We start from the raw sequence: 42,524 nt of genomic DNA, 5'->3' as shown, positions 1-42,524 counted from the left end.
CACGGCTGGGCCGGCAGATCAACACCCTAACCGCCACGACACACCGACAGCCGTACACACATTTTGGCCATTAACCCTCGACGCGCGGCCGATTCGGGGTCGTTAACGAGCAAGGCCCAGACCGGATTTCTCTGGTCTGGGCCTTGCTTGCACTGTCGGGGTGGCGGGATTCGAACCCACGACCTCTTCGTCCCGAACGAAGCGCGCTACCAAGCTGCGCCACACCCCGCGTGAAGCTTCGACAGCCTATCGCACCGGGCACCGCCAAAGCCAAACGGCTACGTCTTCGTCACACCACCACAAGCTTCGCCGTTTTCCACCTGGGGGTTGTTGGAGTCGACCGACCGCGACCTTGGTGTGGAAAACGGCGCAGAGGGTCAACGCACACAGCCACAAGCTTCGCCGTTTTCGACGTGGGGGTTGTTGAAGTCGGCCGATCGCGACCCTGGTGTGGAAAACGGCGCAGAGGGTCAACGCACGCAGCCACAAGCTTCACCGTTTTCGACCTGGGGGTTGTTGAAGTCGGCCGACCGCGACCCTGGTGTGGAAAACGGCGCAAAGGGTCAACGCACGCCCGGGAAGCAACCTGGGCACACATGACGTTGATCAAGTCATGACCGTTTTAGGTGCCGCCGTCTATCTGGGCTTTTTCGCCCTGGCAGCGTTGTGGCTGTTCCTGACGGCCGATCACGACCAGCTGCCGGACCGCTCGAACTCCGAGAGCACCGCCGTGGACTCCGACAATTCCAGCCCCTGGGCGCTGAGCCAGTCCGCGTCGAAGTAGGTGTCCGAGTAGCGGTCGCCGCTGTCGGCCAACAGGGTCACCACCGACCCGCTGCGCCCGTTCGCGATCATCTCTGCCAGCAGCCCGAAGGCGCCCCACAGGTTGGTGCCCGTCGACGGCCCGACCCGGCGGCCCAGGACCCGGCTGGCGTGATGCGCAGCCGCGACAGACCCGCAGTCGGGCACCGCGATCATCCGGTCGACCACACCGGGCAGAAACGACGGCTCCACGCGCGGGCGGCCGATGCCTTCGATGCGCGACGACGCGCCGGTGACGACGTCGTCGCGGCCCTGCGCGTAGCCGGGGAAAAACGCCGAGTTCTCGGGGTCGACGACACACAATTGGGTGGCATGCCTGCGGTAGCGGATGTAGCGGCCGATCGTCGCGCTGGTGCCACCGGTACCCGCCCCCACCACGATCCACTCCGGCACCGGGTACGGTTCCAGCCGCATCTGCTCGTAGATCGACTCGGCGATGTTGTTGTTGCCGCGCCAGTCGGTGGCCCGCTCGGCGTTGGTGAACTGGTCCAGATAGTGCCCGCCGGTCTCCTCGGCCAACCGCTGCGCCTCGGCATACACCTGCGAGGATTCGGCGACGAAATGGCAACGGCCGCCTTGGGCTTCGATCAACGCGATCTTCGAGCCGCTGGTCGAGGCCGGCACCACCGCGATGAACGGCAGCCCCAGCAGCGCCGCGAAATAGGCCTCGGACACCGCCGTCGACCCCGAGGACGCCTCGATGATCGTGGTGTTCTCGCCGATCCACCCGTTGCACAACCCGTAGAGGAACAGCGAGCGGGCGAGCCGGTGCTTGAGGCTGCCGGTGATGTGGGTGGACTCGTCTTTCAGATAGAGCGCGACGTCGGAGTCGCCGGCCCACGCCGTGGGCAGCGGGTACCGCAGCAGGTGGGTGTCGGCGCTGCGTTTTGCGTCGGCTTCGATGAGCCGCACCGCGTTGTCCACCCAGTGGCGCGGCCGGGTGTGGGAGGCGCTGGACGCCATCTGGGTCAGCGCGCGGAAACGGTCGGCGAGGACTGGCCCGCCCTGGTCCCGACGTGGCCGCCACCGGTGGGCGCCGCGATGAGCGTCAGCAGGGTCGCTTCTGGCCGGCAGCAGAACCGCACCGGCGCGAACGGCGACGTGCCGATGCCCGCCGACACGTGCAGCTGCATGTGCGAGCCCCACTTCGAGGCGCCCTTGGCGCGCGAGCGGTCCAGCTCGCAGTTGGTCACGATCGCCCCGTAGAACGGCAGGCACAGCTGCCCGCCGTGGGTGTGGCCGGCCAGCACCAGCTGGTAGCCGTCCTCGGCGAAACGGTCGAGCACCCGAGGCTCGGGGGAGTGGGTGAGCCCCAGCGTCAGGTTCGCCGCGCCGTTGGCCCGCCCGGCGATGGTGTCGTAGCGGTCGCGCTTGAGATGCGGATCGTCGACGCCGGCCACCGAGATGTGCAGCCCCGCGACTTCGACATCGCGCCGCACGTGGGTCATGTCCAGCCAGCCACGTTCGGTGAACGCCGCGCGCAGGTCCTGCCACGGCAGCGGTTCACCGTGTGTCCGGTGCTGCGGGTTGGTGATGTAGTTCAGCGGGTTCTTCAGCCGCGGGGCGAAGTAGTCGTTGCTGCCGAACACGAACAGGCCCGGGACCGACATCAGTTCGCTCAGCGACTGCACGACGGCGGGCACGGCCTTCGGGTGCGCCAGATTGTCACCGGTGTTGACCACCAGATCGGGCTCGAGCTGAGCCAGATCGCGCAGCCAGGCCTGCTTGCGTCGCTGATTGGGACGCATGTGCAGATCGGACAGGTGCAGCACCCGCAGGGGTGAGGAGCCCGGCGCCAGTACCGGCATCGTCGCTTCCCGCAGCACAAACGCGTTGCGCTCGATGAGGGATGCGTAGCCGATCCCGGCGACCAGCGAACCCGCGGTGACGGCAGCTGCCTTCTTCACTGACATGGAGCCAGCCTACTGCGAACCGGCGGTCACGGGGGTGGTGGCGGTCCCAACACCGGCACGGTGATCGGGGGCAACCCCGGGATCTCGACCACGGTCTGGCCGATCTCCGGCGGCGGACCGCCGGGCATCGGGAACGCGATCGGCGGCGGAGGCGGGGCCGGCGGAATGCCGTTGCTGATCTGGATGGTGATGATCGAGCCCGGAATCGTCTGTCCGCTGGGCGATGTGCCGACCACGGTGCCGTAGCGCGAACTGCTGTTGACCGAGGCGGCACCGTCGGCCACCTGGAAACCGGACTCCTTGAGCCGCTGGCGGGCGGCGGTCTCATCCAACCCGATCACGGTCGGCACCACGGAACCGGGGCCGCCGTCGACGTACCGCGGATCGGTCGGAGGCAACGCCACCGGCCCGAAGCTGTTGGCGATCGGTTTCATCGCGGTGAACCAGGTGCGGGCCGGCTCGTTGCCGCCGTAGAGGTCACCGTTGCCGCACTGACGCAGCGGGAACGAGCACAGTTCACCGGGCGAGGTGGAGTCGTCGTAGATGTAGTTGGCCGCCGCGTATTGGTTGGTGAAGCCGAGGAAGCCCGACGAGCGGTGCGCCTCGGTGGTGCCGGTCTTGCCCGACATCGGCAGATCCCAGCCCACCGAACCGGCCGATCCAGACGCGGTACCGCCGGCCTGATCGTCCTTGCTCATCGCGTTGGCCAGGGTGTTGGCCAGACCCTCGGGAACCGCCTGATCACAGGTCTCGGTGGTCACCGATACCTCGTTACCGTGCCGGTCCAACACCTGGGCGATCGGGTTGGGCGGGCACCAGGTCCCGCCGGAAGCCAGGGTGGCCGCCACGTTGGACAGCTCGAGTGCGTTGACCTCGATCGGGCCCAGGGTGAACGAGCCGATGTTCTGGCGTTTGACGAAATCGGCCAGGCTCTCGTTGCTGTCCGGGTCGTAGTCGCGGGCGGTGCCGGGCAGCGCGTAGGACCGCAGCCCCAACTTGACTGCCATGTCCACCGTTCGTTGCACGCCGATCTGCGAGATCAACTTGGCGAACGCGGTGTTCGGCGAGGTGGCCAGGGCGTCGGTGACGCTCATCGAGCCGCGGTAGCCGCCGGCGTTCTTCACGCACCAGGTTTCCTTCGGGCATCCCGGGGTGTCGCTGCTGCCCAGCCCTTTGGCCTGGAAGAAACCGGGCACGGGCAGTTGGGTGTTGATGCCCATCCCCATGTCCATGGCCGCGGCCGTGGTGAAGATCTTGAAGATCGAGCCGGCGCCGTCGCCGACGAGCGAGAACGGCTGCGGCTGCATCGTCTCGCCGGCGTCGGTGTTCAAGCCGTAGGTGCGGTTGCTCGCCATCGCCAGCACCGGATGGGATTCCTTGCCCGGCTTGATCACGCTCATCACGCTGGCGATACCGGGAATGTCGGGACGGGCGATGCTGTCGATCGCCGACTTCACCGACCCCTGAACGTCCGGGTCGAGCGTGGTCTTGATCAGGTAACCGCCCTTGGCCACCTGCTCTTTGGACAGGCCGGCGCGGGCGAGGTACTCCAGCGCGTAGTCGCAGAAGAAGGCGCGGTCACCGGCGGCGATGCAGCCCCGGGGCAGCTCGTTGGGCTGCGGCAGGACGCCCAGTGGCTGCTGCTTGGCCGCCCGCAGCGCCTCGGCCTCCTGCGGAATGTTCTCGATCATGGTGTCCAACACCAGGTTCCGACGGGCCAGGGCACCGTCGGGGTTGGTGTAGGGATTCAACGCGCTGGTGGACTGCACCATGCCGGCCAGCAGGGCGGCCTGCTGCCAGTTCAGCTCGGAGGCGTTGATCCCGAAATACGTCTGCGCGGCATCCTGGATACCGAACGCGCCGTTGCCGAACGAGACGAGGTTGAGATAGCGGGTCAGGATCTCGGGTTTGGTGAAGGTCTTGTCCAGGGTGAGCGCCATCCGGATCTCCCGCAGCTTGCGTGCCGGGGTGGTCTCGATTGCCGCGCGCCGCTCGGCGTCGGTCTGGGCGATCACCAACAACTGATAGTTCTTCACGTACTGCTGCTCGATCGTCGAACCGCCACGGGTGTCGAGATCGCCGCGCATATAACCGGTGAGCCCGGTCAGCGTGCCCTGCCAGTCCACCCCGTTGTGCTCGGCGAACCGTTTGTCCTCGATCGAGACCAGGGCCAGCTTCATGGTGTTGGCGATCTGATCGCTGGGCACCTCGAAGCGGCGCTGGGAATACAGCCAGGCGATGGTGTTGCCCTTGGCGTCGACCATCGTCGAGACCTGCGGAACCTCACCCTCGACGAGCGCGGCCGAACCGTTGGCCACCACGTCGGAAGCCCGGTTGGACATCAGGCCGATTCCGCCCACCACCGGGAACATGAACGCAGCCACCAGCACGCTGGCCAACAAGCAGCACCAGGCGAGTTTGATGACGGTGACCGCTTGAGGTGGTTGCGCGGGCGGTCGTGTCGGCGGCTCCGGCATGCGTACAGAGTAACTAGCTTGCTCGCCGCCACCGTGCGCGAGCGGGGGCGCGGGCATATCCCGCTCGCCTGCGGAAACGGTCCGACGCGCCAGGAGCCGGGTTAGACGGCACGGCCGTCCCAAAAAAGACGGCCACAAACTGTTGCACAAATACCGCCTGACCACCTAGCTTGGACACACAGTGCGATCCAGGTAACACCCGCTGGCGCAGTGTGGCGTAGATCGCAAGGGCGTTCTACACCGGAAGGTTCAACGCCCGCCATCTGGGGAGATGGCTGGAACGAAGGGATCGCTGGTGTCAGGTACACGAACTGTCGCAGACAAGATGAACGCTTCCGCTCCCGCTGCCAACCTGGTCCACCGCGGCGAGGGTGAAGCCCGGATCGCCTGGGTATCGCAGGCCCGATGCCGCCAGGCCGATCCGGACGAGTTGTTCGTCCGCGGTGCTGCCCAACGCAAGGCCGCGGTGATCTGCCGGCACTGCCCCGTGATCCTCGAATGCGGGGCCGACGCGCTCGACAACCGCGTCGAGTTCGGGGTCTGGGGTGGGATGACCGAACGTCAGCGTCGTGCCCTGCTCAAGCAGCATCCCGAGGTCAACTCCTGGGCCGAGTTCTTCGCCGCCCAACGCAAACACCGCAGCGCGGTGTAGCCCGACCCGCCGCAGTTGCCGCGGCGGTAATGTAATCGGTTGTGGTTGTTCCCTTGTCGGCGCTGGTTTCTGGCGCGGCCGGGATGTTGGTTCCGCTGACGGCGGCTACCGAATCTGACGACGATCCGCTGTTGGGTGACGTCACTTTGCACGAGCCCGGAACCGCGGCGGACTACACCGGCGCCATCGTATTGGTCAGCGCCCGCATCGACGACCGATTCGCACTCGGTTCGCTGCTCGACGAGGCCGGAACCGCTGCAGCGCTTGTGCTTCCACCTGACGCGACGACCGACCTGTCGCTCCTGACGGAACAACCCGGCCACCGGACCCGGTTGTTCCGGCGGTCCCCATGGGTGGGATGGAGTGAGCTTTTCCGTGTGCTCATCCGGCTCGTCGGTGCCGGCCGCATCGTCAGCCCTGCCCCGCAGGTGGACAACCTGCAGGCGTTGGCCCGGTGGATCAGCAGCCGCACCGGGGCTCCGGTGACGATCGAGGACCTGGATTCTCGGGTGCTGGCCTATGCCGTCGTCGGCCAGGATGTCGACCCGATCCGGAACCAGACCATCCTGCGCGGGGAAGTGCCTGCCTGGCGGATCGAGCGGCTGATGTCCACCGGGTTCCTGCCCGCGGTGTGGCGGTCCGACGACGTGGTGGTGCGCAATGCCGAGGAAGACGACCCGGCCCGCATGGTCATCTCCCTGAAGTCAGGGCCCGAGACGCTCGGAACGATCTGGGCTGCGCTCGACGACGGCACCGACCGGGAGGAGCTACGGCAGCTGCTGCTGCAGGTGCGTCAGACCGCTGCCGCCATGTTGTTGCGCGAAGTTCACCGCGACCAGTATCAGCGGCGGCTTCAGGAATCGGCCCTGGCCGACCTGCTCTCGCGCGGGGTGGACTCCGGCGTGCCTGCGGCGTTACTCGGCCTGCAACGCGACGTCAGGCACTCCGTGGTGGCGCTGGGCAGCGACACCCCGTCGTCGAGATCGCTGATGTTTCACGTCCAGGCGCTGCGTGCAGGCACCCGGGCGGTCCAGGTCGGAAGCGATCTGCTGGTCGTCCTGCCGATGGATGGTGAAGACGCCACCGAGGCGCACGTCGCCGACGCGCTGTCCAGGCATGTCGCGCGAGTGTCGGGCACCCAGACCGGCACGGTTGCGGTCGGACCTGTGGTGAATGACCTTGGCGGCCTGCAACATTCGGCGATCGTTGCTCGGCAGATCCTCGATGCTGCCGCACTGACCGTCGGCGCGGCGCGATCCGGGATCGCGGATCGGGTCGCCGTCCTCACCGAGGCGGACGTGCCGGATGCTCTTGCCCTGATCCGGGTGGCCGACCGCCTCGCTCCGATGACCGACGCCCTCGTCGAACCGCTGCAGATACTGCGCCGGCATGACACCGATCACGGCACCGCCTTCGTCGACACCATCGCGGCGGTTCTCGCGCATCCTGGCAACCTCAGCGGAGCGGCCCGTGAATTGGGCATCCACCCCAACTCGCTGCGGTACCGACTGGACCGGATCGCCGGGACATCCGGTATCGACCTCAACTCCTCGATCTCTCGGCTCCGGACCGCCCTCGGTCTGCTGGTGTGGGAAAGACACGACCAGACCGGTGCCGATTAGTGCACTTCGGAGATCCTGAGGCCGACTCGACCGGGCGTCCCTCCATATTGCACAAAAACTCGTGCACAATTCCTCACCCCGTATGGCTCTCTGCACATCCGTCCGGGTCCATAGGGTTGATCTGTGATTGATGCACCACCGCGTATCGGACAACTCCTGCCTAGCCCGGACACGCTGCTGCGGCGCCGCGAGCAGATTGTCGCCGACGTGGTCCGGCAGGGATTCATCGACGACACGCACCCGCTGTGCGGGGTTCTCGATCTGGACACCCTCGACGAGCTGATGTCCTCGCTGACCCAGGCCTATCCCACGCACCTGCCGGCACTTCACACCATCGCAGCCAAGGCCATCACCCTGCGTCCGGTGCTCGCGCGCTTCGCCCAGGCCGGGTTCGGGTGCGAGGTAGCCAGCCCCGGCGAGCTGGAACTGGCGTTGGTGGCCGGCTTCCCGCCGGAGCGCATCGTGTTCGATTCGCCGGCGAAAACGGAGACGGAGATCGCCAGGGCGCTCGACCTGGGCGTCTCTTTCAACGTCGACAACTTCGACGAACTGGCCCGGGTCGACCAGGCCGTCGCCCGGGTGGGCAGCCACCGGTCAGTGATCGGTATGCGGCTCAACCCGCAGACCGGGGCGGGCGTGATCGACGCCATGAGCACCGCCACCAGCACGTCGAAGTTCGGGATCGGGCTGGCCGATTCCCGCGCGCGGATCGTCGCAGCATTCGCCGCGCGACCCTGGCTGACCCAGTTACACGTGCACAGCGGCTCGCAAGGGCTCAGCCTCGAGCATGCGGCCGAGGGGGTACGACTGATCGCAGAACTGGCCGACGACATCACCGAGCAGGTCGGAGGCCGGCAGATCCAGCGCATCGACATCGGCGGCGGGTTGCCAGTCAACTTCGAATCCGACGACATCACACCGACTTTCGCCGACCATCGCGCCGTGCTGGAGGCTGCGGCGCCGTCGTTGTTCGACGGGACCTACACCCTGGTGACCGAATTCGGCCGCGCCCTGACCGCCAAGGCGGGCACCCTGGTGGCCCGGGTCGAATACACAAAGGTCACCGGCGGCCGGCCGATCGCCGTCACCCATGCCGGTGTGCAGGTCGCCACCCGCACGGTCTTCGCGCCGGCGGCGTGGCCGTTGCGGGTCGACGTGTACGACGCGCGGGGAAGCCGTCGCGACGAGCAGCCACAGATACAGGATGTGGCCGGGCCGGCCTGCTTCACCGGCGACATGCTGGCCGTCGGACGGGAACTGCCCACCATCCACCCGGGTGACCTGGTTGCGATCCCCGACACCGGCGGCTACTACTTCTCCACCCACTTCGCGTACAACGCGCTGCCGCGGCCTGCGGTGTATGCGGTGGAGTCCGTTCCCGACGGTGACCGATGCTGGTCCCTGGCCCGTCGCGCCCAGACGATCGAGGAGATCGTCACCGAGGCCGGCGAACCGTCTTTCGTCCAACTGCCCGCCCCGACCTCCGACTGATTGTGACGGCCCATGCTCGAATCGAGATCCCATCTGTCCTCACCCGACGAACCCCGCTCCGGCCTGGCCAGGTCCCTGAAGACCCGGCACATGACCATGATCGCGATCGGCGGGGCCATCGGGGCCGGGCTGTTCGTCGGTAGTGGTGCAGTCATCAAGACGGCCGGACCGGCCGCGATCCTGTCCTACATCCTGGCCGGTGCACTGGTGCTGTGTACCTTGCGCATGCTCGGCGAGATGGTGGTCGCGAAGCCCAGGACGGGCGCGTTCGCCGACTACGCCCGGATGGGAATCGGGCCGTGGGCGGGCTTCACCCTCGGCTGGTTGTACTGGTACTACTACGTGATCATCATCGCGGTGGAAGCCGTTGCGGGAGCGAAGATCCTGTCGGTCTGGGTTGGCCTGCCGCTGTGGCTCATGGCGATGCTGTTGATGGCCGTGATGACCGCCACCAACCTGATCTCGGTGCGGTGGTTCGGCGAATTCGAGTTCTGGTTCTCCGGCATCAAGGTCGCGGCCATCGTGTCCTTCATCGTCCTGGGCCTGCTCTGGATCCTGGGACTGTGGCCGGGCGACACCGGCGGCCTGAGTAACCTGGTGGCCCACGGTGGCTTCGCCCCCAACGGAATTGGGGCCATTCTGGGCGCTGTGGTGGTGGTGATCTTCGCCTTCGGTGGCGCCGAGATCGTCACGATCGCCGCCGCGGAGAGCGCCGAGCCGGCGAAGTCGGTGGCCCGTGCCACCACCGGGGTCATCTGGCGGATCATCCTGTTCTACGTCGGCTCCATCTTCCTGGTCGTGTGCCTGCTGCCGTGGAACGACGCATCGGTGCTGTCCAGCCCCTACGTGGCCGCGCTGGACAAACTGCACATCCCCGGTGCCGGGCTGATCATGAACTTCGTCATCCTCACCGCGGTGCTCTCGGTGCTCAACTCGTCGATCTACACGTCCTCACGGATGCTGCGGGTCCTCGCATCACATGGTGACGCACCACAGTGGTTGGTACGGACCAACACTCGGGGCGTACCGACGCGCGCCATCCTGGCCAGCACGGTGGTGGGATGGGTGTCGGTGGTGCTCGCCTACTTCGCCCCCGATTCCCTGTTCCTGTTCCTGGTGAATTCCTGCGGCGTGGTCGCGATCTTCATGTATGTGATGATCGGCGCCTCGGAACTGCGGGTGCGCAGGGCGATCGAACGTGAGGACCCATCCAAGCTGACGTTGAAGATGTGGTTCTTTCCCTACCTGACGATCGTGGTGATCGCGTGCTTCGTCCTCGTTCTGCTGGCCATGCTCTTCGACGTCGATCAGCGCATCCAGCTGCTGGCGAGCGTGCTGAGCCTCGTCGTGGTGGTGCTCGCCTACGTCCTGCGCAAGCGGTATGGGCGGGTGCCTGTTGACGCCGACACCGCTGACGTGGCGAAACTCGACGAACTGGCATGAGCGGCGTCTTCTCTCAGGACTCGCGCCGGCTGCCCGGGTCGGCGAGGTGGTCGGTCCGTGTCGTGGACCTGGCCACGGGGAAGACGTTGTGGGAGCACGATCCTCACCGCGTGCTCAAGACCGCCAGCGTAGGCAAGGTTTTTCTGCTTGCGGAGGTGGCGCGCCGGATCGAGGACGCCACGCTGGACCCGGGTGAAATCATCTGCGCCACAACTGAAGACGTGGTGGCGGATTCGGGCGTGCTCTACCTGATGAGCCGCCGGGACCAACGGGTCGACGACCTGTGTCTGCTGATCGGGGCGGTCAGCGACAACATGGCCACCAACATGCTGCTACGCCGGCTCGGGCTCGAACACGTCCAACGCGCGACCCGGGACCTGGGCTTCACCGAAAGCGGCCTACGCGACCGGGTGCGGCTGAACCGGCCGCACGACGACCCGCTCACACTCTCGGTGGGAAGCGCCGCCGAGCTGTGCGATTTCGTCGCCCGCCTCGATGCCGGCACCATCCACAGCACCGCGGTGTCCGACCGGGTACGTCAATGGCTCGGCGTGAACACCGATCTGTCGATGGTGGCACCGGCTTTCGGCCTCGATCCGCTGGCGCACACCGAGTTTGATCACGGTTTCGAGCTGTGGAACAAGACCGGGACGATCTCCGATGCCAGGATCGATATCGGCAGCGTCAAGTGCCGGGCCAGTGGCCGCCGAGTCGGCTATGCCGTGCTGGCCAACTGGGCCCTCGGTGAAGACCATCGGGACCCGGTCCTGGCCGCCATGCAGCGGGTGGGCATCGACATCCGCCGGTATCTGCAGAACGGTTGCTAGGCGGACGCGCCGACCCCGGTGATCTGATCGGCGATCGCCCGCAGCGCATCCAGGTCGGACACATCGAACGGCAGTGACGGAACCCCGACGATCGCCACGTGCGGGTTGGCGCCGGTGAACCGCGACAGCAGCCGGACCTCGCGCTTGGCGGTGTGGGCCCGATCGGCGTGAATGCGCAGCACTGCGGCCGTCAGCGATTCCGGGTCGTCGGCCGCCAGCACGTCGGCAGCCTCCTCGGCCTTGTCCGCGTGCAGATCGCACAGCGTGGGATGAGTGCGGTTGAGGATCAGCCCGGCCAGCGGCATCTGCTCGCTCGACAGCCGGTCGACGAAGAACGACGCCTCACGCAACGCGTCGGGTTCGGCCGCCGACACCACCACGAACTGGGTGCCGCGACGCTTGAGCAGTTCGTAGGTCTTGTCGGCCTTCTGCCGGAAACCGTCGAACGTGGCGTCCAGTGCTTGCACGAAACCTGCTGCGTCGGAAAGCATCTGCGACCCCAGCACGGTGGACAACGCTTTCATGGCCAGCCCGACGGCTCCGGTGACGAGCTTGCCGATGCCGCGCCCCGGGGCCAGCAGCAGCCGCCACAACCGGCTGTCCATGAAGCTGCCCAACCGTTTTGGTGCATCGAGGAAGTCCAGGGCGTTGCGCGACGGCGGGGTGTCCACGACCACGAGATCCCACTTGTCCTCGGCCAGCAGCTGACCGAGCTTCTCCATCGCCATGTACTCCTGCGTGCCGGCCAGCGAGGTCGCCACGGTTTGGTAGAACTGGTTCTCCAGAATGGCGTCGGCCCGGCCGGGATCCGAATACTGCACCACCATCTCGTCGAACGTGCGGCGCATGTCGAGCATCATCGCGTGCAGTTCCCCGGTGACCTCCGGAGCCAGCGGCACGCGCTGCGGGGTGTTGCCGAGATCCTTGATGCCCAACGCCTGGGCCAGCCGACGGGCCGGGTCGATCGTGAGCACCACGACGGTGCGCCCGTATTCGGCGGCCCGCAGCGCCATCGCGGCGGCTGTCGTGGTTTTGCCGACTCCGCCTGCGCCGCAACAGACTACGACGCGGTTGGCGGTGTCGGACAGGATCGTGTGCATGTCCAATGCCGGTGGGTGGGCACTCATGGTTATCGGACCCCCTGCTGTTCCAGTGCTTCGGCGAGCTCGTAGAGGCTGCCGAGGTCGACGCCGTCGGCCAGGGCGGGCAGTTCGAGACGGGGAATGTCGATGGCGTCGAGCAGTTCGGCGCTTTCGGCACGCGCGGCGATCCTGGTCGCGTGCTGGATGGACTCCGTCAGCAGGCCGGCGAAGTCGTTGTCGGACAACGTGATTCCGGCTTTGTCCAATCCGGCGCGAACCGTGTCGGCATCGATGTCGCCCTCGGCGGCCTTGGTCAGCGACTCGGCCGGAAGGTGCGCCGGAATGTTGCGGTTGACGATGACGCTGCCGATCGGCAGCCCCAACTCGGTGAGTTCCTCGATCGCCTCCAGGGTTTCCTGGACCGGTAATGCCTCCAGCAAGGTGACCAGATGGATGGCGGTCTGCTCGGAATGCAGGATCTTGACCACGCCCTCGGCCTGCGAGTGCACGGGACCGCCCTTGGCCAGGTCCGAGACCGCCTTGGTGACGTCCAGGAACCGCGGAATGCGGCCGGTGGGAGGAGAATCCACCACGATTGCGTCGTACACGCCGCGCTTGGCCTTGGCGTCGTTCTGGGTGCGTACCACGATCTCTTTGATCTTGCCGGTGAGCAACACGTCCCGCAGGCCCGGCGCGATGGTGGTGGCGAACTCGATGGCGCCGATCCGGCGCATCGCCCGGCCGGCCAGCCCGAGGTTGTAGAACATGTCGAGGTATTCCAGGAACGCCGCCTCGATGTCGATGGCGAGGGCGTTGACCTGTCCGCCGCCGTCGGCGGTGGCGACCTTGACTTCCTCGTACGGCAGCGGCGGCACGTCGAACAACTGCGCGATGCCTTGCCGTTCCTCGACCTCGACCAGAAGCACCTTGCGTCCGCCGGCGGCCAGCGCCAGGGCCAACGCCGCAGCCACCGTGGACTTGCCGGTGCCGCCCTTGCCGGAAACGAAGTGCAGTCGGGCCTTGGTCAGCCGCGACGGCCAGCCGACGTGTTTGGCGCCGCTCTCAGTGGTTGCCACCACTGCATGCTAACCAAGCCCGGCTGTCCGACCGATAAGCTCAGCCGCATGAGCGAACCAACCCGGTGGGAATACGCCACGGTGCCGTTGTTGACGCACGCCACCAAACAGATTCTCGACCAGTGGGGGCAGGACGGCTGGGAGCTGGTCTCCGTGCTTCCCGGCCCGACGGGCGAGCAGCACGTCGCCTACCTCAAGCGGCCGAAGTGACGAACTCGCAGCGGTTGGCCGAACTCGGCATCGAACTGCCCGACGTCGTCGCCCCGCTGGCCGCCTACGTGCCCGCGGTGCGCACCGGCAATCTCGTCTACACCGCCGGTCAACTGCCGATCCAGGCGGGTGAGCTCTTGGCCACCGGCAAGGTCGGCGACGAGGTCAGCCCCGAGCACGCCAAGGAGCTGGCCCGAATCTGCGGGCTCAACGCCCTGGCCGCGGTGCACGCGCTCGTCGGCATCGACTCCGTCGTCAAGGTCGTCAAGGTGGTCGGTTTCGTCGCCTCGGCCGCGGGCTTCCACGGTCAGCCCGGTGTGGTCAACGGAGCCTCCGAGCTCTTCGGGGAGATCTTCGGCGAGGCGGGCGCCCACGCCCGTTCCGCCGTGGGCGTGTCGGAGTTGCCGCGCAACGCGCCGGTCGAGGTCGAGATCATCGTCGAAACAGCGTGACAGCCGCGTCGCATCTTCAGCACCCTGCCTACGGGCAGGTGAGGCCGGTCGTCGAGACAGACAAGATGTCGGCCTCCGTACTGTTGTGCGACAACCCTGGCCTGATGACGCTGGAGGGTACCAACACCTGGGTGTTGCGCGGCCACGGTAGCGACGAGATCGTCATCGTCGACCCCGGTCCTGACGATGAGGCGCACATCGCGCGCATCGCCGAGTTGGGCACCGTCGCGTTGGTGCTGATCAGTCACAAGCACGAGGACCACACCGGCGGCATCGACAAGCTCGTCGACCTCACCGGCGCCACCGTGCGCTCCGTGGGCAGTGGCTTCCTGCGCGGAATGGGCGGGCCGTTGACCGACGGCGAGGTGATCGACGCGGCCGGCCTGCGCATCAAGGTGATGGCCACACCTGGCCACACCGTCGACTCATTGTCCTTCGTGCTCGACGACGACAGCGGGCAGGGCGCGGTCCTGACGGCGGACACCGTGCTGGGCCGTGGCACCACCGTCATCGACACCGAAGACGGCAGCTTGCGTGACTATCTGGAATCCCTGCACCGGCTCCAGGGGCTGGGTGCCCGTCCGGTGCTGCCCGGGCACGGCCCCGATCTGCCGAACCTGCACGAGGTGGCCACGATGTACCTGGCCCATCGCGAGGAGCGATTGGACCAGATACGTGCGGCACTAAGGGAACTCGGTGAAGAGGCGTCGGCCCGTCAGGTCGTCGAGCACGTCTACACCGACGTCGACCAGAAACTCTGGGACGCCGCCGAGAAGAGCGTGCAAGCCCAACTGGACTACCTGCGCGCTTAGCGGGCTCTGTGCCGGATGCTCGCGCTAGCGCGCTCGGCGTGCCAGACGCTCGCTGTCGGAGATCAGGACGCTCTTGCCCTCGAGTCGGATCCAGCCGCGGTGGGCGAAATCGGCCAGCGCCTTGTTGACCGTCTCGCGGGACGCGCCGACGAGCTGGGCGATCTCTTCCTGCGTGAGGTCGTGGGTCACGCGCAGCGCCCCGCCCTCCTGGGTGCCGAACCGCTGGGCCAGCTGCAGCAGCTGCTTGGCCACCCGGCCGGGAACGTCGGTGAAGATCAGGTCGGCCAGGTTGTTGTTGGTGCGACGCAGGCGACGGGCCAACACCCGCAGCAGCTGCTCGGCGATCTCGGGCCGGTCGGCGATCCATGCGCGCAGCGCGTCACGGTCCATCGACACCGCGCGCACCTCGGTGATGGTGGTCGCGCTCGAGGTACGGGGCCCCGGGTCGAAGATCGACAGCTCGCCGAACATGTCCGACGGACCCATGATGGTCAGCAGGTTTTCCCGGCCATCCGGTGAACGGCGGCCGATCTTCACCTTGCCGGAGATGATGATGTACAGCCGGTCGCCGGGCTCGCCTTCGGCGAAGACCGTATGCCCGCGTGGGAAGTCGACGGGCTGCAACTGCTTCGTCAGCGCCGAAACGGCGGTCGGTTCGACTCCCTGGAAGATTCCGGCCCTCGCCAGGATCTCGTCCACGTTGCCCCTTAAGCTATTGGGTGTGTTGTCCTCTTACTGATACTGCCTGCTCAGTGTAGAGGTACGCGGTTTCGCGACTAGCCCACGCTACACACGATTGACAGGTCGGGACGCCGGAAACCCGGTATTGATGATCTCCGGCTCGTAGTACCGCGTCGGCAAACCTTCACTCTCGAGCCCGAAGGTCAGCGGTTTGGGGCGAGCCACGGCGATCTCGGGCGATGGTTCGCGCGCCAATCCTGATTCGAGTCGGTCTAGCCCGAACGCCGCCAGCATGAGCAAGCCCGGGATGAGCGCCACCAGCAACCACGACACAAGGCAGTAGTTAACACGCCGCAGGTCTCAGCGGGGTCACGAATTGTCACCGGTCCGCGGCACGGAATGTCCGAGGTGGTCAGTACGCTTGCTGGCGTGACTGCGGCTGCCGCCCCATCCGGGAAAACGCGCCGGTCCAGGAAGTGGGACACCGAGACGCACCTGGGCCTGGTCCGTCGGGCCCGACGGATGAATCGGGAACTGGCCCGGGCTTTTCCACATGTCTACTGCGAGCTGGATTTCACCAATCCGCTGGAGCTCGCGGTGGCGACCATCCTGAGCGCGCAGAGCACTGACAAACGGGTAAACCTGACCACTCCGGCCCTGTTCAAGAAGTACCGCACCGCGCTGGATTACGCGCAGGCCGACCGCGCCGAGATGGAAGAGCTGATCCGGCCGACCGGCTTCTACCGCAACAAGACCACCTCGCTGATCCGGCTGGGGCAGGAGTTGGTGGAACGGTTCGACGGGCAGGTGCCCGACGACCTCGACGATCTGGTGACCCTGCCCGGGGTGGGCCGCAAGACCGCCAACGTCATCCTCGGCAATGCCTTCGACATCCCCGGCATCACCGTCGACACGCACTTCGGCCGTCTGGTCCGCCGCTGGCGCTGGACCACAGAGGAAGACCCGGTCAAGGTCGAATTTGCGATCGGCGAGCTCATCGAGCGCAAAGAATGGACCCTGCTCAGCCACCGGGTGATCTTCCACGGCCGTCGGGTCTGCCATGCCCGCAAACCCGCCTGCGGGGTGTGCGTGCTGGCCAAGGACTGCCCGTCGTTCGGTCTCGGGCCCACCGACCCGGAAACCGCGGCAGCGCTGGTCAAAGGTCCCGAGACCGAGCACCTGCTGGCGTTGGCCGGGTTGTGACGGCCCGATGAGCAGATCGGCCAGATGGACCGTGGCGGTTCTGGTGGTCCTGATGGCACTCGGCACCGCGTTCTGGATGGAGCTGCGTGACGAGCCGGCGCCGCAGGTCGGGGCGGGACAGTCCACCGCCCGCGACCACCGCGACGCCGATACTCCCGAGGCGCTGGCCGGCCCCCGGGCCCGCGCCGACCTGCGGCCGTGCCCCGGGCCAGGGGAGGGGGACGGGCCGCAGGCGCTGCGCGGCATCACCCTCGACTGCGCAGGTGACGGCGTACCCGTCGACGTGGCGGCGGCACTGGCCGGGCGCACGGTGGTGCTCAATCTGTGGGCGTACTGGTGCGGGCCCTGCGCCGACGAACTGCCTGCGATGTCCGAATACCAGCGCCGCGTCGGCGACGACGTCCTCGTCGTGACGGTGCACCAGGACGAGAACGAGACGGCGGCGTTGATCCGGTTGGCCGAACTCGGGGTGCACCTGCCGACGTTGCAGGACGGCCGCCGCCTGGTCGCGGCCGCACTGAAGGTGCCCAACGTCATGCCTGCGACGGTGGTTTTGCGCGCGGACGGTAGCGTGGCCGGGACCCTACCCCGCTCCTTCGTCAGCGCCGACGAGATCGCGGCGGCGGTCGATGAGTTGATCCGCTCTAGCCGATAGGAGCACCCGCCGGTGAGATCGACGCGCGACGGGCTGTTCCCGGATGTCGCTCCGGCCTGGCTCAAACCGCTCGTGGACAACCTCGACCGGGTGCCCGACGCCTACCGCAGGCGGGTGCCGCCGGAGGTACTGGCCTCCATCGTCGAAGCCAACAACCAGGCCGCCCAGGCGGGTGCCCGACGCGATGCCGCGGTGCTCGTGCTGTTCTCCGGACCGCCCGAGGGCGCGCCCCCGACTCTCCCCGACGACGCCGATCTGCTCGTGACGGTCCGCGCCGCGACGTTGCGCCACCATGCCGGCCAGGCCGCATTCCCGGGCGGCGCCGCCGATCCCGGCGACGAAGGCCCGATCGGTACCGCTTTCCGGGAGGCCACCGAGGAGACGGGCATCGACACCAGCCGGCTCTACCCGCTGGCCACCCTGGAGAAGATGTTCATCCCGCCATCGGGATTCCACGTGGTTCCGGTGCTGGCCTATTCACCCGATCCCGGGCCGGTGGCCGTGGTGAACGAATCCGAGACGGCCGTCGTGGCGCGGGTTCCGGTGCGGGCCTTCACCAACCCGGAAAACCGGCTCATGGTGTACCGGGAGTCCAACTCGAGCCGGTTCGCCGGGCCCGCGTTCCTCCTCAACGAGATGCTGGTGTGGGGTTTCACCGGCCAGGTCATCTCGGCGATCCTCGACGTCGCAGGCTGGGCCAAGCCGTGGAACACCGAGGACGTCCGCGGACTCGACGAGGCAATGGCCCTCGTCGGGCATGACAACGGTTACGGTGAAGCCCAAAGTTGAAGTGGATATAGATGACACCTTCGGTCTGGCTCGATTTCGCCATCCTCGGCATCGGGTTCGTTGCCGCCATCTCCGGCTGGCGCTCGGGCGCGCTCGGCTCCCTGCTGTCTTTCATCGGCGTGGTGCTCGGTGCGGTGGCAGGCGTGCTGCTGGCCCCGCACGTCATCCCGCACATCAGCGGTGACCGCACCAAGCTGTTCGCCACGCTGTTTTTGATCCTGGCGCTGGTGGTGATCGGGGAGATCGCCGGCGTGGTGCTGGGCAGGGCGGTGCGCGGCACGATCCGCAACCGGTTGTTCCGCGCGTTCGACTCGGTGGTCGGGGTGAGCCTGATGCTCGTCGCGGTCCTGGTCGCCTCCTGGCTGCTGGGCAGCCTGCTGACCTCGTCGGACCAGCCGAATCTGGCTGGGGCAGTGAAGAACTCGCGGGTACTGACCGAGGTTGACAAGGTGGCGCCGGACTGGCTGCGCTCGGTGCCCAACCGGTTGTCGGCGCTGCTGGACACCTCCGGTCTGCCCGATGTGCTCGAACCGTTCGGGCGTACCCCCATCGTCAACGTCGATGCTCCTGACGCGGCGCTGGCCACCGATCCGGTGGTGACGACGACCCAGCCCAGCGTGGTCAAGATCCGCGGCGTCGCACCGAGTTGCCAGAAGGTGTTGGAGGGCAGCGGATTCGTCGTCGCACCCAACCGGGTGATGTCCAACGCCCACGTGGTGGCCGGTGCCGACAGCGTGACGATCGAGGCCGACGGCAAGACCTACGACGCCGGCGTCGTGTCCTACGATCCCAACGCCGACATTTCCATCCTGGACGTGCCGAACCTGCCGATCCAACCCCTGCAGTTCGCCGACCAGCCCGCCCCGAAAGGCACCGACGCCGTGGTGATGGGCTATCCCGGCGGCGGTGATTTCCTGGCCACCCCGGCCCGCGTCCGCGAGATCATCGAGCTCAACGGTCCCGACATCTACCGGACCACCACGGTCACCCGCGAGGTGTACACGGTCAGGGGCACGGTGCGGCAAGGCAATTCGGGCGGCCCGATGATCAACCGGTCGGGCAAGGTGCTCGGCGTGGTGTTCGGCGCGGCCGTCGACGACGTCGACACCGGATTCGTGCTGACCGCCAAGGAGGTCGAGCGTCAGCTGGCCAAGATCGGCAACACCGAACGGGTGCACACCGGGACCTGCATCAGCTCCTGATCAACCGGTCCGCAGCGCCGCCAGGAACCGGTTCAGCTGCCGGTTGACCGCCTCCGGTTGCTCTTCATGGCCGAAATGTCCGGCATCCGAGATCGATACGTATCGGCCGTGCGGGGCGTAGTGCTGGGTGCGATGCACCGGGTCGGGCAGGACATAGGGGTCGGCGTCGCCGCGCATGTGCAACACCGGCACACCGACCGGGCGCTTCATCGACCGCATGAACCGCCGGCCCTCACCACGCAGCTGACTGCGCACCGCCCACCGCTGGTATTCCAGGGCGCAGTGCGCGGCACCCGGGATCTGGATGGCCTGACGCAAATGACCCATGGTGTCCGAGAAATCCGTGGTGGTCTGCCATGCGGCACCGGCGCGGCTACGGACCAGCTGCTCCAGCGCCGCACCGTCGTGTCGGGTCAGGGTGTGCTCCGGCCACGTCGGCAGCTGGTAGCGCAGCATCGACGGCAACAACGCGCGGCCCTGATCCCGGCGGCTCAGGGTGGAGGTTCGCAGCGCCACCGGATGCGGTGAACTCACCAAAGCGATCGCATTGACCACCCGCGGATGCAGCACGGCCGTCGCCCAACACACCAGGCCGCCGTCGGCATGTCCGACCAACGTCGCGGTCTTGTGTCCGAGCGCCCGCACCAGCCCCGCGGTGTCCCCGGCCAACGTCCAGCCGTCGTATCCGCGCGGTGGCTTGTCACTGTCGCCGTAGCCACGCAGGTCGACCGCGACCACCCGGGCGCCGGTCAGGGCGGTGAGTTGATGACGCCACGACCACCAGAACGAGCCGAATCCGTGGAGCAGGATGACCAGCGGGCGGTCGGGAGCGGCAGGCTCACCCTCGTTTTCACCCTCGACCAGATGAAACCGAATCCCATTGGCATGCACCTGCAGATGCCGCCATGGCCCCTCGATCCGGACGATCGACGGGTCGGGCGGAGGCATTACCAGCCTGACGGGTCGGCGGCCGGCTTGATGGCAACGGCCGTCGTGACGTTCTTGTCGTGCCCGGGCGTCAGGGCCTCGCGCGTCTCCTTGACCGATTCGATGGTCTGCCGCGGACCCCGGATCCGTCGCACCTTCAGGAAGCCGAACAGGGCCAGCGCCCCGGTGACCACCACCATGATGCCGAACACGATCAGGAAGGCCACCCAGCGCCACAGCCATGTGTCGAGCAGTTCGGCCAGGAAGAAGAAGAAAAAGAAGGTCGAGTAGAACAACACCACCAGCGCGGCGATGAAGAACACGCTGCCGGTCAGGCCCTTCTTCACGTCGCGGGTGATCTCGGCCTTGGCCAGCTCCACCTCGGCACGCACCAGCGTGGAGACCTGTGCGGTGGCGTCCTTGACGAGATCGCCGATCGAAGGGTCCGGCTTGGGGGCGTGCGGATCGACGAGCGGAATCGAGGTCACCGTCGTCGGAACGCCGTCCCTGCGGTCGCCTGTGCTCATGGCGTTCATGTTGCCATGCGGCGAACCCGTTAACGATCCCGGCTGACCTCCCGGAGTTAGTAGACTGGGTCCATTCTTGAGTTGCGCGGGTCGGGCGCGTCGATTGGAGGACACTTGACGAGCGGACACCGCAGGCAGTTGCTCATCGGTGCATCGATCATCGCCCTGGCTGCGATCCTCACGTCGGTCCTTTCCCCCGGTCAAGCGCATGCCGATGCACCGGTGGTGCTCGGCGGCGGTTCGGGCATCGTGGTCAACGGAGAGTCGTTCTGCACGCTCACCACGATCGGGCACGACAACGCGGGTCGGCTCATCGGTTTCACCTCGGCGCACTGCGGTGGACCGGGTGCCACGGTGTCGGCCGAAGGTGCCGACGGCGCCGGGGTGCTCGGCACGATGGTCGCCGGTAACGATCTGCTCGATTACGCGGTGATCCAGTTCGATCCCGCCAAGGTCACCCCGACCAACAACGTCAACGGCTTCCAGATCGACGGGCTCGGACCGGATCCGGTGTTCGGCGAGATTGCCTGCAAGCTCGGCCGCACCACGGGCTATTCGTGTGGTGTGACGTGGGGCCCGGGTCAGGATCCCGGCACCATCGTCAACCAGGTGTGCGGCCAGCCCGGCGATTCCGGCGCGCCGGTGACGGTCAACAACCGGCTCGTCGGCATGATCCACGGCGCCTACACCGAGGAATTGCCCACCTGCGTGGTGAAATTCGTGCCGCTGCACACGCCCGCGGTGACGATGTCGTTCAACACCCAGCTGGCCGACATCACTGCCAAGAACCGGCCGGGAACGGGTTTCGTGCCCGTTTCTTAGCGCGAACAGACGCAAACCCGTACCGATTCGCGCGAAAAGGTACGGGTTTGCGTCTGTTCGGCGGAGTTACTTGCTGGCGCGGATGGCCTCGAACACGCTGGGGTCGACCAGGGTCGAGGTGTCACCGAGCTCGCGGCCCTCGGCCACATCGCGCAGCAACCGGCGCATGATCTTGCCGCTGCGGGTCTTGGGCAGCTCGGGCACCACGTGGATCTCGCGCGGTTTGGCGATCGGGGAGATCTCGGTGGCCACCTGGGCGCGCAGCTCGTCGATCATGTCCGCGGCCCCGCCGTGCGCGGAGGCCTTGAGGATGACGAATGCGCAGATCGCCTGTCCGGTGGTGTCATCGGATGCGCCGACGACGGCGGCCTCGGCCACCCCGGAATGCCCGACCAGGGCCGATTCCACCTCGGCGGTCGAGATTCGGTGACCGGACACGTTCATGACGTCGTCGATGCGACCCAGCACCCAGATGTTGCCGTCCGAGTCGTAGCGGGCGCCGTCACCGGCGAAGTACCAGCCCTGCTCGGCGAAGCGCGACCAGTAGGTGTCCTTGAACCGCTGAGGGTCACCCCAGATGCCGCGCAGCATCGCCGGCCATGGCTGATCCAGTACCAGGTAACCGGTGACGTGCTCGGCTTCGTCGGCGCCGGGCACCAGTTCGTTGCCGTCGTCGTCGACGATCTTGGCCGAGATACCGGGCAGCGGCGTCATCGCCGAACCGGGCTTGGCCGCGGTGACACCGGGCAGCGGGGAGATCATGATGGCCCCGGTCTCGGTCTGCCACCAGGTGTCGACGACGGGAGTCTTATTGGCGCCGATGACTTCCCGGTACCAGCGCCAGGCCTCGGGGTTGATCGGTTCGCCCACCGAACCCAGCAGCCGCAGACTGGACAGGTTGTGTGCGGCGGGGATCTGGCGGCCCAGCTTCATGAAGGTGCGGATCAGCGTGGGCGCGGTGTAATAGATTGTGACACCGTACTTTTCGATGATCTCGAAGTGGCGGTGCTCGGTCGGTGACGTCGGGGTGCCCTCGTAGACCACCTGGGTGGCGCCATTGGCCAGCGGGCCGTAGACGATGTAGGTGTGCCCGGTGACCCAGCCGATGTCGGCGGTGCACCAGTACACGTCGCTCTCGGGTTTGAGGTCGAACACGTTGAAATGCGTGTACGCCGACTGGGTGAGGTAGCCGCCCGAGGTGTGCACGATGCCCTTGGGCTTGCCGGTGGTGCCCGAGGTGTAGAGCAGGAACAGTGGCTGCTCGGCGTCGAACGCTTCCGGGGTGTGCTCGGTGGAGGCCTTCTCGACGGTCTCGTGCCACCACAGATCGCGCCCGTCGGTCCAGTCGACATCGATCCCGGTGCGACGCACCACCAACACATGCTCGACCGACGGCTGATCCGAGACCGCTTCGTCGACGGCCGCCTTGAGTGAGGCGGCCTGCCCGCGGCGGTACTGGCCGTCGGTGGTGATGACGAGTTTGGCTTGGGCGTCCTCGACGCGGGCCCGCAGTGCGCTGGCGGAGAAGCCGGCGAACACAACACTGTGCATGGCACCCAGGCGGGCGCAGGCCAACATCGCCACAATCGCCTCGGGCACCATCGGCATGTAGATGGCCACCCGATCGCCGGCGGTTAGGCCGAGCTCGGTCAGGGCATTGGCAGCCCGGGAGACCTCATCCTTGAGCTGGGCGTAGGTGATGTCGCGGGCATCACCGACGGGCTCACCCTCCCAGTGGATCGCCACCCGGTCGCCGTGGCCCGCCTCGACGTGACGGTCCACGCAGTTGTAGGCGACGTTGAGCTTGCCGCCGACGAACCACTTGGCGAAGGGAGCGTCGGACCAGTCGAGGACCTCGCTGAACGGGGTCTGCCAGCTCAGCCGGTTGGCCTGGGCGGCCCAGAACGCCAGCCGGTCCTTCTCGGCCTCGGCGTACAACTCGCCCGTCGCGTTGGCATTGGCCGCGAATTCAGCAGGCGGCGGATAGGCTGACGGGACTTCGGTAGAGGTCGCTGACGGGTTAGACATGCATGTGAGCCTAGTCACCAAACGTTGCACAGGCGTTGGGACGTCACAAGACGGTTGACGGGCGGCAGCGTTGTTGCGCCCAACGGTCGGCGAGCGCATGTTCAGCGGTCGGCTAGCGTTGATGCCCGTGACCGACGAGCGCTCGCGCGAGAAGCCGACAAACACCGATCCACTCGCACCGCTCGTTGACCTGCCCGGTGTTTCCGCGGCCAGCGACGAGGCGCGGGATGCCCTGGGCCGGGCGCATCGGCACAAGTTCAATCTGCGGGGCTGGCCGCAGACCGCGGCCGAGGCGGCCCTCCGTGCGGCGCGGGCGTCGGCGGTGCTCGACGGCGGGGCGGTGCAGCTGTCCGCCGACGGTGAGCCCGATCCGGTCACCGCGGGCGCCATCCGGGTCGCCGAAGCACTCGAAGGCGGCGCCACCGCGCTGGTCGGAGTGTGGCAGCGAGCGCCGATGCAGGCCTTGGCCCGGTTGCACGCGTTGGCCGCCGCCGACCTCGCCGACGACGAGCATCTGGGCCGGCCACGAACCGATCCCGACGTCGGGCGTCGTCTCGAACTGCTGACCGACATCCTGGCCGGCGGCTCCAAAGTTCCGGCCCCGGTGTTGGCGGCGGTCGCCCACGGCGAACTCCTCAGCCTGGCTCCATTCGGTACCGCCGACGGGGTGGTGGCGCGTGCGGTGTCGCGTCTGGTGACGATCGCCAGTGGGTTGGATCCGCACGGCCTCGGGGTGCCGGAGGTGTATTGGATGCGCAAGTCGGGGGAGTACCGGGCTGCCGCACGGGGATTCGCCTCCGGCACGCACGACGGGTTGACCGCGTGGCTGCTGTTCAGTAGCGAGGCGTTGAAGGGTGGCGCGCGAGAAGCGTTGCAGATCGCCCAGTCAGCGGCCGGCTGACCCGCCGCACGGAGCTGCCTCAGCAAACGAAAGCGGGCGACGGTCCGAACGATGTTCGGCTCGTCGCCCGCTAGCACGGATACCGGTTACCAAGCGTGCCAACGTGGGTTGCGTGGGTGGCCTCGGCGTCCTTGCGATGCGCTTCGGCTGCGGCCCTACCCAAAGAGCCGTCGTGGCCGTCCGCTCCTCGCAATCACGCAGGCCCGCAACACTTTTGCCTATTCCGCGGCATGTGCTCCGCGTGGGTGCCGGGACCCGTGCTGGGGAGCTTGGTTCGGGAGATTTAGCCTTCTCTTCCGGCTAAGCCTTGGCCTCATCCAAGCTTCCGTGGTTCCTTTGTACTACGTGACCACGGTCACAGCAAGGGTGAAACAGGGCCGAGTTCTGATCGTTACGCCGAGGGCCTCAGCTACTACATGCGGTAGGTCAGGAAGTGAAGCGTCGCAGCAGTGAATACGTCAGCGCGCCGGCCGCCAGAGCGCTGATCCCGACGGCGGCACTCGTGGCGACCGCAGCCCCCGACGGGGCCGGGATCCGATCGCGCAGCGATACCGGTCGGCTGAAGGTCAACACCGGCCACCCGCGGGCGGCGGCTTCTTTGCGCAACCCCCGGTCGGGGTTGACGGCCGTCGGGTGGCCGACGCTTTCGAGCATCGGGATGTCGGTGATCGAGTCCGAGTACGCGTAGCAGTGGTCCAACGCATAGCCCTCGCGGGCGGCCAGGGCGCGAATCGCCTCGACTTTGCCTTCGCCGTAGCAGTAGAACGCGATCTCGCCGGTGTACCGCCGGTCTTCGACCACCATGCGGGTGGCCATCGCATGGGTCGCGCCCAGGGCCCGGGCGATCGGGGCGACGATCTCCTCGCCCGAGGCCGACACCACGACGACATCGCGGCCGCACAGCTTGTGATCGGCGATCAGCTCCGCCGCCTCGGCGAAGACCAACGGGTCCACGATGTCGTGCAGTGTCTCGCCGACGATCGACTTGACCTGCTCGACATCCCAGCCGGTGCACATGTTGGTGATGTAGCTGCGCATCCGGTCCATCTGATCGTGGTCGGCACCCGACATCAGGAACAGAAACTGGGCGTAGGTGGACTTGAGGACGGTGCGGCGGTTCAGCAGGCCCTGATTGAAGAAAGGTTTGCTGAAAGCCAGCGTGCTGGACTTGGCGATGACGGTCTTGTCGAGGTCGAAGAAGGCGGCGGTGCGCACCGGCCGGTCACCGTGCGGTGCGGATTGCTGTGCGATCGACTCCCCGGCAGCCCGATCGGTTGCGGTCACAGGCGCAAGCATAGAGGCAGGTGCCTCGCCCTATCTGGCCGGCAACACAAAATGGCAGTTCACGACACATTCTTGCGGGCGACGGCCCCGGCGAGACAGTCGGTAGCCCGCGCAGATGTCCCTTGCGTGTTTTGGCAGTTCCGTGTGTATAGTGAGCATTACTCGGCTTATGCCGAGGGTGTATCAGCCCGACCCCCCGGGGCTGATACACGACGACCTCCGCCTCCTCCCCCCCTGGCGGGGGTCGTCCCTTTTTCAGGGGAAGAATCCTCACCGGCCCCGCCGCCGTAGTTGCGGAACCGTATTTTCAGTGCGTGGTTGCCGGTACGTACGCGGACCGCGATTCATCCACAGCGTCCAGTTCATCCACAATCGGCGAATTGGCGATGGTGCCCAGGCCGTGGTTGCCCCCAGGCTTGGGGCATGGCCACCTCGAAGACCCCGACCAGCCCACCGGGCACCGTGCTGGCGCTCATCGGCGATCCGCTGCTACGCGAAGACGTGTCCCGGGTGGCCGCCGCGGCGGGCGTGGGGCTGGTCCTCGTCGACGAACCTTCCGGACGCAAGGCCTGGATGGCCGCCGCCGCGATACTGCTCGACGCCGCGGCCGCGCTGCGTTGTGCAGCACGCGCACTGCCTCGTCGCGCCCGGGTCGTCATCGTCGGCCGGACTGAACCACAACCGGAAGATTGGCAGGCCGCGATCGCGGTCGGCGCGCAACAACTGGTTACCCTGCCGGCCCAAGAGGCCGATCTGGTCGCGGCACTGTCCGAGGCCGCGTGCCGCGACGACGGCCGAGGTCCGGCCGTGGCGGTGCTGGGTGCTCGAGGAGGCGCCGGCGCTTCGGTGTTCGCGGTGGCGCTGGCGCAATCGGCAACCGAAGCGCTGCTGGTCGAGGCCGACCCGTGGAGTGGCGGCATCGACCTGGTGGCCGGCAGCGAGGATCTGGCCGGGCTGCGGTGGCCGGACCTGGCGTTGCAGGGTGGCCGGTTGGGATTTCCGGCGCTGCGTGACGCGCTGCCGCGCCGGGACGGGGTCAGCGTGCTCGCCAGCGGGCGTTCGGGAGTCGAGATCGAAGCCGGGCCGCTGGGCGCGGTCATCGACGCCGGGTGCCGCGGCGGCGTCACCGTCGTCTGCGATGTGCCCCGGCGCGCCACCGCAGCGGCCGAGACCGCGTTGGATGTCGCTGATCTCGTCGTGGTGGTGACACCGGCCGACGTGCGCTCGTGTACCGCGGCGGCCGCCGCCCGCCCCTGGCTGCTGGCCTGCAACCCGAACGCGGGCGTGGTGGTCCGTGGCCCGTCACCCGGCGGCCTTCGCGCAGCCGAGGTGGCCCGAATCGTGGACCTGCCGTTGCTGGCCGCGATGCGTCCGCAGTCCGGTCTCGCCGAGGCGTTGGAGCGCGGCGGATTACGCGTGCGGCCTCGGTCACCGCTGGGATCGGCGGCGCGTCGGGTGCTCGCGGTCCTGGCCGGGCACCCGGCGCAGGAGGCGGCATGAGCTCCTCACTGATAGACCGGGTGCGCGAACGGCTGGTCAACGAGACGTCGTCGCGGGGCGCGCTGAGCCCAGGCGTGGTGGCCGCGGCGATCCGGGCCGAGTCCGGCGGCCTGCTCGGCGACACCGAGGTACTGAGCAATCTGCGGCTGCTGGAAACCGAGTTGACCGGCGCCGGGCTTCTGGAGCCGCTGCTGTGTGCACCGACGACCACCGATGTGCTGGTGACCGCACCTGATGCGGTCTGGGTGGACGACGGCAATGGATTGCACCGCAGCACTGTGTGTTTCACCGACGAGGGCGCAGTCCGCCGGCTGGCGCAGCGGCTGGCACTGCTGGCCGGGCGTCGGCTCGACGAGGCGCAGCCGTGGGTAGACGGTCAACTCACCGGTATCGGCCCGTTCACCGTGCGCCTGCACGCGGTGCTGCCCCCGGTCGCGTCCGCGGGCACCTGCCTGTCGCTGCGGGTGTTGCGCCCAGCCACCCAGAACCTCGACAGCCTCACCCGGTCTGGGGCGATTCCGCCGGAGGTGGCAGACCTGCTGCGGGCCATCATCCGGGCCAGGCTGGCGTTCCTCATCTCCGGAGGAACCGGATGCGGCAAGACCACCTTGCTGGCCGCCGCACTCGGCGCCGTCGACGGGTGCGAACGCATCGTGTGTGTCGAGGACGCCGCCGAATTGGCTCCGCAGCATCCGCATTTGGTCAAGCTCGTGGCGCGTGCCGCCAACGTCGAGGGCGTCGGCGAGGTGACCGTGCGGGATCTGGTGCGCCAGGCGCTGCGGATGCGTCCGGACCGAATCGTCGTGGGTGAGGTGCGCGGGGCAGAGGTGGTGGACTTGCTCGCCGCACTCAACACCGGCCACGACGGCGGTGCGGGCACGGTCCACGCCAACAACCCGGCCGAGGTGCCGGCGCGGCTGGAGGCACTCGGTGCGCTCGGCGGGCTGGACCGCGCCGCACTGATCAGCCAGCTGGCCGCCGCCGTGCAGGTGCTGCTGCACGTGGGTCGGGACCGGAACGGGCGTCGCCGGCTCGCCGAGATCGCGGTATTGCACCGGGCTGGGCGGCACGACCTCGAGGTGATGACGGCGTGGCATGCCGACAGCGGGTGGGGGTGTGGCGCAGACGCGCTCAACGCGTTGCTCCATCAGCGGATGTGCTCATGACGATCAGCGCCCTGGCATTGGCAGCCGCACTTTTACTCTGGCCGGTCACTACTCGCCGTGCGGCCCCGTTACGGCCCAGCCGTGTCCCGCAGCGGCGTCGTACCTCGGTGGAATTGATGGTGACGGTGCTGGGAGTGGTTGTGGCGGTGCTGGTTTCGTTTCCGGCAGCGCTGGCCGTGGTAGCCGTCGCCACCACGGTGACGGTGCGTCGCAGGCGTGCGTTCACTCGGCAGCGACGACAGGAGGAATCGGCTGCGCTCCAGGCTGCCCTGGACGTGTTGGTCGGCGAGCTACGCACCGGTGTCCATCCGGTCAATGCCTTCGACACCGCGGCCGCCGAGGCGACCGGGCCGGTGCGTCAGGGCTTGAGCGCGGTTGCCGCCAGAGCACGACTGGGCGCCGACGTGGCGGCCGGATTGGAGGATGTCGCGGCAAGCTCGCGGCTGCCGATGCACTGGTACCGGCTCGCTGCGTGTTGGCGCCTGGCCCACGCATATGGCCTGTCGATCGCCGCCCTCATGCGCACGGCGCAACGCGACATCGTCGAGCGTGAGCGCTTTTCGTCGCATGTCCAGGCCGCCATGGCAGGTCCTCGGACGACGGCGGCGGTCCTCGCCGGGTTGCCGGTGGCGGGGCTGGTCCTCGGTCAGTTGATCGGTGCGAGGCCGTTGGCGTTCCTATGCGGTCCCGGGATCGGCGGTTGGCTGCTGGGCATCGGAGTGTTGCTGGCCTGCGCCGGCCTGACGTGGTCAGACCGGATCACCGATCGGGTCTTGAAATGATCTGGGCCGCATTGCTTCTCGCCGCAGCACTGCTGATCGGTGCAGATCCGGCCCGGGTACGCGCTCGGGCGGCACCGGCCCCGGCGCCTTCTCGAGGTCGGCAGCCGAGTCCGGCCGATGATCCGCTGGCCGCCGCCTCGACATTCGATCTTCTTGCCGCGTGTCTGTCTGCCGGGATGGCGGTCTCGACCGCGGCAGCCGCGGCCACCGCGTCGGCACCGCCGACTCTGGCACCGGTGTTGCACCGGGCGGCCGAGCTGTTGGCCCTCGGCGCCGACCCGGAACGGGCCTGGGCGCCAAGCAATGACACGTCGCCTCGGGACAGCAACGTCGAGGCCTTGCTGCGGCTGGCCCGACGCTCGGCCGCCTCGGGCAGCGCGCTGGCCGACGGGGTGGCCGAGCTGGCCGCGCAGTCGCGTCACGACGCGGCCACCGCTGCCGACGCGGTGGCCGAACGCGCCGCGGTGCTGGTGGCCGGACCGTTGGGGCTGTGCTATCTGCCGGCTTTCGTGTGTCTGGGTGTCATTCCGGTGGTCGCCGGTCTGGCCGGTGACGTGCTGGGTTCAGGTTTGTTGTGAGCAGGTCCGGCAAAGAGAGGAAAGTGTATGGAGGGAAACATGATTCAGCGGATGAACGCCAGGGCGACGCTGCTGATGCTCGACGAATCAGGCATGTCCACGGTGGAATATGCCATCGGCACGATTGCCGCCGCCGCGTTCGGGGCGATCTTGTACACGGTGGTCACCGGCGATTCGATCGTCAGCGCCCTGACCAACATCATCAGCCGGGCCCTGAACACCAACGTCTAGATGACCGGGGCGCGGTCACCGTCGAGGCGGCCTTCGCGATCGCGGCACTGGTGGCGGTCCTGGTGTTGTGCGTGGGCGGCCTCAGCGCGGTGGGGATGCAGATCCGTTGCATCGACGCTGCCCGGGAAGCCGCCCGGTTGGCGGCCCGGGGTGAAACCGACACCGCTACCGCGGCGGCTCGACGGATCGCCCCGTCCGGCGCGGTCGTTCACGTCGGCCCCGACGGTCCGATGGTGGTCGCCCGGGTCAGAGCAGCCACGGCGCTACCGGGGTTCACGGTGTCCGCCGAGGCGGTCGCGGTCCCCGAACCCGGCGTCGGGTGAGCGGGGCTCGGCCACGGTGCTGGCCGCGGCGATGATCGCGGTGGTCGTCGCGTTCGCCGCCGGGGGCGCCTACCTTGGGGCGGCGGTGACGGCACGGCACCGGGCCCAGGCCGCGGCCGACCTCGCCGCGCTGGGTGCTGCCGGCGCCGTGGCCTCCGGTCCAGAGGCGGCGTGTGGGCAGGCCGGCCGGATCGCCGCGCGGATGCGCTCGGTGCTCGGCGGATGCCGCATCGAAGGGCTCGACGTGGTGCTCGAGGTGTCGGTCCCGGTCCGGCTCGGCCGCTGGGGTTTCGGTCCGGCGAGAGCCTCGGCCCGGGCCGGGCCGGTGAATGTGGCGGCGGCCTAGTCGATCCGGTCGAGGTCTGCCGCGGCCACCTCACCGTCGGTCGGTAGCCGAAGCGCGATCAGGCCGACGAAGGTGTCCTCATCGAGCTCGATCCGGTTGATCGTCATGTGCACCGGCTGCCAGCCGCCGTCCTCGGCGCGCATGCGCAGCACGGCTGTGGTGATACCGCTGCTGAACTCGGTGGTCATCCTCGCCATGTGTCGGGCATCGATGGGATGGATGCGGGCTGGTCCACCGTCGTGGTTGCGCCAATCGAAGAACGGGGCGGGTTCGTCGAGCCATTTCAACAACTTCCAGTTGTCGAGGTCGACCAAGACCCGGTGTACGCCGGGCTGAGCCAGCCCGTTGAGGATGCGTTGGGCCAAGGTGTCCTCACGCACCAGCGCGGTTTCGCGTTCGCTGCGCCAGTTCATCGCCCGGCAGACGATGCGCTCGGAGCCGTCGTCCTGCGCTTCGCTGGTCACCCGGGCCACGAAGCCCACGGTGATGAGTTCCCCGCGATGATCGGTGACATCCCAGGTCGTGCACAAGGTGTTGCCCACCACCGGTTTGATCGTCATCGCCAGCACCTTGGCCTCACTGCCGTTGAGGTCTCTGGCGGGCAGATCGTCGGCGAAGGCGCGGTGATGGGTGGGTTCGGTTTCCGGATCCATGCCGCTGTTACGCAATGATTCGGCGGTGTCGGTGGCGAAGCCGGCGGTCAGGTCCCACAGCAGCGGACCCGGGACCGGTCGTGGTGGCGGGTCGGCATCGATCGGCCCGATCCACACATGCACGCCGTGGATGCAGCCGTCGGACATCCGCACCACCTCGGTGCGGATTACGCGGTCGTTCTTGGTCGTGATGCTCGTCAAGCCCTGTCCGGCCTGCACGGTTTCCCTGATCGCGCTATGAATTGCCATCAGGTGCGGATTTCGTCGCAAGAACACACTGATTGGGACGAGGTTCTTCGTCTGCAGACCTCGCGCGACCACCACTGGCTCGCTACCCAGCGTCTCCACGAGCAGCCAGTCGTGGGTCATGGCCAGCATTTTACCGGTGGGCCGAGCGCCTTCCTCGCGCGAATTGACGACGGATTCCGCGCCCGGGGACTGCGGATCACGGTGACGGCAGGGGACCGAGTGATCGGGAGGGTTGCAAACATGAGTGAGTTCACGTAATTTGCCACTGCGCCCGGCGTCCGGGATTGGGAACGGATCGCGTTGTCCGACCGTTCGTCGCAACGTCTGCGTGTTCGGCGTGGCCGAATGCAGCCACGTAGTTGTCGATCCGTGTCGTCGGCCGTCGAGGGGTCGGTCGTCAACACGGTCGGGGGATCGCTGAGGAAGTACTCAGCGCGCCGAGCACCAGACGTAATACGCGCACCGCGCCTGCCTTGTCCAAGGGATCGTTGCCGTTGCCGCATTTCGGTGACTGCACACACGAGGGACAACCGTTCGGACACTCGCAAGCCTCGATCGCCTCGGCCGTCGCACCCCACCAGGTACTCAGATTGTGGAACCCGCGCTCGGCGAAACCGGCCCCACCGGGATACCCGTCGTAGACGAATATGGTGGGCAACCCGTCCACTGGCCCGACGGCGGTCGAGACTCCGCCGATGTCGCCGCGGTCGCAGCTGGCCACCAACGGCAACAGGCCGATCGCCGCGTGTTCGGCCGCGTGCAGACTTCCCGGCACCGTCAGCGAGTCAATCCCGTTGTCCTGCAACGCTTCCGGTGTCATCGTGCACATCACGGCCATGGTGTCCAGCGTGCTCGGCGGCATTTCCAGCTCGACGAAGTCGATCACCTCGCCGTCCATCCGCCGACGCAGGTAGCCGACCACGGTGTTCGTCACCGAGACCGGCACCAGGCCCACGGTGACCGGGCCGAACGTTCGGCGTTCGCCGGGTCCGGTGACCGAGATGTCGGTGAGTTCCCGGGCAAAGGTGGTGTAACCGGGGTCGGCGGCGTACACGAACGCCACCCCGTCCTCGAACGACAGCGACTCGACGACGTACGTCTCACCCTGGTGCAGATACACCGCACCGGGATGCAGTGAGGCCGCAGCCTGTCCGGCGCCGGTGCTGCCCAGCATCCGGCCGGTGTCGGTTTCGAGGATCGCGATCTGGCCGCCACTGGAACCGCGGATGTCGACGGCCGGGTGCGGATCCACTCCCGGAGCGGGGAAGTAACCGCCCGGACGCTTGCGCAACAGCCCGTCGTCGACGAGCGTCTCGGCCACCGCCTCGGCGTTCCACAACCGGACCTCGGCCTCAGTGAGGGGCAGTTCGGCTGCGGCACAGAGCAATTGCGGACCGAGCACATGCGGATTGGTCGGGTCGATCACCACCCGCTCGATCGGCTTGTCCAGCAAGGCTGCCGGGTGGTGCACGAGGTAGGTGTCCAGCGGATCGTCGCGGGCGATCAACACGATCAGCGCACCCTGCCCACGTCGCCCGGATCGGCCGGCCTGCTGCCAGAAGGAGGTGACGGTGCCGGGAAAACCAGCCAGTACCACGGCATCCAGCCCGGCGATGTCGATGCCGAGCTCTAGCGCGTTGGTGGTCGCCAGGCCCCGCAGTCGTCCGTCGGCCAGGGCGTTTTCCAGCTCGCGGCGATCTTCGGCCAGGTAACCGGCGCGGTAGGACGCCACCAGATCCGCAAGCTCAGGTGCGGTGTCCTCCAAGCGGGCTCGGGTGCCCAGCGCGGTGAGCTCGGCACCGCGCCGGGACCGCACGAAGGTCAACGTTCGCGCCCCTTCGGTCATCAGATCCGCCATCACCCGCGCGGCCTCGGCGCCGGCCGAACGCCGGACCGGGGCGCCGTTCTCGCCGGTGAGATCGTCGAGCAGCGCAGGCTCCCACAGCGCGATCGTGCGCGCGCCCTGCGGTGAACCGTCCTCGGTCACCTCGGCGACGGTCTGGCCGATCAACTCCGCGGCGGTCTCGGCCGGGGAGGCGGTGGTGGCGCTGGCGAAGATGACCGTGGGGCCTGCGCCTTCGGGGGAATAACGCGCACACAACCGCAACAACCGACGCAGCACCATGGCCACGTTGGAGCCGAAAATGCCCCGGTAGTAATGGCATTCGTCGACGACGACGAACTTGAGGTGACGCAGGAACACGGCCCAGCGGGCATGGTTGCGCAGCAACGACAGGTGGATCATGTCCGGGTTGGAGAAGATCCACCGCGATCGTTCCCGGGCGAACCGGCGCACCTCGACCGCGCTGTCACCGTCATACGGGGCGGGCGCCACGTCGCGCAGCGCGGCGACGGCGTCACTCAGCTCCTGTGCGGTGCGCAGCTGATCGTGACCGAGCGCCTTGGTCGGGGACAGGTAGAGCACCCGGGCGCGGCGGTCATGCGCCAGGGTCGACAGGATCGGTAACTGGTAGGCCAGGGACTTTCCCGACGCGGTTCCGGTGGACACCACGACATGCCGTCCGGCATGGGCCAATTCGGCGGCCTCGAGCTGATGCGACCACGGCGCGGTGATGCCGCGCTCGTCCAATGCCCGCACCACCTCCGGATGGGCCCATTGCGGCCACTGTCGCGGTTTGCCGTGCCGCGGCGGGATATCCGCGACATGGCGTAGCGGATCTTCGTCGGCCGGGGTGCCCTCGATAGCGCAAGCGAGCAGCTCACGGCCGAAATCCGACCCCTGATCCAGCACTGTTCGTCCTCCTTCGATCTACCCCGCCGAGCTCGGCCCGGATTTGTAAACGAATTGTTCACCACGCGCCGCACGCCAAGACTGTCGCAGCCGACCCGAACATGGTTGACTGATCACGGTCGCAGCTTCTGTGTTTGTACTCGCACTCGCAGGATCGTCGTTGCGATCGCGGTTCCTGCGAGGGTTGTAGGTCGGGTCAGTTCCGGCGACTCCACGAAGGATGGCGGTCGGAACGGGCCCGGTACATCGGAAGTCGGTGGACCGCACCCGGTTGAAAGAGAAGGAAAGAACAAAAGATGCCACAGGGAACTGTGAAGTGGTTCAACGCGGAAAAGGGCTTCGGCTTCATTGCTCCGGAGGACGGCTCGGCCGACGTGTTTGTCCACTACACGGAAATCCAGGGCAGCGGATTCCGCACCCTGGAGGAGAACCAGAAGGTTGAGTTCGAGGTCGGCCAGAGCCCCAAGGGGCCGCAGGCCACGGGTGTACGGGCCATCTGAGGCACACAAACCCAAAGTGAACACCCCCGTGTGAGTCCGAACCGGACACCGCGGGGGTGTTCTCGTTTTTGCGGGCCACGCTGGCCTAGTGTCGATTCGTGAGCCAGCTGTCCTTCTTCTCGGCCGAGTCGGTGCCGCCCGCGGCGTCCGATCTGACCGGGGTGCTCGCCGGTCCGGGTCAGGTGGTCGTGGCGAGCAACGGTGGCGCAGCGGCCGCCCGGATCTCGGTCGTCGTCGACGATCTGTGGCGCGCCGAGGGGCTGGCCGAGATGATGGGTGAGGCCGGTTTGGTTGCGGAGATTTCCCGCACCGACGAAAACAACCCGTTGGTGCGCACCGCGTTGGATCCGCAGTTGATGCTGATCGCGGGGCAATGGACCCGCGGTGCGGTGAAGACGGTGCCCACGACGTGGTTGCCCGGCTCGCGTGAGTTGCGGGCCTGGACGCTGGCCGCGGGCGCCCCGGAGGCCGAGGACCGCTACCTGCTGGGCCTGGACCCACATGCCCCCGATACGCATGCGCCGCTCGCCGCGGCGATGATGCGGGTGGGGATCGCACCAACTCTGATCGGGACCAGAGGGTCGCATCCGGCGCTGCGGATCAGTGGGCGACGACGGCTATCGCGCCTGGTAGAGAACGTCGGGGAACCCCCGGATGACGCCGCGGCGTTGGCGCACTGGCCGCGTATTTAATGGTGTACACGCGGAGAGCCGGTTTGCGTAGGCTCGCGCGTAATGCGAAATTGTCAGTTGCCGGGCGTGGCGCGGCAACTATAGAAGTGGAGCGTAGGCACAGTTGGCTGGCGATAATGGCGGCAGCGGAAGCAAGGGGAATGTCCGGCGACTCGTGATTGTCGAGTCGCCGACCAAGGCGCGCAAGATAGCCGGCTACCTCGGATCCAATTACGTCGTCGAGTCCTCCCGCGGGCACATCCGCGACTTGCCGCGCAATGCCGCCGACGTGCCCGCCAAGTACAAATCCGAACCCTGGGCCCGCCTCGGGGTCAACGTCGACGACAACTTCGAACCGCTCTACATCGTCAGCCCCGACAAGAAGAGCACCGTCACCGAGCTCAAGGACCTGCTCAAAGGCGTCGACGAGCTCTACCTCGCGACGGACGGTGACCGCGAGGGTGAGGCGATCGCCTGGCACCTGCTGGAGACGCTCAAGCCCAAGGTGCCGGTCAAGCGGATGGTGTTCCACGAGATCACCGAACCGGCCATCCGGGCCGCCGCCGAAAGCCCCCGCGACCTCGACATCGCCCTGGTCGACGCGCAGGAAACCCGCCGCATCCTCGACCGGCTCTACGGCTACGAGGTTTCGCCCGTGCTGTGGAAGAAGGTGGCGCCGAAGTTGTCGGCCGGCCGCGTGCAGTCGGTGGCCACCCGCATCATCGTGCAGCGGGAGCGCGAGCGCATGGCGTTCCGCAGCGCCGGCTACTGGGATGTCAGCGCCGAACTCGACGCGTCCGTCTCAGACCCCGAGGCGTCGCCGCCCAAGTTCACCGCCAAGCTCAACACCGTCGACGGCCGCCGCGTCGCAACCGGCCGCGATTTCGACTCGCTGGGCCAGGTCAAGAAGCCCGACGAGGTGTTGGTGCTCGACGAGGCCAGCGCCGGGGCCCTGGCTTCCGGGCTGCGCGGGGCGCAGCTGGCGGTCAGCTCCGTCGAGCAGAAGCCGTACACGCGTCGGCCCTACGCGCCGTTCATGACCTCGACGCTGCAGCAGGAGGCCGGCCGCAAGCTGCGCTTCTCCTCCGAGCGCACCATGAGCATCGCGCAGCGGCTGTACGAGAACGGCTACATCACCTACATGCGTACCGACTCGACGACGCTGTCGGAGTCGGCCATCAACGCTGCCCGCAACCAGGCCCGTCAGCTCTACGGCGACGAATACGTGCATCCGTCGCCGCGGCAGTACACGCGCAAGGTCAAGAACGCCCAGGAGGCGCACGAGGCCATCCGCCCCGCCGGTGACGTGTTCCAGACTCCCGGTCAGCTGCACGCCCAGCTCGACACCGACGAGTTCCGGCTCTACGAGCTGATCTGGCAGCGCACCGTGGCCTCGCAGATGGCCGATGCGCGCGGCACGACGCTGTCGCTGCGGATCGCCGGCACCGCTGCTGGTGGCGAGCAGGTCGTCTTCAACGCGTCCGGTCGCACCATCACGTTCCCGGGCTTCCTCAAGGCCTACGTCGAGAGCATCGATGAGCTGGCCGGTGGTGAGTCCGACGACGCCGAGAGCCGCCTGCCGAACCTGACCCAGGGGCAGCGCGTCGACGCGGCCGATCTGACCGCCGACGGCCACCAGACCAGCCCGCCGGCCCGCTACACCGAGGCCTCGCTGATCAAGGCCCTGGAAGAGCTGGGCATCGGCCGCCCGTCGACCTACAGCTCGATCATCAAGACGATCCAGGACCGCGGCTACGTGCAGAAGAAGGGCAGCGCCCTGGTGCCGTCCTGGGTCGCCTTCGCCGTCGTCGGCCTACTGGAACAGCACTTCGGCCGGCTGGTGGACTACGACTTCACCGCGGCCATGGAAGACGAACTCGACGAGATCGCCAACGGCCAGGAGCAGCGCACCAACTGGCTGTCGAATTTCTACTTCGGTGGTGAGCACGGCGTCGAGGGCTCGATCGCCCGCGCCGGTGGGCTCAAGCACCTCGTCGGTGGCAACCTCGAAGGCATCGACGCGCGAGAAGTCAACTCCATCAAGCTCTTTGATGACGACGAAGGCCGCGCGGTGGTGGTCCGCGTGGGCCGCAACGGGCCGTACCTGGAGCGGATGATCGCCGATCCGGACAATCCGGGCGAGCTCAAGCCGCAGCGGGCGAACCTCAAGGACGAGCTGACCCCCGACGAACTGACCCTCGAACTGGCCGAAAAGGCTTTCGCCACGCCGCAAGAGGGCCGGGTGCTGGGTGTCGACCCGGCAACCGGACATGAAATCGTCGCTAAGGACGGGCGATTCGGCCCGTACGTCACCGAGATCCTGCCCGAGCCGCCGGAGGACCCCGATGCGGGGACGACGGCCAAGAAGGGAAAGAAGCCCACCGGGCCCAAGCCACGCACCGGATCGCTTTTGCGGACAATGGATCTGGAGACCGTGACGCTGGACGACGCGCTCAAGCTGTTGTCACTGCCGCGCGTGGTGGGTGTGGACCCCGAGAACAACGAGGAGATCACCGCCCAGAACGGCCGCTACGGGCCGTACCTCAAGCGCGGCACCGACTCTCGCTCGCTGGCCACCGAGGAACAGATGTTCACCATCACCCTCGACGAGGCGCTGAAGATCTATGCCGAGCCGAAGCGTCGTGGCCGCCAGGCCGCTGCCGCCCCGCCGCTGCGTGAGCTGGGCACCGACCCGGCGTCGGGCAAGCCGATGGTGATCAAGGACGGCCGGTTCGGGCCCTACGTCACCGATGGTGAGACGAACGCCAGCCTGCGCAAGGGCGATGACGTGGCCTCGATCACCGATGAGCGGGCCTCGGAGCTGCTGGCCGACCGTCGGGCCCGCGGGCCGGTGAAGAAGGCCGCGAAGAAGGCGCCGGCGAAGAAGGCTGCCGCCAAGAAGACCGCGGCCAAGAAGGCCCCGGCGAAAAAGGCTGCGGCCAAGAAGGCTTAGCTCGGCACGTCGCTTTCGGCTTCGCGTTCCAGGTGGCGGGGCAGGACCAGGTTCATCGGGCGGGCCAGCTGCGTCGGTACGGTGCGGCCACGCAGTTCGACGATCTCGCCGACGTCCCAGCTCAATGCCTCGGCATCCAGTGCGCCGCTGACCGCGATCGCCGAGGCCAGCACGTGGCCCTCCTCCAACTTGGCCAGCTCGGTGAGCCGGGCGGCCTCGTTGACCGGGTCACCGATCACGGTGTACTCGAACCGGGCCTGGGCGCCGATATGGCCGGCGATCGCGCGTCCGGCCGAGACCCCGATCCCGAACTCGATGTCGGTACCCAGCACGCTGAGCAGCTCGTCATGCAGTTCGCGGGAGGCCGCCAGCGCACCGCCGGAGGCGTCGGGATGCTCGATGGGGGCGCCGAAGATGGCCAGGGCCGCGTCACCCTGGAACTTGTTGACGAACCCGCCGTGGCGGTTGACGGTGTCGACGATGACGCGGAAGAACTCGTTGAGCAGGTTCACCACGTCGGCCGCCGGAATCGTCGAGGCCAGATGCGTCGACCCCACCAGGTCCACGAACAACACGGCCACGTCGCGTTCCTGGCCGCCCAACTCGGTGCCGCGTTCCAGGGCGCGGCGGGCCACGTCCTCACCGACATAGCGGCCGAACAGGTCCCGCAGCCGCTGCCGTTCGGCCAGCTCGCGCACCATGTCGTTGAACCCGGCTTGCAGCAGGCCCAGCTCACTGGCGTCGTAGATCTGCATGTGCGCGTTGTAGTTGCCGCGCTGTACCTCACCGAGTGCCCAGCGCAGCTGGCGCAGCGGGTCGGCGATCGACATGGCCACCAGTACGGTGCTGGACAGCCCGATCACCAGCGCGGCGATGGCCAGCAGCAACAGGGGGGTGATGAGCCGGTCCGCCGATGCCGTCAGGATTGAGAACTTGCTGGCCACCAGGGCAAGGACGATCGCCAAAACCGGAACGCCCGTCGAGAGCACCCAGGTGAGCACCTGGCGCAGAATCACGCCGGGGGCGCGGAAGTTCTCCGGCACCCCGCCGCGTAGCGCGGCCACCGCGACCGGGCGCAGCACCCGCTCGGACTGTAGGTAGCCGATGATCGCGGTGGCGGTGGCGCCCAGCGCAGTGGCCACCAGGACCACCGGCGCGGACTTGCTGGCCACCGGCCAACTGGCCACGATGAACACGATCGAGCCGAGGAACCAGTTCGTGACGCTGATCAAGGTCCGGTAGAACGGCATCTTCAGCGCCCGCACCCGGGCCAGCTCGGTGATCCGGGGGTCGGACTGCGACACCAGGGTGTCGCGACGCTGCCAGCGGATCACCGGGATCAGCAGCCGCAGGGCCAGGTAGGCGCCGACGGTGAACGACACGAACAGGTAGCCCAGGAAGATCGCCAGGTTGAACACCGGAAGGTCCTGGAGCTGGATGCGATCCTCCGGCGGCAGGCCGAAGCGCAGGAAGCCCAGGACGAACAGGGCGCCGATGATGTCGGCCTGCAGCATGCCCAGCGTGAACACCGGCCACGGGGTACGCGCCACCCATCGCGCGAATGCACCGATTCGCGCGACGGGGATGGGCTGCGTGGTCACCCGTTTACCGTATCGGGCCGCGGGGACGTTGACCGCCGCTGTGACGTGGTTGTGTCGGCTTGACCACTACTGTTGAGGACGATGAGCGGGGTGTTTTCGCGGCTGGTGGGCCAGCAGGCGGTGGAACAGGAGCTGGTGGCTGCGGCTTTGGCGGCCCGTGGTGATTCCGCCCACAGCGGAACCACAGCTGGGACCATGACGCATGCCTGGTTGATCACCGGGCCGCCCGGATCGGGGCGCTCGGTGGCAGCGCTGTGCTTCGCGGCCGCGCTGCAGTGCACGTCCGAGGGCGTGCCCGGATGCGGCGAATGCCGGGCGTGCACCACCACGATGGCCGGCACCCACGCCGACGTGCGCCGCATCGTGCCCGAGGGGCTGTCGATCGCGGTCAAGGAGATGCGCGAGATCGTGCAGATCGCCTCGCGCCGGCCCGGAACCGGCCGTTGGCAGATCGTCGTGATCGAAGACGCCGACCGGCTCACCGAAGGCGCGGCCAATGCGCTGCTGAAGGTGGTGGAGGAGCCGCCGCCGTCGACGGTGTTCCTGCTGTGCGCACCGTCGGTGGATCCCGAGGACATCGCGATCACGTTGCGCTCCCGGTGCCGGCACGTGGCGTTGACGACGCCGTCGGTGGACGCCATCGCCGATGTGCTGATCTCCGGTGACGGGCTGCCCGAAGGAGATGCGCGGTGGGCGGCCTCGGTCAGCGGCGGCCACGTGGGCCGGGCCCGTCGCCTGGCGACCGATCCCGAGGCCCGGGAGCGGCGGAAACGGGCGTTGGGGCTGGCCCGCGACGCGGCGACGCCGGCGCGGGCCTTCGCCGCCGCCGAGGAGATGGTGGCCGTCGCCGAGGCCGAGGCGCTGGCCTTGACCGCCGGCCGCAACGAGACGGAGACCGAAGAGCTCAAGACCGCCCTGGGGGCCGGCGGCACCGGCAAGGGCACTGCGGCCACCACCCGGGGCACCGTCGGCGCGCTCAAAGAGCTGGAGAAGCGGCAGAAGTCCCGGCAGACGCGCGCCTCCCGCGATGCCCTGGACCGCGCCCTGATCGATCTGGCCACCTACTTTCGGGACGCCCTGCTGGTCTCCTCGGGGGCTTCGTCGGTGACGGCCAACCACCCGGATATGGCTGAGAAAGTGGCGGCCATGGCCGAGCACGTGCCACCCGACCGGCTGCTGCGCTGCATCGAGGCCGTGCTGGAATGCCGCGAGGCGCTGTCCATCAACGTCAAGCCGAAGTTCGCGGTCGACGCCATGGTGGCCACCGTCGGGCAGGCGTTGCGTGGGTGAGTTGGGTCTGGGCCGGGCCCTGCCGTAGACTCGTGCCGCCCGGTTCGCCAGGCACGCCACCCTAGCTCAGTCGGTAGAGCAATTGACCAGTAATGAATAGGTCGGGGGTTCGATTCCCCCGGGTGGCTCCGACCCCCATCGTCCGGCGGCGTTGACTGGCCCACGCCAGTCATCAGCCAGACGAAGTTGCAGCCGCTGCGATCGGAGATCTGCCGGCATACGCCTTCGTAGTCGCGGGGCTTGCGGTTCTCCAGCTCCCACTCGCGCCAGGATTGCGCCTTGACGCCGCACGCGAGGGCGGCCTCCTTGAGGTTCCAGCCCATCTGATGGCGGACCAGGACGAGGCGCGCAGCGAAGTCGCTGGTGCTCGGGATCCAATCCCTGACTGTGCTCATAGCGCTAAGTCTGCACATCTCGTGCATTGCGCGCAATACGTACAAGATCACAGTTTCCGGGGATGTATCACCGAATCAACGAGATAAATACTCGGTAAGTCGTGCTTGACACGAATTACGCGGGTGTGACACGGTGTCTGCATGTCACAAGTCGTGTTACTCACGACTACCGAGGTTGCAGAACGATTCCGAGTCGACACCTCAGTAGTCCGGCGCTGGGTCGCCAACGGAAAACTCAAGCCCTCGATCAAGACGCCCGGCGGCCACTACCGCTTTGACGAGGCGTCGCTTGCGGAGTTCAGCGCATGAGCGCCGACCTGCTGCCGTTCACGTACGTGAACACCACGGTGCGCGTTGTGATGATCGACGACCAGCCCTGGTTCGTCCTCGCTGACCTCTGCGTCGTCCTGGGTATCGCCAACGTCGGGAACGTCGCCGACCGCCTCGATCAGGTCAACATCCGGCGAACGGATGTTGAGAACGCTCGCGGCCAGATGCGCCAGACGGTCGTAGTCAACGAGGCTGGCATGTACGAGGTCGTCATCCGCTCGGACAAGCCCGAGGCCGTCGCGTTCCGCCGCTGGATCACCGGCACCGTGCTCCCCGAGATCCGACGCACCGGATCGTTCAAAGCAG

Annotated in this window: 40 protein-coding genes, 2 tRNA genes and 1 pseudogene; 28 read left to right on the top strand and 15 right to left on the bottom strand. The window is 67.6% G+C overall.

Going from position 1 to position 42,524, the window contains the following annotated elements; genetic code table 11:
* Positions 1-155: 155 nt before the first annotated feature.
* The 4 genes from A5733_RS05590 to ponA2 form a co-directional block, all read right to left on the bottom strand.
* A tRNA-Pro gene (locus tag A5733_RS05590) sits at positions 156-229 on the bottom strand.
* Between the two features lie 458 nt (positions 230-687).
* Positions 688-1,785: a PLP-dependent cysteine synthase family protein gene (locus A5733_RS05585; protein ID WP_067769717.1), complete on the bottom strand. Its 1,098-nt coding sequence runs from the start codon at positions 1,783-1,785 to the stop codon at positions 688-690.
* 5 nt (positions 1,786-1,790) lie between these two features.
* Complete coding sequence (locus tag A5733_RS05580) at positions 1,791-2,735, bottom strand: metallophosphoesterase (protein ID WP_076239404.1); 945 nt, start codon at positions 2,733-2,735, stop codon at positions 1,791-1,793.
* 26 nt (positions 2,736-2,761) lie between these two features.
* The gene (gene ponA2, locus A5733_RS05575; RefSeq protein ID WP_067769720.1) at positions 2,762-5,212 is read right to left on the bottom strand and encodes a transglycosylase/D,D-transpeptidase PonA2; all 2,451 of its coding nucleotides are present in this window, start codon (positions 5,210-5,212) and stop codon (positions 2,762-2,764) included.
* Positions 5,213-5,537: 325 nt separating this feature from the next.
* Between ponA2 and A5733_RS05570 the strand changes: the two genes are divergently transcribed.
* The 5 genes from A5733_RS05570 (at position 5,538) to A5733_RS05550 (ending at position 11,247) form a co-directional block, all read left to right on the top strand.
* A complete protein-coding gene (locus A5733_RS05570) occupies positions 5,538-5,864 on the top strand; it encodes a WhiB family transcriptional regulator (RefSeq protein ID WP_067769721.1) in 327 nt (108 codons plus the stop codon).
* A gap of 41 nt (positions 5,865-5,905) precedes the next feature.
* Entirely contained in the window at positions 5,906-7,486 is a 1,581-nt protein-coding gene (locus tag A5733_RS05565; RefSeq protein WP_233152624.1) for a CdaR family transcriptional regulator, read from the top strand.
* Positions 7,487-7,609: 123 nt separating this feature from the next.
* On the top strand, positions 7,610-8,977 hold the full coding sequence (locus A5733_RS05560) for a diaminopimelate decarboxylase (RefSeq protein WP_076239402.1): 1,368 nt from the start codon (positions 7,610-7,612) through the stop codon (positions 8,975-8,977).
* Positions 8,978-8,989: 12 nt separating this feature from the next.
* A complete protein-coding gene (locus A5733_RS05555; protein ID WP_076239401.1) occupies positions 8,990-10,420 on the top strand; it encodes an amino acid permease in 1,431 nt (476 codons plus the stop codon).
* The gene (locus A5733_RS05550; RefSeq protein ID WP_076239400.1) at positions 10,417-11,247 is read left to right on the top strand and encodes a serine hydrolase; all 831 of its coding nucleotides are present in this window, start codon (positions 10,417-10,419) and stop codon (positions 11,245-11,247) included. Before A5733_RS05555 ends, A5733_RS05550 begins: the two co-directional genes overlap by 4 nt.
* Here A5733_RS05550 and A5733_RS05545 read toward each other — a convergent pair.
* Positions 11,244-12,374, bottom strand: coding sequence for an ArsA family ATPase (locus A5733_RS05545; protein ID WP_067769722.1), 1,131 nt, complete (start codon positions 12,372-12,374; stop codon positions 11,244-11,246). The two genes, A5733_RS05550 and A5733_RS05545, sit on opposite strands and share 4 nt — an antisense overlap.
* Before the next feature lie 2 nt (positions 12,375-12,376).
* On the bottom strand, positions 12,377-13,408 hold the full coding sequence (locus tag A5733_RS05540) for an ArsA family ATPase (RefSeq protein WP_198938736.1): 1,032 nt from the start codon (positions 13,406-13,408) through the stop codon (positions 12,377-12,379).
* Between the two features lie 45 nt (positions 13,409-13,453).
* Here A5733_RS05540 and A5733_RS26950 point away from each other — a divergent pair, with 45 nt between their 5' ends.
* The 3 genes from A5733_RS26950 to A5733_RS05530 all read left to right on the top strand — a co-directional run bounded on the left by A5733_RS26950 (position 13,454) and on the right by A5733_RS05530 (position 14,879).
* A complete protein-coding gene (locus A5733_RS26950) occupies positions 13,454-13,615 on the top strand; it encodes a DUF4177 domain-containing protein (RefSeq protein ID WP_075908995.1) in 162 nt (53 codons plus the stop codon).
* The gene (locus A5733_RS05535) at positions 13,612-14,067 is read left to right on the top strand and encodes a RidA family protein (protein WP_076239399.1); all 456 of its coding nucleotides are present in this window, start codon (positions 13,612-13,614) and stop codon (positions 14,065-14,067) included. The genes A5733_RS26950 and A5733_RS05535 overlap by 4 nt, the downstream gene beginning before the upstream one ends.
* A 65-nt stretch (positions 14,068-14,132) precedes the next feature.
* Positions 14,133-14,879: an MBL fold metallo-hydrolase gene (locus A5733_RS05530; protein WP_076239409.1), complete on the top strand. Its 747-nt coding sequence runs from the start codon at positions 14,133-14,135 to the stop codon at positions 14,877-14,879.
* A 24-nt stretch (positions 14,880-14,903) separates the two neighbouring features.
* Here A5733_RS05530 and crp read toward each other — a convergent pair whose 3' ends face one another.
* Positions 14,904-15,578 carry a cAMP-activated global transcriptional regulator CRP gene (gene crp / locus A5733_RS05525; RefSeq protein WP_003883807.1) on the bottom strand — a complete coding sequence of 225 codons (675 nt, stop codon included), beginning with the start codon at positions 15,576-15,578 and terminating at the stop codon, positions 14,904-14,906.
* A gap of 216 nt (positions 15,579-15,794) precedes the next feature.
* A pseudogene (locus tag A5733_RS28175) lies at positions 15,795-15,893 on the bottom strand (hypothetical protein); the annotation flags it as partial.
* A gap of 189 nt (positions 15,894-16,082) precedes the next feature.
* Between A5733_RS28175 and nth the strand changes: the two are divergent.
* Genes nth through marP form a run of 4 tightly spaced genes read left to right on the top strand, consistent with a single transcriptional unit; the run spans position 16,083 to position 19,409 of the window.
* Entirely contained in the window at positions 16,083-16,763 is a 681-nt protein-coding gene (gene nth / locus A5733_RS05515) for an endonuclease III (RefSeq protein ID WP_198938737.1), read from the top strand.
* Between the two features lie 7 nt (positions 16,764-16,770).
* Positions 16,771-17,418 carry a TlpA disulfide reductase family protein gene (locus A5733_RS05510; RefSeq protein ID WP_076239398.1) on the top strand — a complete coding sequence of 216 codons (648 nt, stop codon included), beginning with the start codon at positions 16,771-16,773 and terminating at the stop codon, positions 17,416-17,418.
* A 12-nt stretch (positions 17,419-17,430) separates the two neighbouring features.
* On the top strand, positions 17,431-18,207 hold the full coding sequence (locus tag A5733_RS05505) for a CoA pyrophosphatase (RefSeq protein ID WP_076239397.1): 777 nt from the start codon (positions 17,431-17,433) through the stop codon (positions 18,205-18,207).
* An 11-nt stretch (positions 18,208-18,218) separates the two neighbouring features.
* Entirely contained in the window at positions 18,219-19,409 is a 1,191-nt protein-coding gene (gene marP / locus A5733_RS05500) for an acid resistance serine protease MarP (protein ID WP_076239396.1), read from the top strand.
* Here the strand turns inward: marP and A5733_RS05495 are convergent, their stop codons facing one another.
* Both A5733_RS05495 and A5733_RS05490 read right to left on the bottom strand, forming a co-directional pair.
* Positions 19,410-20,357, bottom strand: coding sequence for an alpha/beta fold hydrolase (locus tag A5733_RS05495; protein WP_076239395.1), 948 nt, complete (start codon positions 20,355-20,357; stop codon positions 19,410-19,412).
* On the bottom strand, positions 20,357-20,863 hold the full coding sequence (locus A5733_RS05490; RefSeq protein ID WP_076239407.1) for a phage holin family protein: 507 nt from the start codon (positions 20,861-20,863) through the stop codon (positions 20,357-20,359). The genes A5733_RS05495 and A5733_RS05490 overlap by 1 nt, the downstream gene beginning before the upstream one ends.
* 114 nt (positions 20,864-20,977) lie before the next feature.
* Between A5733_RS05490 and A5733_RS05485 the strand changes: the two genes are divergently transcribed.
* Positions 20,978-21,685, top strand: a complete 708-nt coding sequence (locus tag A5733_RS05485) for a S1 family peptidase (protein ID WP_076239394.1) — start codon at positions 20,978-20,980, stop codon at positions 21,683-21,685.
* A 66-nt stretch (positions 21,686-21,751) separates the two neighbouring features.
* Here the strand turns inward: A5733_RS05485 and acs are convergent, their stop codons facing one another.
* On the bottom strand, positions 21,752-23,713 hold the full coding sequence (acs, locus tag A5733_RS05480) for an acetate--CoA ligase (protein WP_076239393.1): 1,962 nt from the start codon (positions 23,711-23,713) through the stop codon (positions 21,752-21,754).
* Between the two features lie 127 nt (positions 23,714-23,840).
* On the opposite strand from acs, the gene A5733_RS27660 reads away from it, so the two are divergent.
* The gene (locus A5733_RS27660; RefSeq protein WP_233152623.1) at positions 23,841-24,614 is read left to right on the top strand and encodes an oxidoreductase; all 774 of its coding nucleotides are present in this window, start codon (positions 23,841-23,843) and stop codon (positions 24,612-24,614) included.
* A 426-nt stretch (positions 24,615-25,040) separates the two neighbouring features.
* Here the strand turns inward: A5733_RS27660 and A5733_RS05470 are convergent, their stop codons facing one another.
* Complete coding sequence (locus A5733_RS05470; protein WP_198938735.1) at positions 25,041-25,898, bottom strand: HAD-IB family hydrolase; 858 nt, start codon at positions 25,896-25,898, stop codon at positions 25,041-25,043.
* 423 nt (positions 25,899-26,321) lie between these two features.
* On the opposite strand from A5733_RS05470, the gene ssd reads away from it, so the two are divergent.
* Genes ssd through A5733_RS27830 form a run of 7 tightly spaced genes read left to right on the top strand, consistent with a single transcriptional unit; the run spans position 26,322 to position 30,824 of the window.
* Positions 26,322-27,398, top strand: coding sequence for a septum site-determining protein Ssd (ssd, locus tag A5733_RS05460; RefSeq protein ID WP_076239389.1), 1,077 nt, complete (start codon positions 26,322-26,324; stop codon positions 27,396-27,398).
* Entirely contained in the window at positions 27,395-28,564 is a 1,170-nt protein-coding gene (locus A5733_RS05455; RefSeq protein WP_076239388.1) for a TadA family conjugal transfer-associated ATPase, read from the top strand. Before ssd ends, A5733_RS05455 begins: the two co-directional genes overlap by 4 nt.
* A complete protein-coding gene (locus tag A5733_RS05450; RefSeq protein ID WP_076239387.1) occupies positions 28,561-29,346 on the top strand; it encodes a type II secretion system F family protein in 786 nt (261 codons plus the stop codon). The genes A5733_RS05455 and A5733_RS05450 overlap by 4 nt, the downstream gene beginning before the upstream one ends.
* A complete protein-coding gene (locus A5733_RS05445) occupies positions 29,343-29,924 on the top strand; it encodes a type II secretion system F family protein (RefSeq protein ID WP_067769751.1) in 582 nt (193 codons plus the stop codon). Before A5733_RS05450 ends, A5733_RS05445 begins: the two co-directional genes overlap by 4 nt.
* A 27-nt stretch (positions 29,925-29,951) precedes the next feature.
* Positions 29,952-30,155: a DUF4244 domain-containing protein gene (locus tag A5733_RS05440; RefSeq protein WP_076239386.1), complete on the top strand. Its 204-nt coding sequence runs from the start codon at positions 29,952-29,954 to the stop codon at positions 30,153-30,155.
* A 38-nt stretch (positions 30,156-30,193) separates the two neighbouring features.
* Entirely contained in the window at positions 30,194-30,478 is a 285-nt protein-coding gene (locus A5733_RS27835; protein WP_304528742.1) for a TadE family type IV pilus minor pilin, read from the top strand.
* 31 nt (positions 30,479-30,509) lie between these two features.
* Positions 30,510-30,824, top strand: a complete 315-nt coding sequence (locus A5733_RS27830; RefSeq protein ID WP_369830906.1) for an Rv3654c family TadE-like protein — start codon at positions 30,510-30,512, stop codon at positions 30,822-30,824.
* Here the strand turns inward: A5733_RS27830 and A5733_RS05425 are convergent.
* On the bottom strand, positions 30,821-31,846 hold the full coding sequence (locus A5733_RS05425; RefSeq protein WP_076239405.1) for a PAS domain-containing protein: 1,026 nt from the start codon (positions 31,844-31,846) through the stop codon (positions 30,821-30,823). The genes A5733_RS27830 and A5733_RS05425 overlap by 4 nt on opposite strands.
* Positions 31,847-32,123: 277 nt before the next feature.
* Positions 32,124-34,478, bottom strand: coding sequence for a DEAD/DEAH box helicase (locus A5733_RS05420; RefSeq protein ID WP_076239384.1), 2,355 nt, complete (start codon positions 34,476-34,478; stop codon positions 32,124-32,126).
* Positions 34,479-34,774: 296 nt separating this feature from the next.
* Here A5733_RS05420 and A5733_RS05415 point away from each other — a divergent pair, with 296 nt between their 5' ends.
* From A5733_RS05415 to topA, 3 genes are all read left to right on the top strand, one after another.
* A complete protein-coding gene (locus tag A5733_RS05415; protein ID WP_003882601.1) occupies positions 34,775-34,978 on the top strand; it encodes a cold-shock protein in 204 nt (67 codons plus the stop codon).
* Between the two features lie 98 nt (positions 34,979-35,076).
* Positions 35,077-35,670, top strand: a complete 594-nt coding sequence (locus tag A5733_RS05410; RefSeq protein WP_076239383.1) for a hypothetical protein — start codon at positions 35,077-35,079, stop codon at positions 35,668-35,670.
* Between the two features lie 103 nt (positions 35,671-35,773).
* Complete coding sequence (gene topA, locus A5733_RS05405; RefSeq protein ID WP_076239382.1) at positions 35,774-38,602, top strand: type I DNA topoisomerase; 2,829 nt, start codon at positions 35,774-35,776, stop codon at positions 38,600-38,602.
* Here the strand turns inward: topA and A5733_RS05400 are convergent.
* Positions 38,599-40,203 carry an adenylate/guanylate cyclase domain-containing protein gene (locus tag A5733_RS05400; RefSeq protein WP_076239381.1) on the bottom strand — a complete coding sequence of 535 codons (1,605 nt, stop codon included), beginning with the start codon at positions 40,201-40,203 and terminating at the stop codon, positions 38,599-38,601. The genes topA and A5733_RS05400 overlap by 4 nt on opposite strands.
* Positions 40,204-40,284: 81 nt before the next feature.
* Here A5733_RS05400 and A5733_RS05395 point away from each other — a divergent pair, with 81 nt between their 5' ends.
* The 4 genes from A5733_RS05395 to A5733_RS05375 all read left to right on the top strand — a co-directional run.
* Complete coding sequence (locus A5733_RS05395; protein ID WP_076239380.1) at positions 40,285-41,493, top strand: DNA polymerase III subunit delta'; 1,209 nt, start codon at positions 40,285-40,287, stop codon at positions 41,491-41,493.
* A 55-nt stretch (positions 41,494-41,548) separates the two neighbouring features.
* Positions 41,549-41,621, top strand: a tRNA-Thr gene (locus A5733_RS05390).
* Positions 41,622-42,029: 408 nt separating this feature from the next.
* Positions 42,030-42,197: a helix-turn-helix domain-containing protein gene (locus tag A5733_RS05380; RefSeq protein WP_076239379.1), complete on the top strand. Its 168-nt coding sequence runs from the start codon at positions 42,030-42,032 to the stop codon at positions 42,195-42,197.
* The coding region (locus A5733_RS05375; RefSeq protein WP_255376477.1) for a BRO family protein at positions 42,194-42,524 on the top strand (331 nt) is incomplete at its 3' end. The genes A5733_RS05380 and A5733_RS05375, both read left to right, overlap by 4 nt.

The sequence above is a fragment of the Mycobacterium sp. NS-7484 genome, from assembly GCF_001953975.1.
GTDB lineage: Bacteria > Actinomycetota > Actinomycetes > Mycobacteriales > Mycobacteriaceae > Mycobacterium.
This window is presented reverse-complemented; position numbering and strand designations above follow the sequence as displayed.

What these genes read in the sequence shown, in the direction of transcription:
- A5733_RS05585 (WP_067769717.1), bottom strand. Translation starts at nt 1,785, where the DNA reads ATGGCGTCCAGCGCCTCCCACACCCGGCCGCGCCACTGGGTGGACAAC.
- A5733_RS05580 (WP_076239404.1), bottom strand. Translation starts at nt 2,735, where the DNA reads ATGTCAGTGAAGAAGGCAGCTGCCGTCACCGCGGGTTCGCTGGTCGCC.
- ponA2 (WP_067769720.1), bottom strand. Translation starts at nt 5,212, where the DNA reads ATGCCGGAGCCGCCGACACGACCGCCCGCGCAACCACCTCAAGCGGTC.
- A5733_RS05570 (WP_067769721.1), top strand. Translation starts at nt 5,538, where the DNA reads ATGAACGCTTCCGCTCCCGCTGCCAACCTGGTCCACCGCGGCGAGGGT.
- A5733_RS05555 (WP_076239401.1), top strand. Translation starts at nt 8,990, where the DNA reads ATGCTCGAATCGAGATCCCATCTGTCCTCACCCGACGAACCCCGCTCC.
- A5733_RS05550 (WP_076239400.1), top strand. Translation starts at nt 10,417, where the DNA reads ATGAGCGGCGTCTTCTCTCAGGACTCGCGCCGGCTGCCCGGGTCGGCG.
- A5733_RS05545 (WP_067769722.1), bottom strand. Translation starts at nt 12,374, where the DNA reads ATGAGTGCCCACCCACCGGCATTGGACATGCACACGATCCTGTCCGAC.
- A5733_RS26950 (WP_075908995.1), top strand. Translation starts at nt 13,454, where the DNA reads ATGAGCGAACCAACCCGGTGGGAATACGCCACGGTGCCGTTGTTGACG.
- A5733_RS05530 (WP_076239409.1), top strand. Translation starts at nt 14,133, where the DNA reads ATGTCGGCCTCCGTACTGTTGTGCGACAACCCTGGCCTGATGACGCTG.
- nth (WP_198938737.1), top strand. Translation starts at nt 16,083, where the DNA reads ATGAATCGGGAACTGGCCCGGGCTTTTCCACATGTCTACTGCGAGCTG.
- A5733_RS05510 (WP_076239398.1), top strand. Translation starts at nt 16,771, where the DNA reads ATGAGCAGATCGGCCAGATGGACCGTGGCGGTTCTGGTGGTCCTGATG.
- marP (WP_076239396.1), top strand. Translation starts at nt 18,219, where the DNA reads ATGACACCTTCGGTCTGGCTCGATTTCGCCATCCTCGGCATCGGGTTC.
- A5733_RS05495 (WP_076239395.1), bottom strand. Translation starts at nt 20,357, where the DNA reads ATGCCTCCGCCCGACCCGTCGATCGTCCGGATCGAGGGGCCATGGCGG.
- A5733_RS05490 (WP_076239407.1), bottom strand. Translation starts at nt 20,863, where the DNA reads ATGAGCACAGGCGACCGCAGGGACGGCGTTCCGACGACGGTGACCTCG.
- acs (WP_076239393.1), bottom strand. Translation starts at nt 23,713, where the DNA reads ATGTCTAACCCGTCAGCGACCTCTACCGAAGTCCCGTCAGCCTATCCG.
- ssd (WP_076239389.1), top strand. Translation starts at nt 26,322, where the DNA reads ATGGCCACCTCGAAGACCCCGACCAGCCCACCGGGCACCGTGCTGGCG.
- A5733_RS05455 (WP_076239388.1), top strand. Translation starts at nt 27,395, where the DNA reads ATGAGCTCCTCACTGATAGACCGGGTGCGCGAACGGCTGGTCAACGAG.
- A5733_RS05450 (WP_076239387.1), top strand. Translation starts at nt 28,561, where the DNA reads ATGACGATCAGCGCCCTGGCATTGGCAGCCGCACTTTTACTCTGGCCG.
- A5733_RS05445 (WP_067769751.1), top strand. Translation starts at nt 29,343, where the DNA reads ATGATCTGGGCCGCATTGCTTCTCGCCGCAGCACTGCTGATCGGTGCA.
- A5733_RS05440 (WP_076239386.1), top strand. Translation starts at nt 29,952, where the DNA reads ATGGAGGGAAACATGATTCAGCGGATGAACGCCAGGGCGACGCTGCTG.
- A5733_RS27830 (WP_369830906.1), top strand. Translation starts at nt 30,510, where the DNA reads ATGATCGCGGTGGTCGTCGCGTTCGCCGCCGGGGGCGCCTACCTTGGG.
- A5733_RS05425 (WP_076239405.1), bottom strand. Translation starts at nt 31,846, where the DNA reads ATGACCCACGACTGGCTGCTCGTGGAGACGCTGGGTAGCGAGCCAGTG.
- A5733_RS05415 (WP_003882601.1), top strand. Translation starts at nt 34,775, where the DNA reads ATGCCACAGGGAACTGTGAAGTGGTTCAACGCGGAAAAGGGCTTCGGC.
- A5733_RS05395 (WP_076239380.1), top strand. Translation starts at nt 40,285, where the DNA reads ATGAGCGGGGTGTTTTCGCGGCTGGTGGGCCAGCAGGCGGTGGAACAG.
- A5733_RS05380 (WP_076239379.1), top strand. Translation starts at nt 42,030, where the DNA reads ATGTCACAAGTCGTGTTACTCACGACTACCGAGGTTGCAGAACGATTC.